This window comes from Agrobacterium sp. MS2 (assembly GCF_003261015.1).
Lineage (GTDB): Bacteria > Pseudomonadota > Alphaproteobacteria > Rhizobiales > Rhizobiaceae > Agrobacterium > Agrobacterium pusense.
On record NZ_QLNF01000056.1, the window covers coordinates 25,380 to 83,050 of the forward strand.

Consider the following 57,671-nt stretch of genomic DNA (forward strand, 5'->3'; position numbering starts at 1 on the left):
ACCGTCGCGCCGATTTTGAAACCAATGCGAAAAACCTTCTCTATGTCGCCCTGACCCGTGCCCGTGACCGGCTGGTGCTGGAATGGCCGGGTTTTCTGAAGGACCGCGAAGAAGACGCGCCCGAGGCTACGAACCTGTTTCATATCCTGTCCGATACTTGCGCGCCGCAGATCGGGGCGGGCAGTCTGCGCATCAATGGCGTGGATTGCCCGGCGCTGATCACGCAACTGCCTGAAGAGGCGGGATTTACCGAATATGCAGGTGGTGCGGCAGCCTCAGCGCTGCGATTCGGTGCCGCTGCGCCGTTGCCCGTGACACCGCTGACGCCCTGGCGGCTGCAGCCCTCGCAAACCCGTAGTGCGGGGGTGCCGCCCGTGTCCCGCCGTATCAACATCGGAGCACCCTGGCCAAAGGCACTGAACGATGCCTGCCGCGGCACAGCACTGCATCTGGCGCTGCGCACATACCTGACCCGGCCCGATCTGGCGCCGGCTTTGGCTCTCGCGACCGGGCTTGACGACGCCACTCTTGCGCTAGTGGCCGAGCGTGCCACGGCGCTGAAAGCCTGGCTTGCCGATCAGGGCTATACGGATCTGCGCGCCGAGATTCCGGTGCTTGGCCACACGCCCGAAGGTGCAGAGATCCCCGGTGCCCTCGACCTTCTTGCCATCGGCCCGGCAGGCGCGATGCTGATCGACCATAAATCCGGCGGTGACGGGTTTGGCCCCTATTGGCCACAGCTTTCTAGCTATGCCGGACTGTTGGCCGGACTATACCCGCAGCATCCGCTGCAGGGCGTGGCGGTGTTCTGGGTCGATCACGGTTGGCTGGAACTGGCAGATGAGGGCGCGTCAGCGGGAGCTTTCGCACAGGCCAGAGTTAACTGATGCCCTGGGGAATACTTGCGCCCGATACCGTGGTTTCGCAACGGCGCCAGCAGAACCTCGGGCTTGCGGCGGCGGTTCGTCATTTCAATGATCGGGCGGTCCCCGGAATCGGCGGCATGTGGTTTCCCATGCCCATCCTTTGGTCGGTTCTGGCGATCTCTATCGCCGAGGAACTTGGTGTGCCGGCACTGCCTGTCGGCAACGCGGTCGAAGCGCGCGTCATGCTTGAAGTCATCGCGGGTCCGCAGGATCGCCGCGTGCGAGGGGCGAGGAAGATGCAGGGCTTGAAGGATAGCAGTTTCCACAATCTCAGGCGTCGCGGAACTTATGTGGTTCAGCCGATCCGCATGGCGATGGTGCAGCCTCTGGTCGCACTCGGGTTCGTGCAGGGCAGCCGCTACGGCGCGTTCCGCATACATAGCGCTGGCAGAGAGCTGTTGGAGCTGAATGCGATGAAAGAACCGCGCCGTTTGCTTGGTGCTTGGGCGCATGGCAGACAGCCACATGGCCTGAAGGAGGCCCTGACAGTGCTTTCCCCAGTTGGGGCTGTCCCGGAAGCGGTGCGTAAACTGATCCTTTCCCGATTGCTCGACGGAAATGATCCCGGCTCGACCCGGCGCCGGGCCCTGGCGCGCCTCGGCACTGGCCCCAGCTCCGCGCATTTGGACCAGGAAACCGCATTGGCGGGGCTGGCGCCGGATCATTGGTCGGATTTGCGCGCAGGAGCGGCTTTTATGGATCTGCGCGATGCTGCGTTGTCGGTGTTGGACCAGTTGGAACAGCACCTGCTGAAGCTTCGCGACGATAATCAGCCTGTGCGCCTGTCAGAAGCGGACGCAGCCGAAGTCGCCACCGAGCCGCTGAAACAATTGCGCGGTCTGGCCTCAGCAAAAGGCGCGCTTGTCGATCAGGGCAATGAGGAGACCAGCCGCAGATTTATCGCGGAAATCCGAAATCTGTCCGATCAGCAGCTGATCCAGAGGCTGGCCGAGCGCGATTCTACCGTAATTTGTCAGTGCGAAGGCCACATTGTTCTCGGGCCGGCTGCGGGCGAGTTGCGGGGCAGCTCGGAGACCCAGGACGAGAATCGGCCCCCTCAGGACGAGGCCTTCGCGACGCAGCTTTTCCGGCTGCACAATCTTCATTGTCTGGTGACGGAGCTGTCCGGAAAGGTGAACCCGGGCAGCCGTGACGCGGGATCGGAGGCCGTCTGATGCAGAACACGACGCTCTACTCCCTCTTCATGCCGCCCGAAGATTGTTATGGCGACTTTGGCCTTATGTGCGGCTTCACCGCGACGCGGCAGGTCCTGGGGCAGATCCGCCGAACATTCACAGGCGAGATGGCGCGTCCGGTGCTGGCCGCCTTCATCCATCCAACCGTGAATGCGATCTCGGACGTTCCGGGACTTGCCTGGATGTGGATGCGCCTCGTGGGACGCGGCTACAACCTTCTCCATGCCAAGGTGGCGCTTCTGGGTTTTCGCAAGCGCGGCGGAGATGGCTATGTCATTCGCCTCGCTGTCAGCACGGGGAACTGGACACAGGATCCGCTTACTCGCAGCATCGACCTGTTCTGGTCGATCGATCTGGACTCTGCTGTGCCTGACGCACAGGACATTGCCGATATCCGCGCTGCGCATGAGATGTTTGGATGGCTGCGCGAGCGGGCAGATTGCGCCCTGATCGAACGCAGTTTTGACGGGCACCGGCCAGACGCCCTGCTGGAGGCCGCGATCACAGCCTTGCCCACGTCATCCGCGCGTCCCCGCTTCATCGACAGCCGCAATCAGGCGCTGTTTCCTCAGGTGGTCGAGCGCCTGGGTACCAAAAAGAAGGCCGACCGTCTCATCCTCGGGTCTGGCTATTTCGAGAGCGACGGCGATGGTGCTGCTGGCCTGCCAGAGCGACTGCGCCGCGCATTGGTGCAGGAGAAATCCCTGACGAAAACAGCGGCTCTCGACCTGTTTCTCAACCCGTCCTCCTGTCAGGGGCTTGCTGCCCGGGCCGGTGCCTTGATTGACGCAGGCTGGAACTTGCGCCCTCCGCGCTCTGTCTTGCATGGAACTGATGGGTGCCTGCATGCAAAATTTGTGGTGCTGGCGTCGGGCGAGACCGAGGCCTCGGGACGGGCTTATCTTGGATCCGGCAATCTGAGCATGAACGGGTTTGAGCGTGCCGCAAGCGCCGGGGGAAACCTTGAGGCAGGTGTGATCGTCGATCTGCCGGGAGGACTGAAATGGCCGCGACGCAGAGACACGCGGAACGGTATCGCCGCTGTTTTGCCGATCCAGTTCACTGATGTGGTGACGCCCGAGGCCCTGCAGCAAGGGGAAGGCTTTGTGCACCCCGATGAGCCAGAAACCCAGCCGCCAGTTGCGTGGCTTATATGGCAAGACGGGGTGCTCTCGGCCCCCGAAGACAAATCGGTGATGGTGATTGGTGTCGATGCGGCTCAGGCCCAGACACCTTGTCCATGGCCTGCACCGGCTCCAGCGATTGTGACACTCGCGGAGGGCGGCTGGCGGCTGCCTGTCATTTCTTCCGAAGCACTTGTTGTCGCTCGCCCCTCCGATATGTCGGTCGAAGATATCCTTGCCAGCCTTGGCTCATTTCCCGAGCCAGGTGATGCTGACAGCGAAGATGAGGGTGAGGAAGGCGAAGAGCCGCTCACCGACGCCTCAGATACCAACGAAGCTCCGCCAGCTGCCTATCCCATTCGCAGGATGATGGAACTTCTGGTGCGTCTTTGTGAGACACAGGCAAGGTTGGACCCGCGGGATTGGCAAAGGTGGTGTCGGGAGTTGCAACAGAACCTTTGCGCTATCGCGTCTCGCGAAAGAACGATGCTCGAGTTCTTCCGGAACGCCAAGGCAAATCCTCTGCCTGCTCTGGCAGATCCGCGTATGCGCCCGGAAGGGGTTTCGCCAGACCTATTGAGAGATGCGCTTTTGGCAGTGTCCGTCGCGTGGGAGCTCAGCGCTTACCCATCGCTCTGGGAACGGGAGGCCGCGTGATGGTGGACTGGAACGAGGTCGCGAGCATTCTGGATCGTATCGCAGGGACGTCTGATGATACCCAGCTAGATCATGGCCAGAAGGCGAGTGTCACAGAACTAGCGTGCCGTATCCGGGCGGGCCAACGCTCGGCCCTGCTGGCTGATGAGGTGGGTATGGGCAAGACCCGCATTGCGGCGGCGCTGATCGCAGCGGTGCGGGAGGCGGGCGGGCGCAGCGCCATTGTTCTGCCCGCGGGCCTTGGGGCACAATGGCAACAGGAACTGAAACGGTTCAACGCCGACGACAAGACATTGCTGCCGCTGCGCAGCTATGATGGTTTCATCTCCGGTTTCTTGCACGATACCGATGCGGAGGGGAGCGCAAGACGGTTACACAGCCATAAGGAGTGGCTTTCGGATCGCCGCAAGCAGCGTGAGTTGCCGGAGAACGGCTGGGCCGCCGAAGAGATCATAATGATCTCTCATTCCTTCGCGAACATGCAGTTTCCCAATCGTGGAGAGGGCCCCGCTGGAGGCTGGCGCCGGGAACTCTTACCCAACGTCGCCCGCCTGATTGACGGCCGACGGCGCAACTTCATGCGCGAAAATTTCCATTCGGGTGAGGTGGGCTATGTATATGCCAGTCGCCGTGCGGCGCGGCACATTGCCCAAACGATTCTGGACCACGAACTGCCGCGCGATGCCATTAACGGCGATCAGAAATGGCTTTCGGCGGACGATTACAAGAACAGGATCCTGCCGCTGATCGGCTATGGCCTAGGTCAGTTTGATCTCATAGTCGTTGACGAAGCCCACAAGGCGCGCGGCGCAGATTCAAGCCTTTCGCGCATTCTCGGCCCGGTAAGCTGGGAAGCGGATGATCCTTTTCGTCTGGGCATGACCGCAACCCCGGTCGAGCTGGACTCCAGCCAGTGGATCGACACGCTGGAGCGGCTCAATGGTCGCGATGACGATCAGGATATTACTGCGCTCGCAGCGCTGACGGAATGGATCACCGGCTATGTGGATGTTGTTCGTCGGATTCAAACCGAAGAACTGGACGAGACGCTGACCGGGGAATTCGAGACCTCCGCCCGGCAGTTCTGCGCAGCATTGCGACCATACGTCCTGCGCCGGGACAAACGCAGTGACCCCGAATTCTGCGTCTTCAAAGACAGTCATGGTGATTATCGTGAGGTCGCCGATATCCCGGTTTCACCGGAGGCAGAGGGTTTTACCCGTGACTGGTTGCGCCGCTTTTGTGCGGCTGAGGCGCTGTCGTTACTCCCTCAGGATGATCCGCGTGTGAAACGGGTCAGGCTCGCCGTTGCCCAGGGGTATGGGTTCGGCTTGGGAGAGGATGAGGAAGACAGCCCTTCTGGCATGACAGATGCAAACCTCGTTGGTCCGGCGGGGTTTTGGACGGAAGCTTTCACCGCTGAGAGCAACGACATCTATAGCCACCCTGCGATCCTGGCGGCTGTGAGACAAATCGAGGCCTATACACGGGCCGGCGAGAAAGTGCTCGTCTTCGGCAGGTTCCTGACGCCGATGAATGTGCTGACCAGACTGCTGGACGCGCGTGAGATGCTGCGTCGTTTGCGAGACGGTCAGCACTGGCCTGCCAGTGGGATCGGGGAAAGCAATATAGCAGCCGTCATTGCGGCGATGAGGGATCCTGATCTTGCGGTGGCGGGTGGGGTCGACGAAATCGATGTGATGTTGAAAACCCGCTATCAGGAGTGGGCGAGCGAGCGCCGGGCTGAACTCGCACGGCTTCATCGGGAGTTGGAAGACCTTGCGCTGGAGGGAGGAACTGCTGCATTTCTGTCAGAGATTCTGCGCCATGAGGACGGCAAACAAGACCTTCAATTCGGGGCTTTGCTCGAGGCACTTGGTGGCAGGCGGGAAGTTGCGGGCGCTTCCTGGACAGGGCAAGAAATGCTCGGGCTGTTCGAAAAACTGCTCCTGGAGCTTGCCGGGGATGATGAAGCAGAGAACAACGATACGCAGAAAGCCCGGCTGGATGCCTGGCTGAACGACTATTCCGGGCGCGAGGGCAACTTCGCCAGGATGATGTCAGGCGCAACCGCACCGCAAACGCGGCGTATGCTGCAATCTGCATTCAACCGGTCGTCCAGTTGGCCGATGGTGCTCCTCGCGCAATCCCGCGTCGGGCGTGAGGGCCTGAATCTGCATGAGGCCTGTCGCACAGTGATTCTACTGCACGCGGAGTGGAATCCCGGCATTGTCGAGCAGCAGATTGGGCGTGTGGATCGCAAGAACAGTATTTGGCTTCGCGAATGGCGGAAATGGAGGGATCATGGTGATGGTCTCCCGCCCCGCATTCGGGTTCACCCTGTTGTCGTCAGTGGCACATACGACGATCACAACTGGCAGGTTCTCAAGGCGCGTTGGCTGGAACTGAGGGCGCAGTTGCATGGCGATGTCCTGCGTCCCGTTCCAGGTCGGTCAGAGGTGATAGATGACAAACGAACCTGCGCTGACCGCGTTCGGCGCGCAGTGCCGGATTTTTCGCCGGGAAAACGTGGCGGTTGATGTTGGTTTCCACGCGGAACTGAGCCGGTGGGGGTGCGGATAAAAACTTGGACTGTTTTAAATACTCAGGCCGAGGCTCTTACGATATTCGACCGGGCTGAGTGATCCCAGTGATATTTTGATGCGCGTTTCATTGTACCATCGGATGTAGGCGTCCACCTCTGCCACGAACTGCTCGATCGTGATGACCTTCCAATCTCGTGGATAGAAGAGCTCGGTTTTCAACCGACCGAAGAACCCTTCGCACGCGGCGTTGTCTTGCGAGCAACCCTTGCGGGACATGGAACGAACCAGTTTTGCTTCGCTGATACGGGTTAACCAACCGGGCCATCGATAGTGGGCTCCGCGATCAGAATGGATGATTGGCCGTTCCTCGCCGTTGGCGACGGTTCCGATGGCTGCATCCAGCATTGTGTTGACGAGACCCGCATCTGGTTGGGTTCCGATGGACCAGCTGATGACCATGCCGTCAAAGCAGTCGATGATGGGCGAAAGGTAAACTTTGCCAGCTGGGATCTGGAACTCAGTAATATCTGTCAGCCACTTCACGTTCGGCGCTTTTGCATGAAAGTCGCGATTGATCAGGTTCTCGGGCGCTGGACTGATCTCTCCCAGATAGGATCCAAACCGCCGTCGACGCGGCTTGGCAACGACCAACTGCTCCTGCTTCATCAATCGCTGGACAACCTTTTCCGAGATTATCACGCTTTGTCTGGCCAGCGACGCCTGCAGACGTCGATAACCTTAGCAACGCCGGTTCGCTTCAAAGATCTCCGCTAGGCTGTGGCGGACGGCGGCATACTTGTCTGCCAGGCACATGCGAGCGCGATGGTAGAAGTAGGAGCTGCGGGCAATTCGAAGCTGGGCAAGCAGCTCTGGCAAGCGATAAACTTCCTTAAGGGCGTCAATCAGCTGGGTCTTCTCCCGATTACTCAGGATCTGCAGATCGACGCCCAGGTCTTTTTTTAGGAGTTCGTTTGCCTTCTTCAGGAGATCATGCTCGAGTTGTAACTGGCGGACATCACGCTGGAGGGCTTCAAGTTGGCGCTCGAGCTCTTCACGTTCAGGCACCTTGGGGTTGGATTTGCGGCGTTTCATGGATGAGGGGGCCTCGTGACCGAGTAGCTGATCTTTCCAGCTGTACAATGTCGGCCTTGAGACGCCCAGTCGGTCAGCCACCTGTTGAGCGCTTTCATATCCATTGCATAATCCGATGACCCCCGCTTGCCGGATCTCATCACAATAGCCACGGCGCCAAGATCGACCAACCATGGATGAACGCGCTTCCGGAAAAGCCTCTCTGACCCATGCGGTTAGAGTTCCGCGACCAGGGTAGCCAAGCGCCCTCATCGTCGAAGAGATGCAACGATCGTGAGTGCGGTAATGCTCAAGAGCAGCCTGCTTTTGGGCCTCGGAAAACTTTGGCGCTCGCGCTACCGGCTGAGTACGCAGGTCGAGATGCTGTACGTACTCACGATACCAGCCCTTCAACGCATTCTTGGTGGGATACCCCAGCTGGCGAATGGTCGCGTTAAGTCGCTTGCCCAGCCGGATATAGAGCTCAACCGCTCGAAGTCTGTCTGCGTAGGAATACATGAACTACCTCCTTGGTGGTCCAAGTTTTCGTCCGCACCCCCTTATCTGCCTAACCGGCTCAGTTCCGCGTGGAAACCAACACTCCAAAAGACAAAAAACTACGTAGTGTCGGGATTTGACTAGTACCTAAAACTAGTCATCAACCGTTGACGATTCTGTCATCAGTCGATGACAACTCCATCGGCCGGAGCGTGTCAAGGAATTTTTGTCAAAAGCAAAGAGCCAAAAGCATATGGCAAGGCGCTCAGAGGCAGTTCACCGCGATAGTTCTTGGGTCCATAGGAGAAGATTAAGGTCCCGTGCCTGGGCTCAGATCTGGTTGGATCTCTTACGGCGACCGCGCTGACTCCATCGGTGCGGTTCCGGGAGACTCGCGTCTCTCGCATTCGGACACGCTAGCGTCGTTGGTGTCCTGGAAGCTCCGCGCAGGAGGAGTGGCTGTTCGCGAACGAACGCGAGTAGACTACCTTCATCGTTTCACGCGCGCCTCGTTAACTTGCCGGTTGTCATCAATCGTTGACAGTCATGACTGGGAAATGTAGCTTGCAGAATCGGGGCAGCCGCCGCCGCATTGGTCGTCGCGTTTGCACAAATTGCCCCTCGGTTTTTCTTGGGGGCGTGTCCTTTCGTGACCCCTAACCTATGATTAAGGCGAGGAGAAACTTATGGCATTCGATGCCGGGAATTTGTTGCTGGTCGATCGCTACTGGCGTGCGGCAAACTATTTATCCGTTGGCCAGATCTATCTGATGGACAATCCATTGCTCCGCGAACCCCTGAAGCCGGAGCACGTCAAACCGCGCCTGCTTGGCCATTGGGGCACGACGCCGGGCCTGAACTTCATCTATGCGCACTTGAACAGGATCATTACCGATCGCGATGCCGATATCCTTTATATCTGCGGACCCGGCCATGGCGGCCCCGGCATGGTCGCCAACACCTGGCTGGAAGGCGTCTATTCAGAGACCTATCCCGAGATCGGCGAGGACGAAGCCGGGATGAAGCGGCTGTTCAAGCAGTTCTCATTTCCGGGCGGCGTCCCCAGCCATGTCGCGCCCGAGACGCCGGGCTCGATCCATGAGGGCGGCGAGCTGGGCTACGCGCTGGTGCACGCTTTCGGCGCCGCCTTCGACAATCCGGGCTTGGTCGTGGCTTGCGTGGTCGGCGACGGCGAGGCGGAGACGGGGCCGCTCGCGGCCGCGTGGCATTCGAACAAGTTCATCAACCCCGCCCGCGACGGCGCGGTTCTGCCGATCCTGCATCTCAACGGCTACAAGATCGCCAACCCCACCGTGCTGGCCCGCCTGTCCGACGAGGAACTGCGGCATCTCTTCGTCGGCTACGGCTACGAGCCGTTCTTCGTCGAGGGCAGCGAGCCGGCCGACATGCACCGGCAGATGGCGGCGACCCTCAACACGGTCTTCGACCGGCTGGCGGCGATCCGCGAGAAGGCCGCGTCGTCCACTGAGCGGCCGCGCTGGCCCATGATCGTGCTCCGGAGCCCGAAGGGCTGGACCGGTCCGAAGGTGGTGGACGGCAAGATGGTCGAGAACCACTGGCGCTCCCACCAGGTGCCGGTCGCGAACTGCCGCGAGGATGACGGCCACCGCGCGATCCTCGAAGAGTGGCTGCGCAGCTACGATCCCGGCGACCTTTTTGATGCCGACGGTGCGCTGAAGCCCGAGCTGAAGGCGCTGGCGCCGACAGGCACGCGCCGCATGGGCGCCAACCCGCACGCCAATGGCGGCCTCCTGCGCAAGGAATTGCACACACCCGATTTCCGCAGCTATGCCGTCGCGGTGGAGCGCCCCGGCGCGACGGAGGCGCAGGCGACGAAGGTTCTCGGCGACTATCTGCGCGACGTGCTGCGGCTGAACGAGGCCGAACGGAATTTCCGCGTGTTCGGGCCTGACGAGACGGCGTCCAACCGCTTGGGTAGCGTGTTCGAGGCGACGGACCGGGTCTGGATGGCGCAAACGCTCGAAAGCGACGATCATCTGTCACCCGACGGGCGGGTGATGGAGGTGCTGTCCGAGCATCTCTGCCAGGGCTGGCTCGAAGGCTATCTGCTCACCGGTCGGCACGGCTTCTTCTCCTGCTACGAAGCCTTCATCCACATCGTCGATTCCATGTTCAACCAGCACGCCAAATGGCTGAAGACCTCGCGGGAGCTGGAATGGCGCAAGCCGATCTCCTCGTTGAATTATTTGCTCACCTCCCATGTCTGGCGGCAGGACCATAACGGCTTTTCCCATCAGGACCCCGGCTTCGTCGACCTCGTCGCCAACAAGAGCGCGGACATCGTGCGCGTCTACCTGCCCCCGGACGCCAACACGCTGCTGTGGGTCGGCGACCACTGCCTGAAGACCTGGGACCGCGTGAACGTCATCGTCGCCGGCAAGCAGCTGGCGCCGCAATGGCTGAGCATGGCGGAGGCCGAGAAGCACTGCGAGGCGGGCCTCGGTATCTGGGACTGGGCCGGCACCGAGGACGGACTGGAGCCGGATATCGTGATGGCCTGCGCCGGCGACGTGCCGACCATGGAGACGCTGGCCGCCGTCGACCTTTTGCGGCAGTCCCTGCCGCATCTGCGCATCCGCGTCGTCAATGTGGTGGACCTGATGGCCCTGCAATCGCCGCAGCATCACCCGCACGGACTGTCGGACGAGGCGTTCGACCGCATCTTCACGCGCGACCGGCCCGTCGTCTTCGCCTATCACGGCTATCCCTACCTCATCCATCGGCTGGTCTACAAACGCGCCAACCATCCGAATTTCCACGTACGCGGCTTCATCGAGGAGGGCACGACGACGACGCCCTTCGACATGGCCGTTCTCAACGAACTGGACCGTTTCCATCTCGCCATCGAGGCCGTCGAGCGCCTGCCGGTCCTGAAGGACAAGGGCGCGGAGATCACCGCGGCACTGCACGAAAAGCTCGTCCTCCACAAGGCCTTTGTCCGCGAGCATGGCGAGGACATGCCCGAGATTCGAGATTGGACGTGGCCTCATCCCTGAATCCCTCAGGACGCCGGGGAATGTTCGGGCAAGTGGACTTCGAAAAACTTGCGGAGCGGTATTCCGCCTGACTTTTCACGCGCCTTTGGCTGCTCTCCCAATCGCCGCCGGGCTTATCCTCGGCCATTCGTGGGATGCTCACAGATCGCTGGAAAGGAATGCCGGATGAAGGGCGATGCAAATCCAGTTGGAGCCGTAATCCCGGCGCCGACCGACTATTCGCAAAATGCTGCTGCGCATGTCGTAGACGTTCTTGCCAGCCATGCCGAGCGCGGTCTGACGAAAGCGGAAGCCGCGCGGCGGCTTGCGGAATATGGCCACAACCGATTGCGGGCAGCCAAGGCGATCCCGGTCTGGCGACGCGTGCTCGCGCAATTTCAGGATCCACTGGTCTATCTGCTGCTCGGAGCGATTATCATAGCGTTGGCGGCCTGGGTCATAGAAGGCCGCCACGGCTGGCCGATCGATGCGGTCGTCATCGCCATGGTGGTTCTGGCCAATGCCATCCTCGGCTTTGTGCAGGAAGCCAAGGCGGCTAATGCCGTCGCCGCGCTGGTACGGATGATAGCCGCGAACACCTCCATTTTGCGCGACGGCGAGCGAATCCGCATTCCCAGCGCGGATCTCGTGCCAGGCGACATCATGCTGCTCGAGGAAGGAGACGCCGTCGGCGCCGATGGTCGGTTAATCAGCGCCGCACGCCTTCGAATTCAGGAAGCCTCGCTTACCGGCGAAAGCGAGGCTGTCCTCAAGGAGGCGGCCATGCTGCGTGAGCCTGCGCCGCTGGCCGAGCGGTTCTGCATGGTGTTCAAAGGCACGGCAGTCGCCCAGGGAACCGCACGCGCCATCGTCACAGCGACGGGGATGCAAACCGAAATCGGCGCGATTGCTCAAATGCTCGACGCCAGTAAGGAAGATATCAGCCCCTTGCAAAAGGAGGTCGCGAGAGTTGGCCGCGCGCTTGGCACTGCGGTGATCGCGATCGCTCTCATTGTCGTTGCGACTGTGCTGCTCGTCTCCGACATCGATGGCCCATCGGACGTCATTTCCGTGCTGCTGATGGGGGTCTCGCTGGCCGTAGCAGCGGTCCCCGAAGGACTTCCCGCCATCCTGTCGCTGGTGCTTGCGCTTGGCGTCCAACGTATGGCGACCCGCAAGGCGGTGGTCAAGGCGCTCTCGTCCGTTGAGACACTCGGTTCGGCTTCGATCATCTGCTCCGACAAAACCGGAACGCTGACGCGGTCGGAGATGACGATCGAGCGCATTATGACAGCATCGGGGGCACCCGTGTCAGCGGTGTGGGCTATGCGCCTTTCGGCGATCTGGAGGTTGACGATGGTAAGGCTCCTAGCGCCGCCATGCGCGCCGAGCAGATCGTCGTCCTGAGCGGTGGCAGCCTGGCAGGCAATGCCGCTCTGAATCAAGGGCAGGCGGGAGTTTGGGAGATCCAGGGCGACCCGACCGAAGCCGCGTTCCTTGTCGCCGAGCGCGACCATGAACACGGCGGCGCGCGCGTCCTGATCGCGAAAGGCGCGCCGGATGTTCTGATGACCCGTTGCACGCATGTGCGGGTCGGCATGGACGTGGTCCCCTTCGACGCCGTGCAGCGTGCGCGCGCCACCGCTGACGTCGACCGGTTGTCCGACGAGGCCCTGCGAACTCTCGCAGTCGCTTATCGTCCGATGGCCGACACCGAAGGCATCGAGCACGGCGAGGGTCTGGAGCATGATCTGATCTTCGTGGGGACCGTCGGGATCATCGATCCGCCCCGGAAGGAGGCGGCGGTCGCCATATCGCAGGCCCGGCGCGCCGGGATCCGCGTCATCATGATCACCGGCGACCATCCCCGCACCGCATCGCGCATAGCCGCGCTGCTGGGAATCGTCGATCATGGCGCGCGGGCACTGACCGGTGCCGAGCTCGACGCCATGGACGAGGCCGCCTTCGCTGCTGCGGTCCGCACGACTTCCGTCTATGCCCGCGTGGCGCCCGTGCACAAGCTGCGTATCGTCGATACCCTTCAGGCCGACGGCAATGTGGTGGCGATGACGGGGGACGGCGTCAACGACGCGCCCGCGCTGAAGGCCGCCGATATCGGCGTCGCCATGGGGATCACCGGAACCGAGGTGACGAAGGAGGCGGCGAGGATGATCCTGGCCGACGACAATTTCGCCACCATCGTCGAGGCTGTGCGTGAAGGGCGCGGGATCTTCGACAATATCCGGAAATTCCTGCGCTACCTGCTATCGTCCAACATCGGAGAGGTGCTGACCTTCTTTCTCGGCGTCGTCGGAGCCGGCGTGATTGGATTGACCGACGTCGGGGGCGGGGGACTAGTGCTGCCTTTGCTGGCGACCCAGATCCTCTGGATCAATCTGATAACCGATTCCGGTCCTGCTCTTGCAATGGGGATCGACCCGCAGGACGATGGTGTCATGGCGCGTCCGCCCCGCAGACCCGACGAGCATGCGATCGATGCCCGGATGTGGCGAAGCGTCGCCGGAACCGGCCTGGTGATGGCGCTGGCGACGCTGCTAACGATCGACTTCTATCTGCCCAGCGGACTGATAGAAGGCTCGCAGAACCTGGAGCGGGCGCGCACAGCGGGGTTCACGGTGCTGGTGTTCGCTCAGTTGTTCAACTGCTTCAACGCCCGATCGGAATTCAAGAGCGCGTTCAGCCATCTGTTCACGAACAAGTGGCTTTGCGCGGCGGTAGCATTCTCTGTTGTCCTTCAGATAGCCGTCGTCAATCTGAGCTTCCTCAACACCGCCTTCGGAACGCTGCCATTGTCGCTGGATCAGTGGCTGTTCTGTGTGGCGATGAGCAGCAGCGTGCTTTGGTTCAGCGAAATCCGCAAGTGGATCAGCCGCCGGTACCATCCGTCTGGCCCGAATGCCGTTACCGCCTAAGGTATGGCTTGTGGTTTCCAGTTTTGCGCGTGATTTGGAACTATCAGGATATCGCACTGAACTTCATGAAGAATTTGCCCTGCGACACTCTCGACAAACAAGTTCATAATGGCATGCCTCCCATCTGTCCCGGCCACGACCAGATCAATGTCGTTCTCATCGACGTATACGGCCAGCTGCCGCGCAGGATCGCCCTCGAACGTGACGATTTGAATGTCACAAACTCCACCTCGTTGGGTAAATTGGTTGGATAGTATTCTGGCCTGCTTGACGGCATCTTTCGAGAACTGCCGGCTGTAGGCTTCCTTGTCGCCAACCCAGTTTTTGAACGGTGGCTCGAACGCATGGAAAACAACGAGGCTTTCGGGTTGAAAGAACCTGACAGCGGTTTCGAGCACACCCGACGCCGCAGGCGACAGGTCGATTGCGGCGACAATTCGCTCGCGTGTGTCGCCTGGCTTCTTTTTCACCACTAGCACAGGCAGTCTGCTCTCCCGTAGAAGTGACGTCGGCGTGCTCCCTAGCAAGGACCGACCGTCGAATTCGTTTCGCGATATACCCGTGACAATCAGATCGGTCTTATCCCATGAAGCTATTTCGTTGATTTCGACAATGGGACGACCTCGTCTGATGACGACCGCACTGTTGAGCCCGTCAATGGCCGAAAGCTCCTCACTCAGGAGGGTAGAGCTGTGCGCAACGGCGCGGGGAAGGGACTGCGTTTCCGGCTGTTCCAGAGGCCCGTCGTCGCTTTCGATGACATGGATCACAGTCAGCCGGCCTGCCACTGACGAGCTAACTGAATGGCGCGGACCAGTGCCCGATCACATCGGGCCGAGAAATCCGTTGCCAACATGATATGCTTCGGATGGCGGTGCTTCATGATCTTCCTCAGCTACAGTCCGCGAACAACTCGCTCTTCACCATCAATCGGCTGCTGTGCAGGAATGGGAGCCTGCCCGCCAGCACGACTGAGCGAAGGTCGGAAAGTCTTGCTCGGCCTGTCCTCGATCGAAACGAAACCCTCCGAGGCGTGCAGCCATTCCTGTATCATCATTTCGACAACGTCGTCGCGTGAGAGGGCAAGGACGTCCGCCACGGCATCGACAGCCTTGGCGAGCTCATGATCGAATGTGACTTCGCCGGTGTTCCAGGCATGAGCGGCGGCAATGAACAAAGCGTCCCGCATTTCCCGCGGCACCACCAGCGCAACCGCCTGGTCCAATCCGATTACCGTTTTTGCAGGGTTCGACAGCTCTACTCCTCCTCGCGACCTAATGCGTCAGCACCTGAGTTAAAACAGCTTTGATGAGCGACGGAGGACCTGCCAAAACCACCCCTGAAAGCTGGTTGGGCGCTTCTTTGAAAACCTTCCGTCTACAGCGTGACCAACGTGCCCTCGCGCCCCTCAAGAATCCCACGCGCATCTTCAAGCCGGCCAATACCAGCAAGTCCGCCCGTGTTTGCAAAGGCGCAGGCCGCCTCCACTTTCGGCCTCATGGATCCGGCAGCGAAAATACCGCTGTCCAATTCGGCGGGCTCTGCTTTCCTGATCGGTCGCGACTCCGCTGTGCCCCAGTTTTGGTAGACCGCATCCACGTCGGTGAGCATCAGGAAAGCGTCAGCACCGAGCGCATTGGCGAGCAACCCCGCCGCTCTATCCTTGTCTATAACTGCCTCAAAGCCATGAAGCATGCCGTTCGCGTCACGCGCCACGGGGATGCCACCGCCGCCGGCGCAGATGACGGTGACGCCTACCTCCACGAGCAGCCGGATCGTCTCGATCTGGGTGATGCGCGCGGGTAGCGGGGAGGGGACGACCCGCCGCCACCGGCCTTGCGCTTCCTCCACCATCGGCCAGCCATGCGCCTCCTTCGCCTTGGCCGCCTCCTGCTGGCTATAGACGGGCCCTATCGGCTTTTCCGGGCGCACCAAGGCTGGGTCGTCCCGGTTCACCTCGATCTGGGTCAGCAGCGTCGCGATCCTCGATCCGGGAGGCATAGCGTTGGTCAACTCCTGTTCGACGAGATAGCCGATCATACCGACGCTTTCCGCGCCGAGAATATCGAGCGGATAGGGATCGACATCTGTGTACGCCGCCGCCTGTAGAGCAAGAAGCCCAACCTGCGGCCCGTTTCCGTGTGCGACGATGATATCGTGATCGCGCGCCAGATCCGCCAGTGCGATCGCCGCCTTGCGCACATTTGCGCGTTGCACGTCGGCCGTCATCGGCTCGCCGCGCCTGAGCAGCGCATTGCCTCCCAGTGCCACCACCACCCTCATGTCAAGACCCCAACGTGGCGACCAGCAGAGCCTTGATCGTGTGCATGCGGTTTTCGGCCTGGTCGAAGACGATGGAGGCTTGCGATTCAAACACCTCGTCCGTCACCTCCATGCTGTCGATGCCGTATTGCCGGAAGATCTTTTCGCCGATCTCGGTCTCGCGATTGTGGAAGGCGGGAAGGCAGTGCATGAATTTTGCATGCGGATTGCCTGTCGCCGCCATGATCTCTGCGGTAACGCGGTAGGGCGTGAGCAGTTCGATGCGCTCTTTCCAGACCGAATCCGGTTCGCCCATGGACACCCAGACATCGGTATAGACGAAATCGCAGCCGTTGACGGCTTCGGCAAGGTCTTCGGTGAGGGTGATCTTGGCGCCGGTCCTGGCTGCGATCTCCCGGCACTGCCGCACCAGATCGTCCTCGGGCCAGCAGGCCTTCGGCGCGCCGAGGCGCACATCCATGCCGATCTGCGCCGCACCCGCCAGCAACGAGTTGCCCATGTTGTTTCCGGCATCACCAAGGAAGGCAAAACTGACCTGCGACAGGTGTTTGCGTGTGTATTCCCGCATGGTCAGGAAATCAGCGAGAATCTGCGTTGGGTGAAACTCGTCGGTCAGTCCGTTATAGACCGGGACGCCGGCATAGGCCGCCAGCGTTTCGGCCTGTTCCTGCCCGAAGCCGCGATACTCGATGCCGTCATACATGCGACCGAGGACCCGTGCAGTGTCCTTCATCGACTCCTTCTTGCCGATCTGAGTGCCGGTCGAGCCGAGATAGGTGACATGGGCGCCCTGGTCATAAGCGGCCACCTCGAAGCCGGTTCGCGTACGCGTCGAATCCTTCTCGAAGATCAGCGCGATGTTCTTGCCTTTGAGGCGCTGCTCTTCGTAGCCGCCATATTTCGCCTGCTTGAGCGAGGCTGACAGCTTGAGCAGGAACCGGATCTCATCGGGCGTGAAGTCGAGCAGTTTCAGGACGCTGCGACCTTTCAGGTTCACGGGCATGACAGACCTCCTTCAAACTGGATCGCGGACGAGCGGGCAAGTCATGCAATGACCGCCGCCACGTCCCCGGCCGAGTTCGGCGCCCGGTACGGTGATCACTTCGACGCCCGCCTTGCGCAGTTGGGTGTTGGTATAGGTGTTGCGGTCGTAGGCGACGACGACGCCGGGTTCGATTGCCACGACGTTGTTGCCGTCATCCCATTGCTCGCGCTCGGCCACATAGGCGTCGCCACCCGTCTCGACCACGCGCAACTGCTTCAGCCCCAGCACCTCGGCGGCGACCTCGACAAGCGGCCGCTCTTCCTTGCGCACGTCGAGCGTGCCTTCGCTCTCGCCCGGGCGGATGGAATAGGGTTCGATCTTGTGCGCCACGTCCGCAAAGAGCGTCACGAGATCGCGGTCGCAGAAGCTGAAGACGGTATCGAGGTGCATGGACGCCCGCTCGATCGGCAGTTTGCAGGCGATCGCTCTGTCCGCCCCGCCTTGCGCGAACAGGGAGCGCGCAAGCTGACCGACCGCCTGCGGTGTGGTGCGCTCGCCCATGCCGACGAGAACGGTTCCCTTGCCGACCGGCATGACGTCGCCGCCCTCCAGCGTGGCGAGGCCATGGTCCTTGTCGGGATCCCCCCACCAGACCGGGAAGCCGGCATCACGGAAATCCGGATGGAAGCGGTAGATGGCAGCGATATTGACGGTTTCGAGCTTGCGCGCGTTCCAGCGCATCGGATTGAGCGTGACGCCACCATAAATCCAGCAGGTCGTGTCGCGCGTGAACAGGTGATTGGGCAGCGGCGGCAGGATGAAGTCTTCCGGACGCAAGGTCTCCGAGAGCAAGCCGCCGCTCTTGATCGGCAACTCCGCCTTGCTCAGGCCGCCAATCAGTATCAGGGAAAGAGCGTCAGCCTCGATCTCCATCATATGCGCCCTCAGATCGTCGGCGAAACCCACGCCTACGGTGTCGTCCGTGACGCGTCGTTCAAGGAGCCATTGGCGCGCCTCTGGGATCTGCAGCGTCTCCGCCAACATCTCCCGAAGGAACACCACTTCGACACCGCGATGACGCATGGCGTCGACGAAGGTCAGGTGCTCAACCCGGGCCTGCTTGACCCAGATGACGTCGTCAAAGAGCAGTTCATGGCAATTGGAAGGGGTCAGGCGAGCCAGTGCTGCGCCAGGCCGGTGGACCAGAACACGTCGAAGCTTTCCGACCTCCGAGTGAACGCCATAGGTGAGGGCCATTGGAAATCTCCTTTATGCAATGACGGTGGCGACGCTGAGGCTCGCCATGATGATGATGGTGAGGATCACCAGCAGGGGCCACATGAAGCGCAACCACCGCTCGTAGGGCACGCGGCCGATGGCGAGCGCTCCCATGACGACCGCGAAGGTCGGGTTGATGAGATTCACCAGGCCGTTGGCGGACTGGTAGGCTGTAACGACGTGATCGCGGCCGACGCCGGCGAAGTTCGCGACCGGCGCCATGATCGGCATAGACAGAACCGCAAGACCCGATGAAGAGGGCACGAAGAATGACATCAGCACCTGAAGCCAGTACATCACGTTGATGAAGGCGACCTTGCCGAGGCCAGCGACGGAGCCTTCGGCCCAGTGCAGGATGGTGTCGGTGATCTTGCCTGCATCCATGATGACAACGATGCCGCGCGCCAGCCCGATGATCAGGGCGACACCGAGAAGGTCGCTAGCACCATTGACGAAGGCATTCGTAAAATTCTTCTCACCCGTTCGGGCTATGAAGCCGACCACAATGGCGGACGCGAGGAACAGGCCACTCATTTCGCCCATCCACCAGCCGCCCTTGAGCACTCCCCACACCATCACGACAAAGGTGAGAGCGAAGAGGGCAAGCACCAGCTTTTGGGTCGTGGTGAACTCGGCTCCATCATGATGCGTGCTGAGGAAATGTCTCTCGTTGTCAGCCTTCATGTCGTAGACCAGCGATCTGGTGGGATCGAGCCGAACCCTTTCCGCATAGCGCATCACATAAGCAACGCAGGCGAGCCAGCTGAGGCCAAGGATGACGATACGCAGCACGAGCCCTTGGGTGAACGGCACGCCGGCAGCATCCGAAGCGATGACAGTGGCGAACGCATTGACAGTCGAGCCGAGAACGCCGACGCCCGCGCCCAGCAGGATGATGGCAACGGCAGTTACTGCGTCATAGCGCGCCGCGATCATGATCGGGATCAGAAGCATATAGAAGGCGAGCGTTTCTTCGGCCATGCCGTAGGTGGTGCCGCCGAAGGCGAACAATGCCATTAGGAATGGGATCATCCATTTCTCACGGCCCTTCAGACCTCTCATGGCCCGCTCGATGCCCGCATTGATCGCGCCGGTGGCGGTCACGACCCCGATGAACCCGCCGATCACCAGGACGAAGAGAGCGACGTCGATGGCGTTTGCCGTGCCGGCCGCGGGATCGTAGAATCCGCGGATCGGCGCCATGAAGACCTCAACGATTCCTTGGGGCGCCGACTCGGTGGCAGAATACGTTCCCGCAACGGGAACCTCTTTGTTCAAGGCAGCGTTCTGGACGCGCGCATACTGACCGGCTGGAATGATCCATGTCAGCGCCGCGACCAGAACGATCAGGCCGAACAGGATGGTGAAGGCTGTCGGAAACCGGAAGCTGCCTTCCTTAGATGCGTCTGCATCAATGCTCATTTACCCCTCCAGGGAAATACCGAAATCTGCAATGAATTTCGCGCGCTCCGCTGCAAGCATCGTCATGCAACGAGAGGCATCATCGCGCTTTGACGGCTGGCGAAGAGACAATTGGCTAATTATTAGGCTGATTGATCACAGGGAGTCAACAACTGATGACCATCAAGATCGATTTGGTGCGATCTTTCCTTTCTGCTGGGACCCCTGGTGCGTTTACTGAAAGCTTTCGCCGGCCAATCCAGTAGAACAGACCCTGCGGGTGTGTTCGGGCACGCCTCGTTTTCTTGAGATATTTCTTAGTCGGTGCGGACTACCGCGCGCCGGTTTCCAGGTGCCGGTAAGCAACGACCTCGGTACCTCAGGCCGCTTACTGGGAAAAACTCGCACCCGGAATTCCCTCCACGACGCATTGCACAGCGCGCAGCTGAAGTTCCGTCAAGTCCGCTCCCACAACCGTCACCGTCCTCTCATTGACATCGACCTGAAGTCGCTCAGGGCCGAAGCCGAGGTCGTTGCGGATGCGCGCCGACGCTGCAACCCTGATGCCTTTATCTCCCCGTGCAATCTGTTCGATTCCGGAAAAGGATGTTGCCTTCAGGAGATCGCGGCGACTGACGATACCCACAACCGCACCATTAGAGATCACGGGAAGCCGTTTGACGTTGAGAGTGAGCATCGCTTGCGCCACCTTGGTCAACGGCGTGCCGGGTTCCACGGTCCTGACCTTCGCTGTCATGACGTCGCCGACGCGCCAGCTGTTGGAATGAATGTAGTTTGCGAGATCCTGCTCATCAGTCATCGGATGGTCCTGCCTGTCGAGCAAGGCCGTTCCGATCTCCCTGCGGGACATCAGATCGCCTTCCGTAATGATCCCGACAAGGTTGCCATCACCATCCGTCACCGGCAGACCGCTGACACCTCGCTCCAGCATCCGGGAAATGGCATGACGCACGTGAGCATCCACACTGATCGTGGCAACATCGCGCGTCATGATGTCAGACGTAATCATACTCACCCCCTTTAGGCCCGGTACCAAGTGCGGTCAGGCCGTCATCACTGCCATGTCAAGAACCATCCTGCCTTCGATACGGCCGGCCTTCAGGTCATCGAATATCCGGTTGATGTCTTCGAGGGGCGCAGCGGTGACATGTGCCTTGACCTTGCCTTCGTCAAAAAAGGCGATGGCCTCGTCGAGATCCCGGCGCGTGCCGACGATTGAGCCACGCACTGTTATCCGCTTCAACACGACGTCGAAGATGGGGGTCGCGAATTCACCGGGGGGCAATCCCACCAAGGCGACCGCACCTTTTCGCCGAACGAGCTGGAGTGCCTGTGAGAACGCTGGCGGCGATACGGCCGTGACGAGCACGCCATGGGCTCCGCCGCCTGTTGTTTGAAGGGCCTCGGCGACCGCGTCGGATGACCGCGCATCAAGAGCCAGGTCGGCGCCGGTTTGCCTGGCCAAAGCGAGCTTTTCAGGCGACACGTCGAGCGCAACGACCTTCAACCCCATGGCTTTCGCATACTGGATCGCAACCTGTCCCAGCCCGCCGATGCCCGAGATCGCCACCCACTGACCGGGGCGCACTTCGGTTTCCTTGAGGCCCTTGTATGTCGTGACCCCGGCGCACAGAATGGGCGCGGCCGCTTTGAAATCAACGTCGTGAGGCAGTCTTGCCGCGAATGCGGCGTTGGCGATCGCGTATTCCGCAAAGCCTCCATCGCAGCTGTAGCCGGTATTGTGCTGGTGCTCGCAAAGCGTCTCCCAACCCGTTTCGCAGTGTTCGCACCGCATGCAGGCGTCGTGGAGCCATGCGATACCGACCGCATCGCCGATTTTAAAGTCTATGACGCCTGGACCAAGGGCCGCAACTGTGCCCGCCACCTCGTGACCGGGAATGAAAGGCGGCGATGGCTTGACCGGCCAGTCGCCCGAGGCAGCATGCAGGTCGGTATGGCAGACACCGCAAGCCATGACCTTGACCAGCAGTTCGCCTAGGATCTGTTGACTCTTAGGATTCCCAATCAGACGGATGTATGATTCAAGACTGTCTTTTGGAGGCAGTCATGGGTGTTGTCGACCGTTTGGTTCTTCGGGATGAGCAGTGGGAGCGGATGTCGCGACACATCATCGGCGATGACCGTACGCGCGGTTCGTCTGGTCGCGACAATCGCATGTTCGTGGAGGCGGTGCTTTGGATCGTGCGGACGGGCTCGCCCTGGCGCGATCTGCCAGACGTGTTCGGCGAGTGGAACAGCGTGTTTCGCCGTTTCAGCCGCTGGAGCCAGAAGGGTGTCTGGTGGCGTCTCTTCGAAGCCATGTCGGATGATACCGATTTCGAATATCTGATCGTCGACAGCACCATCATTCGCGCTCACCAGCACGCCTCCGGTGCAAAAAAGGGGCTGAAGATCAGGCCCTTGGCCGTTCTCGCGGCGGCCTGAGCACCAAAATCCATATGGCGGTGCGTGGCCTTGGATGCCCCGTGCGCTTCGTGCTGACCGCAGGTCAGAAGGGCGATGCACCGCAAGCCGATGCCTTGATCGAAGACCTGCCAGCCGAGGTCGTCATGGGCGATACGGATTACGACAGCGACCGGTTGCGCAAGGCCATCGCCGACAAGGGTGCGCAGGCCGTCATCCCGAACAATCCGTCTCGCGCCCAAAAATATCCGCTCGACAAGCACCTCTATGCTGAACGTCATCTGATCGAGTGCTGCTTCTCAAAGCTCAAACAGTTTCGACGCATCGCCACCCGCTACGAGAAAACCGCCCGAAACTATCGATCGATGATCGCTCTGGCAGCAACAATCATATGGCTCAAATAACTGTCCACACTTCCTAGGCCGGGTACAGGCACCGGAACGCTTTCGATCATCAGCGGCTTTCCGAATTCATGAACAACCGCGGCTTTCATCAGTTCTTTCATCATTTTTCTCCGGTGCCAAACATAAACTGTGCGTCCCGAGAGACTCGGCTCATCGCGGCATGCCCCGTCGCTATCGCAGGAAGCTTCGGAAACGGCGCAGGGCGAAAACAAAAAGAGCCGCCCCGATCGACATCAACGCCAAAACTTGTGGCCAAACGACATCTATACCTGCCCCACGAAACAGCACCGCCTGGGCGAGAATGGTGAAATGGGTGTCAGGCGCGACCAGCATGATATCCTGGATGATTTGCGGCATGCTCTCCCGCGGGGTAACACCGCCAGACAAGATCTGCAATGGAAGCAAGACCAGCATCAATAAAAGACCGAACTGCGGCATAGAGCCGGCGACCGTTGCGAGAAATATCCCCATGCAGGTCGTGGCGAACAGCTGCAGTATTGTTGCGACCAGAAACAGGAGGATGGAGCCCTCGATCGGAATGTTGAGTACACCTTGCACTACGACAATTATCGCAGCGGTAGACGCGATCAGAACAATGAGCGCCATCGACCAGATCTTGCTCAGCATGATTTCGGCTGGCGTGACAGGCATAACCAGCAAGTGTTCGATCGTTCCGTGCTCGCGTTCCCGGATGAGTGCAGCGCCCGTCAAGATGATCGATAACATAGTGATCGAAGAGATCACGTCGTTGATCGCGCCAAACCAGCCTTTGTCGAGCTCCTGATTGAACCGCGAGCGCAATGCGATGTCGACCGGAAGCTCCGCGCTCTGTCGGTAACGATTGAGGTATTCGCTGACTTCGCTGGAGACGATGGACTGGATATAGCCGCCGCCGCTGAAGGCCTGCGACATGCGGGTGGCGTCGACATTGAGTTGAATCGTTGGCACTCGGCCAGCGAGCAGATCGCGCTGGAAATTTGGCGGGATGTCGAGGGCAAAAGTGTCAAGACCCGCATCCATGCGACTGTCCATCTCATACTGCGAAATGACCTTGGGGATAGAGAAATAAGGCGGGTAGAACGCGGTCAGGATACGGGAGGAGACGGGAGACTGGTCTTCGTCCACGATAGCAATGGCTGCCTTGTTGAGCGTCTCAGGCATCGACGTCGAAGCCGTGTAGATCGACAGGGTGAAGGCATAGAGGGTAAGGACGACAAGCATTGGGTCCCGGGCGAGACCGCGCAGCTCCTTGATACCGAGTTGGGCGATGTTGGCCAAGCGCATGGATCACCCTGCCTGTTTCTTGAGAAGCGCCGCGCTGCCGGCGAGAAGAACCGGGACAGCGATCAGGAGCGGGATGAAGGACGCAGCGAGATCGCTGAACTCCAGCGCTTTGGAGAACGTACCGCGCGCGATCGTGACGAAGTAGGTCGCCGGATAGATCTGTCCAATAAATGCGCCGGCCCCCTCCAGCGAGGAGACCGGATCGATCATTCCGGAATACTGGACGGCCGGAATGAGGGTTAGCAGCGCTGTGCCAAAAATTGCCGCGATCTGGCTGTTCATGAAGGTGGAGATCAGCAGTCCGAGCCCGGTTGCAGCCGTGACGTAGAGCAGCGCGGCACCCGTCAGCGTCAGGAAGCTGCCAGTCAGCGGCACCTGGAAGACGAAGATTGCGAATGCCGTCAGCATGAAGAAGTTGAGCATGGCAAGCGCGATGTAAGGGATCTGCTTGCCGAGCAGGAATTCGATCCTCGTCACCGGCGTCACATAGAAATTGATGATGGAGCCGAGCTCCTTCTCGCGCACCACGCTCAGAACCGCGAGCATAGCCGGGATCATCATCAGCAACAGCGGTATGACCGCCGGCACCATCGCCTTGAGGCTCTCGACACTCGGATTGTAGCGGTATCGAAGGGCGATCTGGAAATTGCCGATCGTTGCTGCGTCACCATAGAGTTCACGCGCCTTTTGGGTGAGCCATGTCTGATGCATGCCCTGCACGTAGCCTCGTACGGTCTCGGCTCTCGAAGGCATGGCGCCGTCGATCCAGGCACCAATCTCGACATTGGTGCCACGTGCGACATCGCGCCCGAAGCCTGGAGGGATTTCCAATGCGAGGCTGAGTTCGCCGTTACGCATGCGACGGTCCAGATCGTTGTAATCGACAATCGGCGCCTTTTCCGTGAAATAGCGCGATCCGGCGATCTGAAGCGTGTAATCGCGGCTGATCGTCGTGTCGTCCCGATCGAGCACAGCAAAGGACAGGTTCTCGATATCCATGTTGATGCCGAAACCGATGACGAACATCAAAATGACGCTGCCGAGGATAGCCAGCGTCGCGCGGATCGGATCCCTGCGGAGTTCGAGCGACTCGCGTCGTGTATAGGCCAGCATACGGCGCAGATTGAAACTGGAGCTGGCGGATGAGGCCGGCGGGGGCGCAGCGGCTTCATCCGCCTCTTCACGCTGCGTGAGTGGGGCGGACGCAGGTGAAGCCTGTTCGCCGATGGCCTCCTCCAGATAGGAAATGAAGGCTTCCTCCAGCGTCTTGGCTGAACGTGTCTCGATGATGCCGCGCGGTGTGTCGCTGACGAGCACCTTGCCGGCATGCATGAGCGAGATACGGTCGCAAAGCTCGGCTTCGTTCATGAAATGGGTCGAAACGAAGATGGTCACGCCATCTTTGCGCGACAGGTCGGAGAGGATCTGCCAGAACCCGTCGCGCGCCACCGGATCGACGCCCGAGGTGGGTTCGTCAAGGATCAGAATGTCAGGCGCATGGATCATGGCGACCGCGAGCGACAATCGCTGCCGTATCCCGAGTGGCAGCGCATCCGGCAAGGCATCCATGATTTCGGTAAGATCGAAGCGTTCCGCCATCTCCGCAATGCGCGCTGGAATTTTCTCAGCCGGCAGGTTGAACAGCCTGGCGTGCAAGTCGAGGTTCTGGCGGACCGTAAGCTCGGTGTAGAGCGAGAAGGCCTGGCTCATATAGCCGACCTTGCGCCTGACCTCGATATCCTTCGGATCGACCTCTTGGCCGAACAGCTTCGCCGTTCCCTCTGTTGCCGCCAGCAGGCCGGTCAGCATCTTCATCGTCGTGGTCTTGCCGCAACCATTCGAGCCGAGAAAGCCGAATATCTCTCCGCGCGGGATCTGGAAACTAACGTTATCGACTGCGGTGAAGTCGCCGAACCGCATGGTCAGATGTTCGGCCTCGATAGCGAAGTCCGTCTGGGATTCATCGGATCGTGGCGGTATGACGACCTCGCGATGGCCGCGGCGACGTTCTTCCGGGAGCAGGGCGACGAAGGCTGCGTCGAGGTTCGCGGCTCCGGTGCGCGCGAGCAGTTCATCAGGTGTGCCTGTTGCGAGTATCTTGGCGTCATCCATCGCGACCAGCCAGTCGAAGCGCTGGGCTTCCTCCATATAGGCGGTGGCGACGACCACGCTCATCGACGGGCGGTCGCGGCGGATATCGTCGATCAATTCCCAGAACTGGCGGCGCGACAACGGGTCGACACCGGTGGTCGGCTCGTCGAGGATGAGCAGATCGGGGTCATGGATCAGAGCGCAGCAAAGCCCGACCTTCTGCTTCATGCCGCCGGACAGTTTGCCGGCCGGTCGATCAGGAAAGGGGGCGAGGCCCGTGCGCTTTAGCAAATCGTCGATGCGCATTTCTCGCTCGCGTTTGTCCTGACCGAAAAGGCGCGCAAAAAACTCGATGTTCTCGAACACCGATAACGTCGGGTAGAGATTCTTGCCCAGCCCCTGCGGCATGTAAGCGATCTGCGGGCAGATCCGGTCTCGGTGCTTCTTGTCAGCGATGTCGCCGCCCAGGACTTCGATATGGCCGTCCTGAATCTTATGAGCGCCGGCAACCAGGCTGAGCAGGCTGGATTTTCCCACACCGTCGGGACCGATCAATCCGACCATTATCCCGGCGGGAATATCGAGAGAGATCGCGTCGAGCGCGCGCGTCTTGCCATAGGACAGACTAACATCCGCGATCTTCACAACCGCAGGAGCGGGCTCTCGCGCATTTTGCTCTCCTGGCAACGAACCGCTCATTTCACCAGCGCCTCGTTAAGATGAGCAGGCCATTCGGCATCCTGCGCGATGCGGACATAGGCCATGCCGGGAAGCCCTGTCTTGACGTATTGGATATGCTCGCGGAGCAGTTCAGGCGCGATCTTCGCCCTGATGCGGAACATCAGCTTCTGGCGCTCTTCCTCGGTCTCGACGGTTTTTGGCGTGAACTGCGCGACGTCCGCCACGAAGCTCGCTTTGGCTGGGATGACATATTGGGGCGCGGCATCGAGAACCAGACGCACATCCGATCCTAACGGAATGCGGCCCGCCTGCTCTGTGGGCAGGAAGAAGGTCATATAGACATCGCTCAGATCGACGATGTTGAGGACACGACCTCCAGCCGACAGCACTTCACCCGGCTGGGCTACGCGGTATTGCACGCGTCCTTCGCGGGGTGATCTCAGCGTGCTGTCGTTGATATCAGCAACAATGCTTTCAATAGCAGCCTGGGCGGCCACGACGGACGCCTCGGCATCGACGATCTGGGCCTTGGCGGCGCCGATTGCTGCCTCTGAAGCGGAAAGGGACGCCTTTGAGGCCGCGACGGCGGCGCGGGCTCTCTGTGCGGATGCGCGGTCGTCGTCAAACGTCTGCTGCGATGTCGTGTTGGTGCGGATCAATTGCTCGGTGCGCGCAAGTTTGCGTTCCGCGGCATCCTGTTCGGCTTCCCGCTGGCCGATCACCGCGGCGGCAGCCTCACGTTCCGCTTCACGCTGGGACAGAAGGCTTCGGGCGGTATCGACGCTGATGGCGGCGCGCTGCAGTGACGCTTCGGCCTGCTTTCGCTGCGCTTCAAGCTGTTGCGTATCCATGACGGCGAGGACCTGGCCGGCCGTCACGAACGCGCCTTCATCGACCAGGATCTCCTTGATGCGTCCCGCGGTCTTGGTGGAAATGTCGATTTCGGTCGCTTCGATGCGGCCGTTTCCGCCGGCAATCCCGGCCGGCAGACCGGATGGGTCGTAAATGCGCAATGCGTAATAACCACCGGCAACGACAGCAATGACGACGACGCCAATGATCCAGTTCTTCAGCGATTTCATGAGCGGACTTCCCCTTTCGCGGTTGCATAAGCGAGCTGGGCTTGGACGCGGAAACGATCTGATGTCAGGGTGCAGAGGGTCATTGTCATGGTGAGGAGCCTGCCTTGGTGGCGCAAACCCGCCGTTGGGCGGACGCGAGACGTCACGGCTGCCCAACCGGCTTGCTGATGAAAGTTCGATCTGATGCGGTCACTTGAAAATTCTGGAAATCCGGCAGAAGCGAAGCGTGACCGCCATCCGTCGTCAAAGCAGGTCTTGAACCTGATTTTTCTCGTGTAAGCGAGGCGTATACTTTGGAAAGCCGCCGCGAAAGGCGGTTTTGTTGGAGCGTTCTTCATTGCCCACCTGAGTGTTTGCGTGAAGAACTGCTATTTGCCCCAGTATCATCAGCGCGTGATTTGAAATTCAGAACATATCATCATCTGATGACACACATGTCAATGGTCAAGCCTCCAATACGCCCGCGTGCCGGTGGCCGGCTTCGTATCTAGTCGGGTGACGAACTCCTATGAACCATCTCGCCGCTGCAAACATGATGAAACGAAACGGTTTCATCAGCCGACGAAGGCCGAAATAATCAAGGCATTGACGATATCAATGAAGAAGCCGCACACCAGAGGCACAACGACAAAGGCGCGATGCGATGCGCCATATTGCTGGGTGACCGCTGTCATGTTGGCGATCGCGGTCGCCGTCGACCCGAGAGCTATCCCGCCGAAGCCGGCCGACATCACCACGGCCTCGTAGTCGCGTCCCATAAGACGGAATACGACGACGATCGTGAAGATGATCGCGAGTGCGATTTGAACGGCCAGGGCGCAGGCAACGAATATGAAGACCCCGTCGAGCTGCCAGAGCTGAAGGCCCATCAATGCCATCGTCAGAAAAAGACCGAGCGCAAGGTCTGATATCAGGGCAAGGCCGTCATCCACGCCAGGCCATAGCCTGAGCACCCTGGAACTGACAGCAATCGGCATGAGGTTCCGGATGACGATCCCGGCCATGAGGCAGCTTACGAAGCCTGGAAGATTGAGACCGGTGAGAGCGAGAATGTGACTGATGCCGAGACCGAGAATCAGAGCCAGGTTCAACGCGAGGAGCGCCCAAAGGACACAGAAATAGTCCAGCCTGGATTGCCGACCGTCATTGGAAGCACCGATGTCGAGTTCCGCAGAATGGGTAGGGGCGACGCTATGGCGCTTGATCAGGTAAGCAGCGACTGGGCCGCCGATCATGCAGGCTGCGATCAATCCGATGGTGTTGCCCGCGACACCCAGTTCCATCGCATTCGAGATACCGAGCCGTTCAACGAAAATCGGCGCCCAGGCGAGCGTCGTACCGATCCCACCCGTCAGCGAAATTGATCCCACCATCAGTCCGGCCCTCGCTTCAAGGCCGAAGACCGTGGCCATGCCCACGCCGGTGAGATTTTGAATGAGGATGAAGGCGATTGCGAGCGAGAGCAGAATGGCTAGCGGGCGACCGCCTGCAAGCAATGTCTTGACATCCGCCTTCAATCCGACACCGGCAAAGAATAGCAGTAAAAGGAAGTCACGCATCTGGAGATCGAAAGTGATCCGTCTATCGAACGCCGCATAGAAGAGAGCGACGACGACCGTGCAGAGAAGTCCTCCAACCACGGGTTCCGGAATGGAGTATTTTCGCAGGAGCGGCGTCTTCACGGTGACGATCTTGCCCACCAACAAAAGCGTGATAGCAATGGTGAATGTGTAGAAAGCATCGATTTCCATCTTGACCTGACATTGGACGCGAAGTGATAGACGGCGTTGCGACGCTTGGATCGTTACTGCCGAACAGGATTGCTATGAATCGGATCCCCGCCAAGTAATTCGGCGTGAGTACTCCGAGTTTGCAGGAATGGAACGAACAGACCATTCCAGCGTTAGCCAAAGGGAAGTCATCCGCTGTTGACTAACCACACTTATGCCGATAAACCTTTCAACCGTCAATCTGGAGAGATTATGCCCAACAGACTTATCCGCCCGGTCGTGGAAGACGCAACGCGTGACCGCATCCTCAAGGCCGCGATCCTGCGCTTCTCCTCACATTCCTACGAAGAGACAGGGCTTCGTGACATTGCCTCCGATGTCGGCGTCGACATGGCTTACGTGCATCGATCCTTCGGGTCGAAGGAGAAGCTTTTCCGGGAGGCCGTCAGGGCGATGCTTCGCCCGGAGGTCTGGCTGGTCGGAGAGGCGAGCGAGTTGCATATGACACTGGCAAAGGACGTCCTCGCCGACAAGGGCGCCAACGAGATCCGGCCATTCGACATCCTCGCTCGATCCTTTTCCAGCCCCGAAGCTGCGCGGGTCTTTCGTGAGCTCATCGACGAAGGCTTCGTCAAGCCGTTCGCGTCCAAATGTCAGCTCGTGTCCGAGCCGCGCGCGTCAATGATCGCCGCTCTCCTGGCCGGTGTCAGCATCCTTCGTGACGTTATCGGCACGTCAGCCCTCCAGAAGAGCGGCAAGGATCACGAACTCGCGATCCTGATATCCCAGGTCGTCGAGTTTCTTATGAACGATGACAAGGAATGCCAGACAACAGCAACCCTACCGATCAGTCGGGAGCGACAATGAATGATTTGAGCAGGTTGGACGTTGAGGCAACGCAAATCTCTGACAAAACTTTGGGCACAGAGGTCTATCGCACCATCGATCGGACGCGCGAGGCGCTGAGGGCACGGATGACTGGAGGGTCTCCCTCCCATCGCGGCTTCGCCCGGCACCTATGTGTTCCAGAAGTGAGGGCGCGATGGCGGACAATTTGCTGAGAAACCATACCTTCGCCGATCTCAAGGTCGGCGATACCGCGAGCCTCACCCGTGTTGCTGGGCGTAACGATATCGATCTGCTGACTGCCATGGCTGGCGGGAGTTGGCCGGCTTCTTGCGATGCGGCGCCAGAAGCGACGACGCTCTTCAACGAGATCGTCGCCAACGGCCTCTGGACCGGAGCGCTCGTTTCGCTCGTCCTCGGCACAAGATTCCCGGGGCCCGGGACGATCTATCTCGGGCAGGACTTCCGCTTCGTGAAACCCGTCGCCGCAGGCGACACGATCACGGCAAGCGTGAAGGTGAGGCAGAAGAACACCGAAACGCGCATGGTCGCGCTGGAAACGACTTGCTTCAATCAAAAAGGTGAGCTTGTTTTGACCGGGACGGCGACAGTTCTTGCACCCGAACAATCCATCGAATGGACCGAGGCTGCTTCCATCTCTGGCTCCACGGCCTCGGCATCTGCGAGCCGGTACGAATCCTTCGTCGCGGAAGCGCGCAGCCTGCCCCCGGTGCGGGCCGCTGTCGTTCACCCCTGTTCTGCCGGCGCGATCCTGGCCGCAGTCGAGGTTCGCCAGCAGGGCCTGTTCGAGCCGCTGCTGGTCGGACCGGTCGCGAAGATCCGTGCTGCTGCTGATGCTGCGAAGGTCGATCTTGGTGATATGGCAATCGAAGATGTTGCCCATAGCCACGCGGCGGCCGCACGCGCGGTGGAGCTTGCTGTCGCTGGTGAGGTCGCGGTTCTTGTCAAGGGCAGCCTGCATACCGATGAACTTCTGGGCGCTGTCATCGCGACCGGTTCCGGGTTGAGAACCGAACGGCGCATCAGCCATGTCTTCGCGCTCGATGTCCCGGCTTACGACAAGCCGCTGATCGTTACCGATGCGGCGATCAACATCCAGCCGACGCTCGATCAGAAACGCGATATCTGCCAGAACGCCATCGATCTTCTCCGGGCGCTTGGCGTCGAGGAGCCGCGCGTTGCCGTGCTCGCAGCCGTCGAGACCGTCAATGCGAAGATGCCGTCGACCTTGGATGCCGCGGCGCTGACGGTAATGGCGGCGCGTGGCCAGATCACCGGCGGGCGCGTCGATGGCCCACTTGCATTCGACAATGCGATCAATATCGAGGCGGCGAGGACAAAAGGGATCGTCTCGCCGGTTGCGGGCGAGGCCGATGTTCTGCTCGTGCCGGACCTGGAGGCGGGCAATATGCTTGCCAAGCAACTGATCTATTTCGCGGGGGCGACGGCGGCCGGGATCGTGCTCGGCGCTCGCGTGCCGATCGTGCTGACCAGCCGCTCGGATCCGCTTTCGGCGCGCATCGCCTCGGCAACGCTCGCAAGGCTCCTCGTCGCTCGCAACCAGGCGCCGCAAACCGGAGCAACGCCATGAGCGAGCAACTGCTTGTCACCTTCAACGCCGGCTCGTCCACGGTCAAGATCGGCCTCTTTACCCGTTCCGAAGGTGCGCTCACACGCATCGGCAAGGGTATGATCGACTTTCGCAAGACGCCGTTGCGCTTCGAGCTTTCCGAGGGGCCGGATCGCTTCGACATCGAACTGGAAGCCGAAGCCGCGGAGGAATTGGACGATGTCTTGAGCGAGGCCTTCGGCCGCCTCTCGTGGCATTACGACATGTCCGGCGTCATGGCGATCGGCCACCGTATCGTGCACGGCGGCGATCTGTTCGATGGTGCCGTCCTGATCGATGATCGGCTGATGGCGCAGATGGAGGCGCTCGTACCGCTTGCACCGCTGCATCAGCCCCAGGCGCTGCGCCTCATCCGTGCGATCACGCGCCTCCGACCGGAGCTCAGGCAGACCGCCTCTTTCGACACTGCCTTCCATCGCACCATGTCCGAGGTCGCGCGACGCTTCGCATTGCCAAGGGCGCTCCACGAGGAAGGCATCAAACGTTATGGCTTTCACGGGCTTTCCTATCGATCGATAGCGGGGGAACTGGCCCGCAACTGGCCGGAGCATGCGGCGGGCAAGGTCGTCGTCGCCCATCTGGGGTCCGGTGCCAGCCTCTGCGCCATGTGCAACGGTGCCAGCCGCGACACCAGCATGGGGTTTTCGACGCTCGACGGTGTGCCGATGGCAACACGCTGCGGAGCGCTCGACGCCGGAGTGGTGCTGCATCTGGCAAGATCCGGTCGCGATCTCAGCGACATCGAGGACCTCCTCTATCACCAGTCGGGTCTACTGGGGGTCTCCGGCATCAGTGCTGACAGCCGCGCGCTTCTGGAAAGTGAAGAGCCGGAAGCGAAGGAAGCGATCGAACTGTTCTGCTTCAGTGTCGCAGGTGAAGTCTCGCGACTTGCCTCGACGCTCGGCGGGCTCGACGCGTTGGTGTTCACGGCCGGTATCGGCGAGCACCAGCCGGCGATCAGGGCCGATATCTGCACCCGCCTGATGTGGCTCGGCATCGATCTCGACCCGGCCGCGAACGCTGAGAACCGGACAGTCATCAGCAGCCCGGCAAGCCGCCTCGCCGTGCTCGTGATCCCAACCGACGAGGAACAGGTGATCGCTGCCGAAGCCTCAAGCGTTCTGGGAGGCTGATTAATGACTGCGACTATCGGTCTGTCCGGAATACGTGGCCTTGTGGTCGGCATCGCCAACGAAGCGTCGATTGCTGCCGGCTGCGCGGCCGAGGGCTTTGCATTGGCCATGGATGTGTCCTGCCATTCCTTCATCCGGATGGCGCGGCTCGCAGCTCCCCGGTTCGGTTGTCTACGCCGATAACGGGTTCCACATCACGGCCTGGCCGGATGGGACAATCTGGTGCCCCGAAAATACTGACGCCGCCTTTAGCGGCGGCAGGCCTGAACGCTGTTGTTCCGAAAGGCGCGATGGTTCCACAGCACTAGACATTGTTTGGTTTCAGTAAATGCGTGAATTCAGTCTTCGACTTGTATTTCTTCTCCTGACAAGCCTGCTTTCAGCCTGTGCCGGGCGTCCGGGCCCGGAACTGCTTGCCCAAACGGCTGAAACCGTCCAGGGGGCGAAGCTGACTACCGTCTATGTCGCAACCACGCGAAAGCGCGACGCGGCCGGTGTCTACACGACCGGGCGCAGCCGTGAGGTCAGCTACATCCGCTACAGGATATCTATCCCGCCGGGTCACAAGGCCGGCAATGTCGAGTGGCCGAAATCGAAGCCGAACCCGAAGACGGACTTCGTCACCGTAGACCAGCAGCTCCTCGACGCGGTGACATTCGAGGCCGAAGTCACGCGCAAACGCGATGACAAACCGCCAAGCGTTGGCGTGTTTGTGCATGGCTACAACACCAATTTCACCGAGGCCGTCTATCGCGTCGCACAAATGGCAGCGGATGCCGGCACTGGCGCCGCTCCGATTCTGTTTGCCTGGCCGTCCGAAGGGGCTCTGAGCGGCTACGTCGCGGATAAGGATGCGGTGACGTTTTCGCGCGACCAGTTGGCGGATCTGCTCACCACGCTTGCAGCCAAGCAGACGCAGGGACCGATCACGCTCGTCGGCCACAGCATGGGAGGATGGCTGACGACGGAAGCGGTGCGCCAGCTTCGGCTTACAGGCAAGGATGCGGTCATCCGCCGACTGCAGGTGGTGCTCGCGGCGCCAGACATCGACGTTGACGTGTTTGAAGCGCAATTGGCGGCGATAGGGCCACTCAACCCGCCCATGACCATCCTTGTGTCCAGGGACGACAGGGCACTGCAGGTGTCGGAACTTCTATCTACCGAACGTCAGCGTCTGGGCAGGATCGACGTGACGGATCCTAAAATCGAGGAGGCAACGCGCAAGGCGAATGTACAGGTGATCGATATATCGGACGTCGAGGCCTCCGATAGCTTCAGACACAATCGTTTTGTCGGTCTCGCCGCGCTTTATCCGAAACTCTCGGCTCGCAATGGCGCTGGCGACCCGCAAAACATCAGGCAAGCCGGAGCTTTCGTGTTCAATTCCGCCGGTGCGGTTCTTTCAAGCCCGTTCATACTGGCTGGCAAGATCGTCGGCGGCAACTGACACGCGTGAACACCCGCAGTTCCAGGAGGAAAAACCCATGACGACCATGAACTTCAGAATGCTCGATTCCACCGATCTGCGACTGTTACGGTCGCGATGGCAGTGGCTGTTGGCCGCAGGCATAGCACTTCTCTTGATTGCGTTTGCCGCCCTGTCCAATCTTCTGCTGGCGACAGTCGTTTCGGTGCTTTTTGTGGGCGTTACGATGCTGCTGGCCGGTGCGGCGCATATCGTCTTCGCCGTTCAGATGAAGCGTCGGAGCCATTTGCTCGGGTTGATCGCAATCGGCGCGTTGTATGTGTCGGCGGGCCTTGTCACATTTTGGAATCCGGTATTGGCATCCAGCGTCCTCACGCTGCTCATGGCGCTCAGCCTGCTGGTCGCAGGCATTGTCAGATTTGCCGCAGGTCTGGCGGTCCGACCTGTTTCGGGTTGGAGCTGGCTGGTTGCGGCAGGCGCCACCACCGTGCTCGTTTCAATGGTCATTCTGATCGGCTGGCCCGTCAACAGCCTCTGGATCATCGGCGCCCTGCTGGCGATCGATCTGCTGATCACCGGTTGCGGCCTGAGTGCATTGGCGCTTGCACTGCGGCGACCGCCGACTTCAAGCGAGATCATCGATAAACGACACGGAGCCTGAGGTCGTCATGAAACAAGTAAAGCCGTTCACTGTGGAGGTGCGGAAGAAGCGCCGGGTGCAGAAACCTCAGACGAATTGTGAGTGGCCTGCTCCGAGCACAGTCGCAGAGCCTCAACCGACAAAGGAGATTGAGGCGCCAGAAGGCATCAGGCCCGAGGAGACCTCATCCGGTCACCTGTCGCGATCGCGCAGGGATTGAATGCAGGCTGGAACTGAGCCCAGGGACATATCTCCATCAGTCTTATCATCAACTGTTGACTAATGATAACCGATCGTTAGGTTGGTCAAGCAGGCGGGCACGGGGAGATGGAATGAATACGCCAAAAGATATCGTCGTTTATATCGACACAGCGGAAACTTCTGTCTGTCGGGTCTATATCGATTATGCTGTTTCACTTGCACGTGTATGGGATGCACACGTCGTTGTTGCTTTTGTGCCGGAAGATTTGATCGCAACTCCCTCGCATGGCTTCGCCCGGGGGGCTGCGATCGACAGCATGATAACCGCTTTCGAGAAGCGCCGACACGACGCCGAAGAGCAGCTTCGGAAGATCCTTTCGGAGATTGCCTCCGCCAGCGGTGTAAACTGCGAACTGCGGATATGTTCTCATGAAACGGGCGAAGCGCTCATGTTGCACGCCCGGCATGCCTCTCTGGCCATCGTCGGAACGGGGCGAGATCCGGCTCGTGCGGAGACAGCTCTTACGGTTTCGGAGGATATCATCTTTGCCTCCGGTCGACCCTCGATCCTTTTGCCTGCCACCTGGCCAGGTGACAGCGCCATCCCCGAAACCATCGTGATCGGATGGAATGCCAGCCGGGAAGCGGCCCGCGCCATAGCGGATTCAATGGCATTCCTTACAACTGCTCGCGCCGTTCACGTTGTTGTTGTTCCCGAGCCCAAGGTTGCAAGGCTTCTGGGGGAAGATCCCGGAAGCGATATCGCTCTCCACCTCGCACGCCACGGGATCAGGGTGACGCTTGACCGACTGGAAGGCGACAATGCCGGTGATCTTATTCTATCCCGGGCAGAAGAGCTTGGTGCCGATATGATGGTCATGGGCGCCTACGGGCAGTCCCGGATCACCGAATTCGTTTTCGGTAGCGCAACTCGTACCATTCTGGCCAACCCGACAGTCCCGATCTTTCTCTCGCGATAAAGACTTATCGCTGGGCAGGGCAGGTGGCCCGGGAAGCTACGGAAAAAGTGATGACAACACAGGAGAACAAAGCATGTCCGATCTGATAGTCGTCGGTTTCGATACGGTTGATGAAGCCGACAAGGTGCTTCTCAAACTCGCCGCCCTGAGAAAAGAGTATCTGGTCGATCTGGAGGATGCCGTCGTCGTCGTTCGTGACGGCGAAGGCAAGGTTCATCTCAAGCAGAGCCTTAATCTGACAACCCTTGGGGCGGCGTCAGGCCTGCTGTCGGGCACGTTGTGGGGCGGTCTGGTGGGGCTTTTGTTCCTCAATCCGCTTGCCGGCATCGCCATCGGTGGCCTGACGGGGGCTGGTGTTGGCGCCTTGTCCGGCTCGCTCGCTGACTATGGCATCGACGACACGTTCATCAAATCTCTTGGCGAAACGATCCCGAACAACTCCTCGGCATTGTTCGTGCTTGTCCGAAAGGTGCAGCCGGAAAAGGTGCTGGCGGAGTTCGAGGGGTTGCGCGGTCGTGTACTCAAGACGTCGCTTTCGCCGGAACAGGAAGAGAAATTGCGAGCCGCACTTTCGCAAACGGTTACAGGCTCCTGACGGATATTGAACGGCCCTGTCGTGAACGATCAACCGAGCCCGCGCCGCTCGGTTGATCGCAGGATAAAGGTACCTGCAGCGATACGACCTATAGCGCATATCACAGTTACCCAGATCGCTTTGCAAATTGATCATAATCAATGGCACTGCCGTCGACCTCCATAATCTTATCGGAGGCCGTCAATGTTTCGGGCGAAACCGGGTTGAGTTGAACATAATCGGAGGGGCGTCAGTATTGCAGGTGAGGGTAAAAGGCGGCATCGATCTTCGGTGGGAAGGCAAACCGGCAGAGACGATCGACGAAGAAGTTGCGGTTCGCTCGGCTGCGCTTCTTGGCGATGACTATCCTGACCTGCGCCCCATCTTCGACGTCGCGGAAGGGCAATGCGTGCTAGCGGGGCAGCGGCTTTTTACGGACCGTCGACGCCCCGACCTTAGCTACACTGCCCCCCTTTCCGGAACGGTCCGGGCAATCTCACATGGCCGGCGCAGAAGCCTCGATTCGATCGTCATCGATATTGATGGGGATGATGGCATCCGATTCGACCGGCCCGCGCAGCCGGATCGAGAAGCAATGCAGTCGCTTCTGATGACGAGCGGTTGCTGGCAGTCCTTTCGCACTCGCCCGTTCGGGCGGATCGCCGATCCCGCAAAAATCCCCGACGCGATCTTCCTCACCGCCATGGACACGGCGCCGCTGGCGGGCGATCCGGCGCCGGTCATAAAACGCTTCGAAACATGGTTCCGTTTGGGTGCCGCGGCGCTGTGCCACCTCACCGACGGCCCGGTTTACATCTGTCATGGCAATGATGCGTCGCTACCTGTGGTGGACGGCACCAAATCGGTCGCCTTCTCCGGCAGGCATCCGGCAGGACTTGCAGGAACGCATATCCATCACATTCACCCTGTCGATGCCACCCGGATGGTCTGGCATATCGGCTATTAGGATGTGATCGCGATCGGCTGTCTTCTGGATACGGGCCGGATCTGGACGCAGCGCGTCGTCGCACTGACGGGCCCGGGAACCCGCACGCCGCGTCTGGCTCTTGTGCCTCCAGGAGCCAATCTGCGCGATCTGTTCGAGGGCACGCTCGTGAGCCCCGCAGTCCAGTTGTTGTCAGGCTCCCCACTCTGCGGCATGGTCGAGCACTTCCTGCGGCGCTATGACGTGCAGGCCACTGCCATGCCGCACGGACATCCAGCCCGCCGCTCCTTCGTCGCCCGTTACCTTACCTCATCCGGTGAGCGGTTTCCTGCGCCGCTTATCCCCAACGCCGTCCATGAGCGGGCCGCACCCTGCGGGATCCTGCCTGCGCCGTTTCTGCGCGCTATCAGCACCGGCGATGTGGAAGCGGCCGCGAAACTCGGGGCGCTGGAGATCGTCGAGGAAGACCTCGCCCTGCTCGGCCATGTCGACGGTTCCGGCACGGATTACGGAGCCTTGCTGAGGGCGACGCTCGATGAGCTGGAGAAGGCGATATGACCGCTTTTCTGCAGGATTTGCGCGCCGGGCGCTTCGCACATATCCCATTGGCCAGCGCGGTTATGCCCGCGCTTCTGGGCCTGATTGCGCCGGTTGCGCTCATACTTTCCTTCGCCGGTTCAGCCTTCGCCATACGGCTATTGCTGGCTCTCGTCGTGACGGTCGGCTGGCAGTTTGTTTTCGCCCGCGTGCGAGGCATCGGGATCGGGCTCGACGGCATAATCACCGCCACCCTGATCGCGCTCCTCGTTCCTGTCGACGCGCCGCTTTGGCAACTGGCTCTGGGGATCAGCTTCGGCGTGGTGATCGCCGAACAGGTGTTTGGCGGACGCGGACGCAATTTCGTGCATCCGGCAGTCGCGGCACTGGCTTTCCTGATGTTCTCCTTCACCGATTTCGATTATCGGACTGGTCCCGACATTCCTGTCGCCGCCCTGGCGCCGGCAGCGCTTCTCCTGCTCCTCAGCGGGCAGGCGTCATGGCGTCTGCTGCTTGCCATTGTCGGTGCAATGGTCTTGTCCAGCTGGATGCAGGGTCAGGACGTCGCGTCTCTCCTGCTCTCGGGCGCCATCGGCTGCGCTATCCTTTTCCTGGCGGCAGATCCGGTCTGCTCCGCCGCCACCAATCCCGGCCGCTGGGCACAGGGGATCTTGACCGGCCTGCTCATCGGCCTTTTCTCGCAGGCCGGCTCGGCTTTCGGAGCCGCGATCTTCGCCATCCTGATGAGCAGCATCTTTGCGCCGTTGATCGACTTCCTGGTCGTGACCGTCCATGTGAAACGGAGGGCGAGGCGATATGGCTGATACCCCTCCCGGCAGCCGTCGATCAGGTCTCTGGCGCGGCTTTCTGGACCGGCCGAACACCGATCGCGTCAAGACGATCGGCATGTCGCTGCTGGTGGCCATCGGCTGCGGCGTGACCGTCTCGGTCGCGACTGTCACCCTGCGTCCGATCCAGCAGGCCAATATCGCCGCCCAGCAACAGGGCCGCATGGTCGCAATGCTGGAGAACCTGCCCGGGATCGGCGAGATTTTAAAGGAATCCGGCGCGAGCGGCGTCGAAACACTCGTCATCGACCTCGCCAGCGGAACGGTCGCCGCCGATATCGACCCGGCGAGCTTCGATCAGCGCGCCGCGGCGGCGGATACTGAAAGAAGCACGACCGTACCACGCGCGGACGACCTCGCGGGTCTCGGCCGCCGTGAGAATCACGCGCTCGTCTACCTTCTGCGCCGCGGCGACGATCTGGCGCTCGTCGTGCTTCCGGTTCGCGGCGCGGGATATCAGTCGACCATCCGCGCCTATCTGGCGCTGGAAGCCGATCTCGACACGGTCGCCGCCTTCACTGTCTACGAACAGGGAGAAACGCCGGGCCTCGGCGCTCGTATCGCCGAGGATGGCTGGCAGGCGCAATGGGCGGGCAAGCGCATCTTCGACGATGGCGATTTCGCTATTTCCGTGGTGCGCGGAAATGCCAGCGGCCCCTACGAGGTCGACGGCATCTCCGGGGCCAGCGTCACCGGCTATGCGATCTCCGACATGCTCGAATTCTGGATGAGCGAGCACGGCTTTGGACCTTTCCTCGACAAATTGAAGAAAGGAGAAATCCGGTGACGATCGCCTTCCGCAACCTGACCGACCCTCTCGTCGACAACAACCCTGTCACCGTGCACATTCTCGGCATCTGCTCGGCGCTCGCGGTCACGACATCGATGTCGACCGCTCTCACCATGTCGATCGCCCTGACCGTCGTGCTCGGCCTTTCGGCCGGCATCATCAGCGCGATCCGCCGCCATATCCCGTCCTCCGTCCGCATCATCCTGCAGATCACCATCATCGCCTCCCTGGTCATCGTCGCCGACCAGTTTCTGCAGGCCTTTGCCTATGAGATGAGCCAGCGGCTGACGGTGTTCGTGTCGCTGATCGCGACCAACTGTATCGTGCTCGGCCGCACCGAAGCCTATGCGCTGCACAATCCAGTGTTACCCAGCATGGTGGACGGCGTCGGCAACGGGCTGGGCTACAGCCTCGTCCTGCTGACGGTCGCGGCGATCCGCGAACTGTTCGGCTCGGGCAGCCTGTTCGGCATCGGCGTGCTGCCGCTGGTCGCCGACGGCGGCTGGTATCAGCCGCTGCGCCTGATGCTGCTCGCACCGAGCGCCTTCATCATTCTGGGGCTTCTCGTCTGGGCCGTTCGCAGCCTGCGACCGGCCCAGACGGAAGCGCCCGAGTTCGAGCTGCGCGAGCAGGAAAGGGCGGCGGAGACATGATCGAACTGTTCCAGCGCTCCATTTTCGAAGAGAATCTGGCGCTGTCCTTCTTCCTCGGCATGTGCACCTTCCTCGCCGTCTCCAAGCGCGTGGAAACGGCATTCGGCGTGGGCGTGGCGCTGATCGTGGTGCAGTCGATCAGCGTCCCCTTGAACTATCTGCTGCATGCCCATGTTCTCAGCGCAGGTGCACTCGGCTGGGCCGGCCTGCCGGATGTCGATCTCGGCTTCATGCGGCTCATCACCTTCATCGGCATCGTCGCGGCGATGGTGCAGATCATCGAAATGCTGCTCGATCGCTACGTGCCCGCTCTTTATAGCGCGCTTGGCATCTACCTACCGCTTCTCGCCATCAACTGCGCCATCATCGGCGGCAGCCTGTTCATGGTCGAGCGGCAATATGACCTTGCCGAAAGCACGGTCTACGGCGTCGGCACAGGCATCGGCTGGGCGCTTGCGATCGTCACGCTGGCGGCGGTCCGCGAGCGATTGCGCTACGCCAACGTTCCCGAAGGCTTGCAGGGCCTCGGCATCGCCTTCATCGTCACGGGCCTTCTGTCGATGGCGTTCTCCGCTTTCGTGGGAGTGCGCGTGCTATGACGGAGATCCTGCTCGGCATCGGCTTCATTTCCGTGCTGCTCGTCGTACTTGCAGCTCTTGTCCATACGGTCCGGGACTATCTGCTGCCGTCACGGCCTGTCGCGGTCACCGTCAATGGTAAGCGCGAGATCGCGGCTTTGGCTAACTTCAAACTGCTCGACATCCTTAACGCCAACGGCGTCGCCGTACCCTCGGGTTGCGCGGGCGCCGGAACTTGCGGCTTGTGCCGGGTGAGCGGGGTTTCGGGAACAGGCGACCCGCTGCCGACGGAGCGCGCTCGACTTTCGCCTGCCGACGTTCGGGCGGGAACGCGCCTCGCCTGCCAGATCGTCGTGCGAAACGATGTCGCTGTCACCGTGCCGGACGAGGTCCTCGGCATCACCACGATGCAATGCCGCGTGGCGTCATCGCGCAGCGTCACACCGCTGATCAAGGAAATCGTGCTCGCCCTGCCGGAGGGTGCGCAATTCGACTTTCGCGCGGGCAATTTCGTTCAGGTCACGGCACCTGCCTACCGCCTCGACTTTTCCGACATCGCGCTGGAGCCGCAGCACGCCGCCGAATGGAAGAAGCTCGGCATAGACAAGCTCTCGTCACAGAGCTCCCAGTCGGTCTCTCGCGCCTATTCTGTCGCCAGCCGGCCCCGTGATGCTGGCCTGATCGTTCTCAACATCCGTCTGGCCACGCCGCCGCCTGCCAAACCGCAGGCGTCTCCCGGCATCGTTTCGTCGTGGCTGTTCGGGCTGCGCGAAGGCGACGCCGTCGAAGTTGCCGGTCCTTACGGTCACTTCGGGGCTCAGGACAGCGAGCGCGAAATGGTCTTCATCGGCGGCGGCGTCGGTATGGCCCCCTTACGTGCCATCATAACGGACATGCTTGAACGGCAGGGAAGCCGGCGCAAGATCAGCTTCTGGTATGGCGCGCGCAGCCGGGGTGAACTGTTCTACGCCGAAGAATTCGATGAGCTTGCGCGACGCTACCAGAATTTCCGCTGGGTGCCGGCTCTATCGGAGCCTGCCCGTAACGACGCCTGGGAAGGCGAGACGGGCTTCGTCCACGACGTCGTCTTCAAGGCCTATCTCAAGGATCACTCGGCGCCGGAGGACTGCGAATATTACCTGTGCGGACCGCCACTGATGATCGAAGCCGTCTACGCGATGCTCGATGAATGCGGCGTCGAACGCGAAAGCATCTTCAATGACGATTTCGGGATCTAGGAGCATGAAGACTCGGCGCGACATTTTGCTTGGACTGGGTGGCCTGGCTGGACTGATGTCCATGGCGTCATTCGCGTGGGCCGATGCTGGCGATTTGGTGCGCATCTCCGGTCGCGCCTTCGGCACGAGCTGGCAGGTCACCGTACCCGCTGACGCCGATGCCGGTGGGCTTGGTGCGGACCTGCGAAAAATACTGGCGGGGATCGATCAGTCGATGAGCCCGTTTCGCGCCGATTCTGAGCTTTCTCAATTCAACCATCGCTCGAGCACTGCACCGTTCGCAGTCTCCGTTCCATTTAGAACCGTCGCTGGCAAAGCCCTGGAGATCGCGCGGTTGACCGATGGCGCGTTCGATCCGGGCGTCGGGCCAGATGTCCATCGTTACGGTTTCGGGCCGATCGCATCGGGGCAATCCGGTCCTCATATCGCTTTTGCCCTCGGCGCCGAAGGCCTATCCAAGGCGGAGCCGGAACTGTCGCTCGATCTGTGCGGCATTGCCAAGGGCTACGCCGTGGACCGGCTTGCAGAACACCTGGCTGCGCAGGGCGTGCTTGGTTTCCTGATCGAGGTGGGAGGTGAAGTCTCTGCCCGCGGCCGGAGACCTGACGGCGCTCCCTGGCGCGTGGGCATTGCAGATCCGCTACGCACGGGCATCCATACGGCACTTCCCTTGACAGACATGGCGATGGCCACCTCGGGTGACGCCATCAACGCCTATGAGATTGCCGGCCGCCGCTACAGTCATACGATCGACCCCGCCACCCGCGAGCCGGTTCACAACAGCGTTGCCTCGGTTTCCGTCCTGGCCCCGACGGCGCTGGAGGCCGATGCATTTGCGACAGCGCTTCTGGTGATGGGGTCCGAACGCGGCCTTGCCTTCGCCACCGCCAATCGTCTGCCCGTGCTTTATCTGCTGCGAAACCCGGACGGCCTCGAAGTCAGAGCCAACAGGCTCTTCGTCGATCACGGGAGGGCATGAGACATGCAGACGGTTATCGCCGCCATTCTTCTGACCGGGGTCGCCATGCTGGCGCTGTCCGCCGGCCTTCTTGCCGGCCGCGCGCCACTGAAAGGATCGTGCGGTGGCGCGGCCTGCGGCGGCAAGTGCCAAGCGTGCGAAAGACCCGGAGGAGCGAAACGATGAAGCTCGACACGGTTGCCGATCATATGCGCACCGACCTGATCACGCTGACTCCGGACATGGAAATCGTGCGCGCCGTCTCCGTCCTGATGCAGAACGAAGTGTCGGGCGCATGCGTGATCGACGACGCGGGCGATCTCGTCGGCGTCCTGTCGAAGCGCGATTGCCTGAAGGCCGCGCTCAACGCCTCCTATTACAAACAATGGGGCGGCAGCGTCGCCGACTATATGAGTACCGAGCTCGAAACGCTTGATGCGCGCATCGATATCGTCGAAGCCTGCGAGCGTTTCGTTGCAAGCTCGTTCAGACGGTTCCCCGTTGTTCGCCATGGCCGCCTTGTTGGCCAGATCAGCCGTACCGACGTCCTCAATGCCCTTTCGCGGCAATGGACATGAGCTGACACTCTTCACAAAAAGGAAAGGACAGATCATGACACAACAGCTTTCGAGAAGGCTTTTTCTCGCCGGAACCAGTGCCGCCGCATCCGCTGGCATCGTCGGTGCGGCCAACGCACAGACGCCCGCAGGCGGTGCCGCCAGTGTCTCGGTGCAGGAGGCTCTTAAGCAGCGCCGCTCGACAAAGCGCTTCGGGCGTGCCGACGTTCCCCGCGAAACAGTGCTGGAAGTCTTGTGGGCAGCCAATGGCGTGAACCGCCCGGACGAAGGCAAGACCACAGCACCCGCCTGGCACGGCTCGAAGGACGTCGACATCTATGTCGCCCTCGAGGATGGCGTCAGCCTCTACAATTCTGCTGCCAATACACTCGAAAAAGTGTCCGATGCGGATATCCGCGCCGATGTCAGCCCCACGGCGTTCGTGCGGCGTGCACCGGTCGTGCTGATCTATGTTTCGGACGGCGAGAAGCTGGCGGCCGCCGCCGGCGATATCGCGACGTCCGCGCCAGAAGAACTGGTCATCGCCGCACGCGTCAACTCGGCCATCATGGCGCAGAATGTCTATCTGTTCTGCGCCGCAGAAGGGCTCGGCACGTGCCTTTTGGGTACCGTGGACCGGACAGCCGTCAAAACGGCGTTGAAGTTCCCCGATCATCTTACCGTGACATATATCCAGCCTGTGGGTGAGATCGGCTGATCCGGGAGGTGGTCGCAGACCGGAACGTGAGCTCAGCTGCTCGTTCGGCGCTCGCGCCGGAGGGAATGCTGTGACGGTCGCAATTATCTGGTCGGTAGCTGGCCTGCTGGCTCTCGTCGGCGGAGCCGAAATGCTGGTGCGGGGCGGTTCGACGCTCGCGCGCCAGCTTGGCATTTCACCGCTGGTCATCGCACTTACAGTCGTCGCAATCGGAACGAGCACGCCGGAGCTTGCCGTTGGCATCGATGCCGCCCTGTCAGGAGAGGGAGGATTGGTGGTCGGCAACATCGCCGGCACGAACACCTTCAACCTGCTGTTTATCCTTGGCTTGTGCGCGCTCCTCAGACCCGTGGTCTTGGAGCCCGCCTCGCTCAGGTTTGAGCTTCCTGCAATGGTTGTCGCCGCAGCGGCCTTCTGGGCTTTAGCAGCAGACGGCTCCCTATCGCGGACCGAGGGCATCATGTTTCTGCTTGGCGGGGTCGGCTATCCGATCCTGATCGTCCGGAGTGCGCGCAAGAGAAACTCCCAGGCCGAGAAAGAGTTGCCTGCCCTGCCTCGTAGGGTGCGGGAGGATCCGCACGCAGGATCGATCAGCGCAGTAGCCATGGTTGTCGGGATTGCGATAATCGTTGCAGGCGCCGACTGGCGCGTCTGGGGATCGACCGAACTCGCTCGCCGGCTGCAGGTCTCCGAGGCCCGCATCGGCCTGACCATCGTCGCTATCGGCACGTCGAGCCCCGAGCTCGTGACGACAATCGTCTCGACGATGCGCAACGAACGCGACATCGCCGTCGGTAACCTTCTCGGCAGCGGCTTCTATAACATCGCTGTTATCCTGGGCCTGACCATGTTGGTTCCAGGCAATCCGATGTCGGTGGAGGACAACCTGATCTCCGTCGACATCCCCGTCATGGCGGCGGCCACGCTGCTTTGTGTTCCGGCCTTTCTCAGCGGCAAGAGACTTTCCCGGGCCGAAGGCGCGGGCTTCGTCTGCTGCTACATCGGATATTTCGCTTACCTTATTCTCGCTCGGGGTTGATTTTGATGAGGCTGTATACGAATTTTGAGCGTAATCGACTCGTTTTGAGACGTATTGAATTGACCTTCGAAAACTGCGGACAAGGTAGCAACTACGCGTTGCGCGGGCAGATATTACAGGTCATGCGTCTGCTTCGAAGAGCAAGTTGTGATGTTTGCCCGTCCCCGCAACCATCTTTACTTGCTCGGGGCGCAAGTGAAGATTAGATCCTGCCCCCGCAACCAATTCCTACGCTACAGTATCCAACAACAGCCCAAAATTAGGATCCAGTACGCTAAATAGCTACGATCGCCGGTGCTAAATCCCCGACATAAATACACAATCCAAAACAAGCAGGTGCAAAGCGGGAGTCGATCGGCGTCCGCGTCATGGAACCCAGTCACTCTTCATCGCTCAGTGTCTCTTAGGAGCGAATGAAATTGGGATGACGGAGCGTATCGGCTCATTGGACTCTTCCGAGCGGGACGGCCGGATCTCGTCGAACGATCCGGCCGGTGAAGGGGCAGTAGTAAGCCGTTATGCGACCTGTGCGGCAAGCTTTACGGCGTCCGCGCCGGCCGGGATGCGAAACGGTGAAGAGGCATCGGTTACTGCCTGCCAGACCGCTTTTGCCACGTCGCTCGCAGTGGTGATTTCGGCCGGCTGCGGCGGTGTTGCGGAGAACACCTGTTTCGCCCAGCCGACATAGGCTTCGGGTATGCTGTTCTGCGAGCGGTCGCGGGCGGTCGCGCTAAAGGAGGTTTCCGGCGCTCGACCGGGGACGATCAGCCGAACGCGCACCCCAAACGGCCCCACCTCCAGCGCCATGTTCTCGCTGAATGCTTCCACGGCCGCCTTGCTGGCAGTATAGGCGGACAACATCGGCAACGGCTTGAGCGTCACGGCGGACGACACATTGACGATTACGCCCGTCCCCTGCGCGCGGAAGCCGGGCATTGCTGCTTGCGACATCGCCATGGTGCCGAAGGTATTCAGTTCAAAAAGCTGGCGTGTTGCGTTGATCGAAACGCCTTCCAGCGCTCCCATCAGACCGGCGCCGGCATTGTTGACGAGGGCGTCGATCGGCCCTGCTTCGTCCAGAGCGCGGGTGATGCTGGCAGCGTCGGTCACATCGAGGGCCACGACGCGCAGCCGTTCGGATGCGGGCAACAGATCCCCTCGAGGCGTGCGCATCGTGGCAATGACAGTCCAGTCGCGATCGAGGAAATAGCGGGCAGTCTCAAGCCCGAAGCCGGACGAGCTGCCGGTGATGAGGATGGTGGTCATGTGAAACTCCTGTTTGTAGTGATGGTATAGCGCAGCCGTGGAAGGGCTGAACGCGCGTTACGAGGGAGCCGGAAAAGGCGGACCCGGCGACCTACTTCGTCTCGACGCTGCCTTCCGGCGCAGCATCGGCTGCCAGCGTCGCGATCGTATCGGAAAATGCGAGATCGCCGGGATAGAGCGCGCTGCGGAGGTAGGCGGTTGAAAGCCGCTGGATCGCGTCGACCCGCTGGGGCCGTTCGTCTGTCGTCTCGCGCGCCTCGTAACCGGGGATACCGCCGAGAGCATGCTCGCCGCCAAAGGCCGTAAACAATGCCTTGGGTGAAGGGCTCAAATCGTAGGCATCACGCCACCATTCGGCGCCACGTGTCGAAAGCGTGCCCACATCACGGTCGCCGACGATGATCAGGGTCGGCGCCGTCATGGTCGAGAAATCTGGATACATGAATGGATAGGTACGTGCTGCATATTCGGTCAGGTCATTGCCTCGGCCTGGCGCCGCCAGCAGCACGCCCGCCTTGATGCGATTATCCTTCTTGTTGACGACCGATCCGTCGTCGGGATCGAGGTGGGTGGCGCCAAGCAGGGTACTGGCGGTCTGCCCGCCCCACGAATGGCCGCCAACCGCGATGCGCGAGTGATCGAGCCGCCCGCGGATCATCGGTGCCTCACTCTCGATGTGATCAAGTCCGTCGAGAATGGCTGCAAGGTCTTTCTCGCGGAAGCGCCAGAGTTGCGGGCGGCGAGGGTCGTCCGGTGCAAGACCGAGCATCCGCGAATCCAGGTGTGTTGGCTGGATCACGGCGAAACCATGTGCTGTCCAATAATCGACGAGTGGACCGTAAGCGTGAAATGACTGGCCATTGCCGTGCGAGAAAATGATGACGGGCAGCGCGTCGCCTGCGACGGGGAAGGAAACCCGGACGTGCAGGTCAATGCCTCGTCCCGGCGATGGCAAGGTTATGGGAGCGATGGAAACAATAGCGGGGAAGCCGGCGGTGAGCGCGCGGTTTTCTGGGAGCGAGCTGGACATGGGACTGCGAACCTCCGAACTGGCAAACGGATCATTGATCCGCTATACTACAGATACGGATCAATGATCCGTTTAGCAAGAAGGATACTGGAAAATGTTGCCGACAAAATTCGGGAGTGCAGGCGAGGCCGCGTCACCGGCTCCTGACGATGCCGACGCACCCGTACCGCGAATGCGTGCTGATGCTCGCAGGAACGAGGAAGCAGTTTTGGAAGCCGCCAGGATCGTGTTCGCCCGTTCGGGGGTGGATGCGCCCATCCGGGAGATCGCGACGCAAGCGGGCGTTGGGCTGGGCACGCTCTATCGCCGTTTCCCGACGCGTGCCGACCTGGTGGCCGCGGTGTTCCGCCGGGAGGTTGATGATTGCGCCGATGCGGCAATGCTGCTTGCTGCTGAGCATGGGCCAGTCGATGCGCTGGCAGCCTGGCTGATCCGCTACACGCGCTTCCTCGCCACCAAGCAGGGTTTGGCCGCCGCGCTCCATTCCGGAGATCCTGCATTCGCCACCTTACCGGACTATTTCCGAAGCCGGTTTGAACCCGCCCTGTCGATGCTGCTGAATGCCGCTGCGGATGCGGGCGAAGTCCGTGCCGACGTTGCGCCCTACGATCTGCTGCGCGCGATCGGAAACCTCGCCGTGGCTTCGGGGGAGGATGGGCCGGCGCACACCGAACGAATGCTCATGCTGCTTCTGGATGGACTGCGTTATGGTGCGGCGAAGTCGAAATAGCCACACGCAATTGCCAGTAAGACGCTCGATAGGACCGGCGCGCCCGCTCGCGCAAGCGGTCTTTACGCTCCAGTACTGAGTGATGCCGTCGTCCGGACGCCCAAGCAGGTCGGCATGTTCTTGGCGCTAGTTCTCTTGCACCACGGCGCTCTCGCGATCACAACGGGTATAGAGGCAACTGCCATCCTCCAGTCGGTGCGGAGGCTGCGGCTGTTCGGTGATTGAGGTCGCGGAGTAGCCGCAGCCTCAATCCATTACATAGGGCCAAATGATGCGTCATAGCTGCGCTGGCAGTCCTGGATCAAATCGATGTTCTCGACCGTCCAATCGAACAGGATCGAGAACGGCCCTTGTAGCGATCGGCCGAGCGGCGTCAGCGCATACTCGACGCCGAGCACCCGCCCATCCAGAACCCTGCGCGTCACCATGCCATTGCGCTCCAGTTTGCGTAGCGTCTGGGTCAAAACGCGCTGGGTCACGCCATCGAGGCGGCGCTTGATCGCATTGAAACGACGGGGCTCGCTGAGCACCGCCAGCGCCATCATCGACCATTTGTCGGCGATCTGGTCGAGGATCACGCGGCTCGGGCAGTCGGCACGGTAGACAGGGTCATTTTCACTTGTTGGTTCATCCATCGGTATGCTCCGGCATCCTTGGGATACTTCAGGTGCGTAATTGACGCTAGGTATCCGATGAATACTTTAGGGTCAATGGCGCAAAACACCAGCGCCAGAGTTTCCCGAAGAACAGAGATTTTACATATGACAGACACAGATTTCAGTCGGTTACGGATTTCCCGGGCAGACGGTATTGCGACGATCACCATCGACAATCCTCCGGTCAACGTTCTCGATGTCCCCTTGATGAGCGAGATACGCCGCTTTCTTCTCTCCGTTCGCGATGATCGCGACACCCGTGTGCTGGTTTTCCAAAGCGCCGACCCGGAATTCTTCATTGCCCATGTCGACATGACATTGATCGACGAGCCGCACGCCTTCGACGAGATCGCCCGTGAGGCTCCGGGAGGCCTGAACCCGTTCCAGGCGTTCGGGGAACTTCTGCGAGAACAGCCGCAAGTCACGATCGTCAAGCTGGCCGGCTTGGCGCGTGGTGGCGGCGCGGAATTTGTCGCGGCGGCCGACATGGCGTTTGCCGCCGAAGAGCGGGCGGGACTCGCCCAATGCGAAGCGCTGATGGGCATCACGCCCGGTGGCGGCGCCACGCAATATCTGTCAAGCCGGATGACGCGGGGCAGGGCCCTCGAAGTGATCCTCGGCGCCGATCTCATCGATGCGCCGACGGCGGAACGCTATGGCTGGATCAACCGGGCATTGCCGGCCTCGGAGCTTGATGGCTTCGTCGACCGGTTGGCGCGCAACATCGCCGCTTTACCCGAAGGCGTCATCGCCGCCGCCAAAAAGGCGGTGCCTCCTCAAGATCTGCGGGATGGCTTTAAGCGCGAGCAGGAGGCCTGGGCAGGATTGTTCGAGCGCCCCGCTGCCGAAAAGCTCATCCGGGGCGGATTGAAAGCAGGAGCACAGACTAAGGAGGGTGAGAGAAATCTGGAAAGCTTGCTGCGTGCATTGAAGATGTGAGGCGTGACTGATCAGACTATAGCGAAACCGCTCCAACGAGCTATAGCGAAGCGGTTTCGATCTCTGATGGGCGCGCCTGCGCTTTTGAAAGCGGTGACGCCAAAATCATGACTTCGTTCGCACCGCCGTCTGCCGCGGGAAGAGGATCTCTCCAGATGATGTCTTTACTCCGGTAATGGATATTCGAAAATCATACTGCGCCGGGCAGGGTATTCCGAGCGTCGCGTGCAGCCTGGAAGCTGTTTCAGGTAAGAACGGGAGCAAACATTGAGCAACGATGGCGAGGCCGTAGACCTGTTCTGCCAGAGTAGCCCCAAGGCGATCGGATATCGCTTGTCGTTCCGCACTACCGAGTTCAACGGCTAAAGCCTTGGCATCGGACCAGGGTGCTTTGCGTGTAAACTCCCGGTTCGCGGACCCGAGGTAGGAGAAAATCTCATTTAGGCCGATATGGAGCTCGTATTTGTCAAACGAGTTCAAGATCTTTTCGGGGAGGATGGTTGCCTCGCGGACAAGAGCGCTGTCCGGGACCGAAGGCGTAATTCCGGAAAAGGATGATACCAGCAACGTGAGAACCCGATTGAGGAGATTTCCCAGCTGCCCGCCGAGTTCTCCAGACCATGCGGCCTCAAGCCGTTCTTCAGAGAAATCGCCATCATCAGCGGAACGGATGTGCCGTAGCAGATAATAGCGCAATGCGTCCGGGGTCTTGTAGTCCTGCACGAAGACCTCGGGATCGACGCCGTTGCCGGCCGACTTTCCGATTTTTCGACCGTCCAGGGTCAGATAGCCATGCACGAAGATCGAAGACGGGAGCGGCACACCGGCAGACAGGAGTATTGCCGGCCAGTAAATTGCGTGAAACTTGGAAATTCCCTTGCCGACAAAATGGATGCGTTCGCCTTGTTGCGACCAATATCGCTGGAACAGGCTTTCGTCGGAACCATAGCCGAGGCCTGTGAGATAGTTCGCGAGGGCATCGAACCAAACATAGATGACCTCGTCGCTCGCAGGCACGGGCACGCCCCAGCCGCGCGCGCGGTCAGCACTGCGCGACACGCTGATATCCTCGAGCCCTCGTCGAAGCAGGGCTAGGATTTCGTTACGCCGGTGAACTGGGACGACCTCGATCTCGTTTGTCTCGATCAGACGTTGAAGGCGTTCGCCATATCGAGACATGCGAAAGAACCAGTTTTCCTCTCTCACGATCTCAAGCGGGATACCGTGCTCCGGGCACCTTCCGTCGTCCAGATCCGTGAGTTCGTAAAACTGCTCGCAGCCGACGCAATAAAAGCCCTCATAGCTCTTTCGATAGAGGTCGCCATTCCTGGAGCACGCGTTCCACAGCGAATGAACGCAAGCAATATGTCTCGTATCCGTGGATGTACGAACGAATGCATCGTTCGAAATTTGGAGTTGCCTGCCGAGCTGTTCGAAGCGGTCGGCATTCTCTCCCACGAAGTCGGCCACCGGACGTCCTGCTGCTTCCGCGGCGCGAACGTTTTTCAGACTGTTGTCATCCGTACCGCACTGAAACCTGACGTCTTTGCCCAGAAGTCGAGAATGGCGGGCGTAGGCATCGGCCTGCACAAGTTCGAGCGCAAAACCAACATGTGGCGCGGCATTGACGTATGGAATCGAGGTGGTGATGTAAGTCGTCGTGCTGTTCATCGGGATATCCTTGTTGAGGCTCAATGTCCCTCAAGGCGGATCGACCAATGAAAAACCGCCTCAAGGGCGGTCTGAGGTGCATGACAAGCGCACAAATCCGCCACGCTAAGAGCGCGGCATCATCATCGTGGCGTTGGCGAGGTATGTTCTCATGCTGTCAGTGCTATCATCCGGTCGCGACCGAAACAAGCCCGCATTGAGGGGCGTCTCCAAATCATATCGCTGTTGGTTCGTTCGCAACAGATCACCGTTTCGATCCATCGAAGTAAGCTTTGGATCGTCAGGGAACGAATGCCTGGAGACATTCGGTGACGAAACGGGCTACTTCCTCCGCAAGCTCCATATCTTCCGGAGACCCCGAGAATCCACCATGCGGCATCGCCTCGAACACATGAAGTTCGACCGGGGCTCCCACGCGTCGCAACTTGCGATGGAGCCGCACCGAATTGGAGAGAAACAGGTCACGCGTTCCGCTCTGCAGGAATATCGGCGGAAACTCGGCCGACATCTCTCCGAACAGCGGGGATAAATACGGATGCGCCAAGTCGGCACCGCCCGCATAAAGCAGATTGTTTCGCATAAGGGGATTGGGAAGCACGACATCGATGGTGCGGTTGGTTTGAAAGCTGTCGCCCGATTCCGTCAGATCTAATTCCGGAGACAACAAGACGACGCCTGCCGGAAACCGCAGGCCTTCATCGCGTGCCCGCAGGATGGTGGCGAGGGCAAGATTGCCACCGGCCGAGCGACCGCCAAGTACGACGCGATCGGCCCCATAGTGATCGATCACGTGCCGATACACCGCCAGGCAGTCGTCGAGCGCTGCCGGATAGGGGTGGTCGGGTGGCATCCGGTAGTCGATACCGTAGCAGGTCATCCCGAGCCAGTTTGCCTGTAGCCGTGTGCTCTCACGACAGGCATCGCCACCACCGAATACGAGCGCGCCGCCATGCAGGTCGATGAAAACGCAGCCTTTGAGCCGCGGGCTTTCCGGTAACGCAACATGGACAGTTGCTGTGCCCAGGCGCCGCGTTTCGATCTTAGTGCTTGTTTCATTCGTTGCTGCATTGAGAGCCGCGGCGTAATGGGCCTCGGCTGCGGACTGCAACTGACGCCAAGCTGCCCGATCGTTTGGTGCCGGCATTGGATAAAGCGCATTGAGTGGTGTGCCGTCATATTGTACGGCTGCGCGCAGCATGGCCTGCGCTTCCTGACTGATCGACGTTGGAACAGGAATGATCCGTTCGCCGACGTGTACACCTTCCACGGGGGAGAGATTCTGTTCGTTCTTCAAGCGGGCGCTCCTGTTCACACGTGGTTTGGCGTGCAACTACCCGAACCAACGCAAATGACCCACGCCGACAGACGCAACGGTAGGTTGGCAGAATCGATCGTCCACATCACGTTGAGCTCGATGATGTGGGTTCTGGCTGCTGCCAATGAGGAAATGTCACATAGGCGGTCACGGCGCCCGTCTCATGAGAACGGATGGTCACCTTGTCGCCTTTCTGCATTGCAATGATCTCGCCAGGCCCCGCTGTCTGCGATCCATGCGCGTCTGAGACAGTTATGCTTCCTTCCAGGACAATCATCGTGTCGTGTACGGCCATGGTCTCTTGCAGAACCTGGTTCGGGCCGTAGCGCCCGAACCCGATGGTGACTGGCCCGCCGTGGCGCTGGTCGAGCAGGTTGCCGGTGAATATCTCAGGTTCCTGCCCCGGCGAGCGTTCAAACAACGCGTCGGCAATGGAGAATTTGTAAACGGTCATGGACTGTCTCCTGAAGATTGGAGCCGAGCGAGGGATGGGTCGATAGAGTGACCGCCGCGCAACGGTTGGTGACGCGGCGGCCAGAATTGATGGAGCCTGCTATTTGGCGATGAAAGCCAGGATATCCTCGTTCAGAACATCAGCGTTGACCGTGAGCATTCCATGCGAGTACCCGGGATAGGTCTTCAACCTGCCATTCCTGAGCAGTTTGACCGCCTTTGAAGCTGATGCCGCAATCGGAACGACCTGGTCGTCCTCGCCGTGCATTACCAGTGTCGGAACGGTGATGGCCTTCAGATCTTCCGTCTGGTCAGTTTCCGAAAACGCCTTGATGCCGTCGTAATGTGCCTTGGCACTGCCCATCATACCCTGTCGCCACCAATTCTGAATCACGCCCTCATGGGTTGTCGCACCCTCGCGATTGAACCCGTAGAACGGACCGGCGGGAACGTCACGGAAGAATTGGGCACGGTTGCTGGCCAGTGCCGAACGGAAGCTGTCAAAGACCTCGATCGGTGTACCCTCTGGATTGCTGCCGGTCTTCAGCATCAGCGGCGGAATGGCGGCGACCAGAACGGCCTTGGCAACACGCCCGGCCGGTTCGCCGTGCCGCGCCACATATCGCGCGACTTCGCCGCCGCCAGTGGAATGGCCAACGTGAACTGCGTTCCGCAGGTCCAGGGCCTTGGCTATGGCAAAAGCGTCGGCTGCGTAATGGTCGATGTCATGCCCTTCGGCAACCTGCTCCGAACGACCGTGCCCGCGCCGGTCATGCGCGACTACGCGAAATCCCTTCGACAGGAAGAAAAGCATCTGCGCGTCCCAATCGTCGGACGATAGAGGCCATCCATGGTGAAACACGATTGGCTGGGCATCTTTCGGGCCCCAGTCCTTGTAAAAAATCTGTACGCCGTCGTCTGTGGTCACGAAGCCCATGTTACGCTCTCCTTCTGATGATTTAATTGTGGCAGGTTCGTCGCCTCGCACGTGGCGCGGCCAAAATATTGAACTGGCAGCAACGGCTGCTGCAGAGGTCAGAGCCTCGCGGCGGCTGAGCGGCAGGTCCAGACTAAAATAGCGATGCATCGACTCGTCCCTTGGTCTGATAAAAAACAGGTGGCGTTGCAGAACAGCTTCGTCCTGTGGCCGTTGCGGCGTTGGCAAGAGCACTCGGACCTGCGGCTAGAGAATTGGGAGTTTGGTTCTTTCAAAACTTGCGTTTGCAGGCTTGCTGGAGCACCCGTTCAACCCGCGTTGAGACTTGATGGCATCTCAAGACGTGAACCGATAGGCCGCTTTAATGCAAAGCTGTGTCGCAAAAAGCGGAACACAAACGAGTTTGGCGCTCGCGGGCCTTCTGTTTCGGCTTCGAGCCGCCTGACGGAAGACTGAAGAGGCTGCGTACGAAATTGCCGCTGCTCCAATGACCCCTCGGATAAGGCGGCTACCGGTCGCACCGCTGGAGGAGATGATCGCGGTGTAGAGTGGCGCCTGAAAGCTTAGAAGTGCCATTAGGGCAGGACATGGCGATGGAAGGTGGGAAAAGCCTGCCATCCATCGCGTAGCTCATCAAAAACCTGATAAGAGATACCGAATGCTGTTCACTCCCCTGGATTGTGTGCCGGCCTAAACACATAAATCTCCGATCAATTTCGTTTTCTGTTAGCGGAAACGACTGAGTTCACCGCTCAAGATCAGCCATCGGCGCGTTGCCGAACATGCTCTTGTATTCGCGGCTGAACTGCGACGGGCTTTTGTAACCCACCTCATATGCCACGCGCGATACGCTGGTGCTTCCGCCGGCAAGGAGCTTGCGTGCCTCGAGCAAGCGGATATGACGCTGAAACGCGAGTGGGCTAAATCCCGTAACTTCCTTGAAATGTCTGTGAAAGCTTGTGACGCTCATATGAGATGACGCTGCCAGTTCAGGAATGTTGACAACCTCGCTGTGATTGACGGCGAGCCAATCGGCTGCTGCCTTGAGTTGCTGGAACCGGTCGTTCCGTTTGCCAACCTGTCGGATGGTATCGCCCATCGAGCTTTGGAGAAGGCGATAATAAAGCTCGAACTCGTAGTATGGTGCCAGCGCGCCAATATCCTCTGGCTCGTTCAGCAACCCAACTAGGCGAGTGAATGCATCGCGGACCGACCCGTCGAGATCGCCTGCGGCGACTGCGCACGTCCAGCGATCCTCGCGTTTGGGCATATCGAGCATGACGCGCGTGAGGATGTCGGCATCGAGATGAAGGCTGATGCCGACATAAGGCAGACCGGGTCTGGCCCCGGTCAATTGGTGGCTGTAGGGCAGGCCGAAGGACGAGACTGCACAGGCACCCGCTGTCAGCTCGAACCGATTGGCGCCCATGATCAAGACCTTTGTTCCGCGTAAGACAGCATAGAACATCGGTTCGAACACGGCCGGAGTAGGCGACGTCACCCTTGTACTGGTCCAAAGCGTCAGGCACGGAACTGGCGTCGGAAGGCCGATGGTTCCTCCCTGTTCCGGGATAAACGGAGCGACATCCTTCAGCAGGTGTGTGGTCGGCATCACCAAGTTTAGCATCGTGTCAGTATGTAGTGACTTGGCAGGATCAGGCAAGTATCTGAGAAAATCGGGAATGCTGTCTGCATCGTTGCCGCCTATCTTACGGCTGAACGAAAGCCTGTCGGAGCAACCAGTGGCGAAGAATGGACCTCGAAATCGGCAATATGGCGACAGAGAAAGCAAAGGGTATGATTATGCATGAACTAGCTGGAAAGAATGCGCTCGTGACCGGTGGGTCGCGCGGCATCGGGGAGGCGATTGCAATTGCGTTGTCCGAGAAGGGTGCAAACGTCGCGATAACGTACGAGCGATCCGTAGACAGCGCGGAGCGACTTGTCCGGACTATCGAAGCGAAGGGGGGCAAGGCCGTCGCGCTACAGGCCGACAGCGCGGATCCTTCGGCCATCCAGCGGTCAGTGGACGAAACCGTCCGTGCGCTGGGCGGTCTCGACATTCTCGTCAACAATGCGGCGATCGCGCGATATAACCCGATCGCAGATTTCACAGTCGATGATATCGACGCGCTGCTTGCCGTTAACGTACGCGGACCGGTTCTCGCTGCAAAGGCCGCAATTCCCCATCTCAAGAAAGGTGGGCGCATCATTACCATCGGATCGGCGGGCGCAGATCGCATCGCTGGTGTACCTGGCACGGTCTACTACATGACCAAAGGCGCGCTCCAGGCATTTAACCGCGGTCTCGCGCGCGAACTGGGGGCCCGAGACATAACGGTCAATCTCGTGCAGCCAGGGTCGACAAACACGGAATCGAACCCGGAGACGGGCGAATTTGCAGACTACCAGCGTAGTCTGAGCGCACTCGGTCGCTTTAACCAGCCAGAGGATGTTGCGGCTGCAGTTGTTTTCCTGGCGACACCGGCCGCCCGGCAGATTACCGGTACCATCCTTACGGTGGACGGTGGCGCTCTCGCGTAGTCCTAGGTGACGGCTGTGGTTGCTCGACTGCAAACAGGCAACCTGCGTTCGCCCCTGGCGGACCAGTCGCATAAGTCGCGTTCCCCTTTTCGCGACAGTGTTTTGCCGATGCCGCGACTATTCGTGCCAGCGCCGCAACGATACCAAACTCAATGAGAAGCGGGTCGGCCAAGCAAGGCCTATTG

At 60.3% G+C, this 57,671-nt stretch carries 50 protein-coding genes and 3 pseudogenes; 31 read left to right on the top strand and 22 right to left on the bottom strand.

All coding sequences use genetic code 11. The annotated features are described in order from the left end of the window. The 4 genes and pseudogenes from DOU54_RS28170 to DOU54_RS15510 all read left to right on the top strand — a co-directional run. Positions 1 to 887 (top strand): annotated as a pseudogene (locus DOU54_RS28170) (UvrD-helicase domain-containing protein); the annotation flags it as partial. Beyond that, a complete protein-coding gene (locus tag DOU54_RS15500; RefSeq protein WP_113731565.1) occupies positions 887 to 2,101 on the top strand; it encodes a hypothetical protein in 1,215 nt (404 codons plus the stop codon). The pseudogene DOU54_RS28170 and the gene DOU54_RS15500, both read left to right, overlap by 1 nt. Further along, positions 2,101 to 3,903: a phospholipase D-like domain-containing protein gene (locus tag DOU54_RS15505; protein ID WP_113731566.1), complete on the top strand. Its 1,803-nt coding sequence runs from the start codon at positions 2,101 to 2,103 to the stop codon at positions 3,901 to 3,903. Before DOU54_RS15500 ends, DOU54_RS15505 begins: the two co-directional genes overlap by 1 nt. Further along, the gene (locus DOU54_RS15510) at positions 3,903 to 6,443 is read left to right on the top strand and encodes a DEAD/DEAH box helicase family protein (RefSeq protein WP_113731567.1); all 2,541 of its coding nucleotides are present in this window, start codon (positions 3,903 to 3,905) and stop codon (positions 6,441 to 6,443) included. Before DOU54_RS15505 ends, DOU54_RS15510 begins: the two co-directional genes overlap by 1 nt. A 57-nt stretch (positions 6,444 to 6,500) precedes the next feature. Here DOU54_RS15510 and DOU54_RS15515 read toward each other — a convergent pair. Next, positions 6,501 to 8,039 (bottom strand): annotated as a pseudogene (locus DOU54_RS15515) (IS3 family transposase). Between the two features lie 665 nt (positions 8,040 to 8,704). Here DOU54_RS15515 and DOU54_RS15520 point away from each other — a divergent pair. From DOU54_RS15520 to DOU54_RS28180, 3 genes are all read left to right on the top strand, one after another. Next, positions 8,705 to 11,056 carry a phosphoketolase family protein gene (locus DOU54_RS15520; RefSeq protein ID WP_113731568.1) on the top strand — a complete coding sequence of 784 codons (2,352 nt, stop codon included), beginning with the start codon at positions 8,705 to 8,707 and terminating at the stop codon, positions 11,054 to 11,056. 165 nt (positions 11,057 to 11,221) lie between these two features. Beyond that, a complete protein-coding gene (locus DOU54_RS28175) occupies positions 11,222 to 12,442 on the top strand; it encodes an HAD-IC family P-type ATPase (RefSeq protein ID WP_286079924.1) in 1,221 nt (406 codons plus the stop codon). Beyond that, on the top strand, positions 12,415 to 13,968 hold the full coding sequence (locus DOU54_RS28180; RefSeq protein WP_286079925.1) for a cation-translocating P-type ATPase: 1,554 nt from the start codon (positions 12,415 to 12,417) through the stop codon (positions 13,966 to 13,968). The genes DOU54_RS28175 and DOU54_RS28180 overlap by 28 nt, the downstream gene beginning before the upstream one ends. Here DOU54_RS28180 and DOU54_RS15530 read toward each other — a convergent pair. From DOU54_RS15530 to adhP, 8 genes are all read right to left on the bottom strand, one after another. Beyond that, complete coding sequence (locus tag DOU54_RS15530) at positions 13,965 to 14,738, bottom strand: universal stress protein (RefSeq protein ID WP_193603369.1); 774 nt, start codon at positions 14,736 to 14,738, stop codon at positions 13,965 to 13,967. The genes DOU54_RS28180 and DOU54_RS15530 overlap by 4 nt on opposite strands. 125 nt (positions 14,739 to 14,863) lie before the next feature. Then, on the bottom strand, positions 14,864 to 15,193 hold the full coding sequence (locus tag DOU54_RS15535; protein WP_113731570.1) for a hypothetical protein: 330 nt from the start codon (positions 15,191 to 15,193) through the stop codon (positions 14,864 to 14,866). 152 nt (positions 15,194 to 15,345) lie between these two features. After that, positions 15,346 to 16,251: a carbamate kinase gene (gene arcC / locus DOU54_RS15540; protein ID WP_113731571.1), complete on the bottom strand. Its 906-nt coding sequence runs from the start codon at positions 16,249 to 16,251 to the stop codon at positions 15,346 to 15,348. Between the two features lies 1 nt (position 16,252). Then, entirely contained in the window at positions 16,253 to 17,254 is a 1,002-nt protein-coding gene (gene argF, locus DOU54_RS15545; protein ID WP_113731572.1) for an ornithine carbamoyltransferase, read from the bottom strand. Between the two features lie 12 nt (positions 17,255 to 17,266). Continuing rightward, positions 17,267 to 18,493, bottom strand: coding sequence for an arginine deiminase (gene arcA / locus DOU54_RS15550; RefSeq protein WP_113731573.1), 1,227 nt, complete (start codon positions 18,491 to 18,493; stop codon positions 17,267 to 17,269). Between the two features lie 12 nt (positions 18,494 to 18,505). Beyond that, entirely contained in the window at positions 18,506 to 19,936 is a 1,431-nt protein-coding gene (locus tag DOU54_RS15555) for a YfcC family protein (protein ID WP_113731574.1), read from the bottom strand. A 367-nt stretch (positions 19,937 to 20,303) separates the two neighbouring features. Further along, positions 20,304 to 20,945, bottom strand: coding sequence for a CBS domain-containing protein (locus DOU54_RS15560; RefSeq protein WP_113731575.1), 642 nt, complete (start codon positions 20,943 to 20,945; stop codon positions 20,304 to 20,306). A gap of 33 nt (positions 20,946 to 20,978) precedes the next feature. Then, entirely contained in the window at positions 20,979 to 21,971 is a 993-nt protein-coding gene (adhP, locus tag DOU54_RS15565) for an alcohol dehydrogenase AdhP (protein WP_502695968.1), read from the bottom strand. 80 nt (positions 21,972 to 22,051) lie between these two features. On the opposite strand from adhP, the pseudogene DOU54_RS15570 reads away from it, so the two are divergent. Further along, positions 22,052 to 22,764, top strand: a pseudogene (locus tag DOU54_RS15570) (IS5 family transposase). A gap of 171 nt (positions 22,765 to 22,935) precedes the next feature. Here DOU54_RS15570 and DOU54_RS15575 read toward each other — a convergent pair. From DOU54_RS15575 to gltS, 4 genes are all read right to left on the bottom strand, one after another. Further along, positions 22,936 to 24,048 (bottom strand): ABC transporter permease, encoded by a 1,113-nt coding sequence (locus DOU54_RS15575; protein ID WP_113731577.1) that lies wholly within the window; start codon positions 24,046 to 24,048, stop codon positions 22,936 to 22,938. Positions 24,049 to 24,051: 3 nt separating this feature from the next. After that, positions 24,052 to 26,838: a ribosome-associated ATPase/putative transporter RbbA gene (gene rbbA, locus DOU54_RS15580; RefSeq protein ID WP_113731578.1), complete on the bottom strand. Its 2,787-nt coding sequence runs from the start codon at positions 26,836 to 26,838 to the stop codon at positions 24,052 to 24,054. Then, entirely contained in the window at positions 26,835 to 27,902 is a 1,068-nt protein-coding gene (locus tag DOU54_RS15585; protein ID WP_077548374.1) for an HlyD family secretion protein, read from the bottom strand. Before DOU54_RS15585 ends, rbbA begins: the two co-directional genes overlap by 4 nt. A gap of 554 nt (positions 27,903 to 28,456) precedes the next feature. Beyond that, positions 28,457 to 29,653: a sodium/glutamate symporter gene (gltS, locus tag DOU54_RS15590; protein ID WP_113731579.1), complete on the bottom strand. Its 1,197-nt coding sequence runs from the start codon at positions 29,651 to 29,653 to the stop codon at positions 28,457 to 28,459. 231 nt (positions 29,654 to 29,884) lie between these two features. Between gltS and DOU54_RS15595 the strand changes: the two genes are divergently transcribed. The 20 genes from DOU54_RS15595 (at position 29,885) to DOU54_RS15685 (ending at position 45,945) form a co-directional block, all read left to right on the top strand. Further along, entirely contained in the window at positions 29,885 to 30,499 is a 615-nt protein-coding gene (locus tag DOU54_RS15595; protein WP_113731580.1) for a TetR/AcrR family transcriptional regulator, read from the top strand. A gap of 175 nt (positions 30,500 to 30,674) precedes the next feature. After that, the gene (locus DOU54_RS15600) at positions 30,675 to 32,090 is read left to right on the top strand and encodes a bifunctional enoyl-CoA hydratase/phosphate acetyltransferase (RefSeq protein WP_112585275.1); all 1,416 of its coding nucleotides are present in this window, start codon (positions 30,675 to 30,677) and stop codon (positions 32,088 to 32,090) included. Further along, a complete protein-coding gene (locus DOU54_RS15605) occupies positions 32,087 to 33,262 on the top strand; it encodes an acetate/propionate family kinase (protein WP_077548378.1) in 1,176 nt (391 codons plus the stop codon). The genes DOU54_RS15600 and DOU54_RS15605 overlap by 4 nt, the downstream gene beginning before the upstream one ends. A 3-nt stretch (positions 33,263 to 33,265) precedes the next feature. Continuing rightward, positions 33,266 to 33,445, top strand: a complete 180-nt coding sequence (locus DOU54_RS15610; protein ID WP_077548379.1) for a hypothetical protein — start codon at positions 33,266 to 33,268, stop codon at positions 33,443 to 33,445. A gap of 145 nt (positions 33,446 to 33,590) precedes the next feature. After that, on the top strand, positions 33,591 to 34,709 hold the full coding sequence (locus DOU54_RS15615) for an alpha/beta hydrolase (protein ID WP_113731581.1): 1,119 nt from the start codon (positions 33,591 to 33,593) through the stop codon (positions 34,707 to 34,709). A 37-nt stretch (positions 34,710 to 34,746) separates the two neighbouring features. Then, on the top strand, positions 34,747 to 35,349 hold the full coding sequence (locus DOU54_RS15620; RefSeq protein WP_113731582.1) for an HdeD family acid-resistance protein: 603 nt from the start codon (positions 34,747 to 34,749) through the stop codon (positions 35,347 to 35,349). Positions 35,350 to 35,660: 311 nt separating this feature from the next. Then, on the top strand, positions 35,661 to 36,509 hold the full coding sequence (locus tag DOU54_RS15625) for a universal stress protein (RefSeq protein WP_113731583.1): 849 nt from the start codon (positions 35,661 to 35,663) through the stop codon (positions 36,507 to 36,509). Positions 36,510 to 36,582: 73 nt separating this feature from the next. Then, positions 36,583 to 37,104, top strand: a complete 522-nt coding sequence (locus tag DOU54_RS15630) for a DUF1269 domain-containing protein (protein WP_077548383.1) — start codon at positions 36,583 to 36,585, stop codon at positions 37,102 to 37,104. A gap of 241 nt (positions 37,105 to 37,345) precedes the next feature. After that, positions 37,346 to 38,050 carry a hypothetical protein gene (locus DOU54_RS15635; protein WP_278025891.1) on the top strand — a complete coding sequence of 235 codons (705 nt, stop codon included), beginning with the start codon at positions 37,346 to 37,348 and terminating at the stop codon, positions 38,048 to 38,050. Positions 38,051 to 38,053: 3 nt separating this feature from the next. Next, on the top strand, positions 38,054 to 38,587 hold the full coding sequence (locus DOU54_RS15640; protein WP_112585281.1) for a hypothetical protein: 534 nt from the start codon (positions 38,054 to 38,056) through the stop codon (positions 38,585 to 38,587). Continuing rightward, a complete protein-coding gene (locus DOU54_RS15645) occupies positions 38,584 to 39,390 on the top strand; it encodes an RnfABCDGE type electron transport complex subunit D (RefSeq protein ID WP_112585283.1) in 807 nt (268 codons plus the stop codon). Before DOU54_RS15640 ends, DOU54_RS15645 begins: the two co-directional genes overlap by 4 nt. Further along, positions 39,383 to 40,201 carry an NADH:ubiquinone reductase (Na(+)-transporting) subunit C gene (gene nqrC / locus DOU54_RS15650; RefSeq protein ID WP_112585285.1) on the top strand — a complete coding sequence of 273 codons (819 nt, stop codon included), beginning with the start codon at positions 39,383 to 39,385 and terminating at the stop codon, positions 40,199 to 40,201. The genes DOU54_RS15645 and nqrC overlap by 8 nt, the downstream gene beginning before the upstream one ends. After that, positions 40,198 to 40,857 (top strand): NADH:ubiquinone reductase (Na(+)-transporting) subunit D, encoded by a 660-nt coding sequence (locus DOU54_RS15655; RefSeq protein WP_113731584.1) that lies wholly within the window; start codon positions 40,198 to 40,200, stop codon positions 40,855 to 40,857. The genes nqrC and DOU54_RS15655 overlap by 4 nt, the downstream gene beginning before the upstream one ends. Further along, positions 40,854 to 41,456 carry an NADH:ubiquinone reductase (Na(+)-transporting) subunit E gene (gene nqrE, locus DOU54_RS15660; RefSeq protein ID WP_112585289.1) on the top strand — a complete coding sequence of 201 codons (603 nt, stop codon included), beginning with the start codon at positions 40,854 to 40,856 and terminating at the stop codon, positions 41,454 to 41,456. Before DOU54_RS15655 ends, nqrE begins: the two co-directional genes overlap by 4 nt. After that, positions 41,453 to 42,673, top strand: coding sequence for an NADH:ubiquinone reductase (Na(+)-transporting) subunit F (gene nqrF / locus DOU54_RS15665; RefSeq protein WP_112585291.1), 1,221 nt, complete (start codon positions 41,453 to 41,455; stop codon positions 42,671 to 42,673). The genes nqrE and nqrF overlap by 4 nt, the downstream gene beginning before the upstream one ends. Before the next feature lie 4 nt (positions 42,674 to 42,677). Beyond that, positions 42,678 to 43,652: an FAD:protein FMN transferase gene (locus tag DOU54_RS15670; RefSeq protein ID WP_193603370.1), complete on the top strand. Its 975-nt coding sequence runs from the start codon at positions 42,678 to 42,680 to the stop codon at positions 43,650 to 43,652. A gap of 3 nt (positions 43,653 to 43,655) precedes the next feature. Next, positions 43,656 to 43,817: a hypothetical protein gene (locus tag DOU54_RS27485; RefSeq protein WP_193603371.1), complete on the top strand. Its 162-nt coding sequence runs from the start codon at positions 43,656 to 43,658 to the stop codon at positions 43,815 to 43,817. Next, on the top strand, positions 43,814 to 44,209 hold the full coding sequence (locus tag DOU54_RS15675) for a CBS domain-containing protein (RefSeq protein WP_113731586.1): 396 nt from the start codon (positions 43,814 to 43,816) through the stop codon (positions 44,207 to 44,209). Before DOU54_RS27485 ends, DOU54_RS15675 begins: the two co-directional genes overlap by 4 nt. 34 nt (positions 44,210 to 44,243) lie before the next feature. Then, positions 44,244 to 44,906 (top strand): nitroreductase family protein, encoded by a 663-nt coding sequence (locus tag DOU54_RS15680; RefSeq protein WP_162707404.1) that lies wholly within the window; start codon positions 44,244 to 44,246, stop codon positions 44,904 to 44,906. Between the two features lie 70 nt (positions 44,907 to 44,976). Beyond that, positions 44,977 to 45,945: a calcium/sodium antiporter gene (locus tag DOU54_RS15685; RefSeq protein ID WP_113731587.1), complete on the top strand. Its 969-nt coding sequence runs from the start codon at positions 44,977 to 44,979 to the stop codon at positions 45,943 to 45,945. A gap of 516 nt (positions 45,946 to 46,461) precedes the next feature. Here DOU54_RS15685 and DOU54_RS15690 read toward each other — a convergent pair. Together DOU54_RS15690 and DOU54_RS15695 are read right to left on the bottom strand one after the other, a co-directional pair. After that, positions 46,462 to 47,211, bottom strand: a complete 750-nt coding sequence (locus DOU54_RS15690; protein WP_113731588.1) for an SDR family oxidoreductase — start codon at positions 47,209 to 47,211, stop codon at positions 46,462 to 46,464. Positions 47,212 to 47,302: 91 nt separating this feature from the next. Beyond that, positions 47,303 to 48,241, bottom strand: coding sequence for an alpha/beta hydrolase family protein (locus DOU54_RS15695; protein ID WP_113731589.1), 939 nt, complete (start codon positions 48,239 to 48,241; stop codon positions 47,303 to 47,305). Between the two features lie 172 nt (positions 48,242 to 48,413). On the opposite strand from DOU54_RS15695, the gene DOU54_RS15700 reads away from it, so the two are divergent. Further along, entirely contained in the window at positions 48,414 to 48,971 is a 558-nt protein-coding gene (locus DOU54_RS15700) for a TetR/AcrR family transcriptional regulator (protein WP_279877262.1), read from the top strand. Positions 48,972 to 49,225: 254 nt separating this feature from the next. Here the strand turns inward: DOU54_RS15700 and DOU54_RS15705 are convergent, their stop codons facing one another. Further along, complete coding sequence (locus DOU54_RS15705) at positions 49,226 to 49,606, bottom strand: winged helix-turn-helix transcriptional regulator (RefSeq protein ID WP_113731591.1); 381 nt, start codon at positions 49,604 to 49,606, stop codon at positions 49,226 to 49,228. A gap of 126 nt (positions 49,607 to 49,732) precedes the next feature. Here DOU54_RS15705 and DOU54_RS15710 point away from each other — a divergent pair, with 126 nt between their 5' ends. Then, a complete protein-coding gene (locus DOU54_RS15710) occupies positions 49,733 to 50,566 on the top strand; it encodes an enoyl-CoA hydratase/isomerase family protein (protein ID WP_113731592.1) in 834 nt (277 codons plus the stop codon). A gap of 105 nt (positions 50,567 to 50,671) precedes the next feature. On the opposite strand, the gene DOU54_RS15715 is transcribed toward DOU54_RS15710, so the two are convergent. From DOU54_RS15715 to DOU54_RS15740, 6 genes are all read right to left on the bottom strand, one after another. Continuing rightward, positions 50,672 to 52,237, bottom strand: coding sequence for a methionine--tRNA ligase (locus DOU54_RS15715; protein ID WP_113731686.1), 1,566 nt, complete (start codon positions 52,235 to 52,237; stop codon positions 50,672 to 50,674). A 280-nt stretch (positions 52,238 to 52,517) separates the two neighbouring features. Further along, entirely contained in the window at positions 52,518 to 53,531 is a 1,014-nt protein-coding gene (locus DOU54_RS15720) for an alpha/beta hydrolase (RefSeq protein WP_279877224.1), read from the bottom strand. 106 nt (positions 53,532 to 53,637) lie between these two features. After that, positions 53,638 to 54,006 (bottom strand): ethanolamine utilization protein, encoded by a 369-nt coding sequence (locus DOU54_RS15725; protein ID WP_113731593.1) that lies wholly within the window; start codon positions 54,004 to 54,006, stop codon positions 53,638 to 53,640. Positions 54,007 to 54,105: 99 nt separating this feature from the next. Continuing rightward, a complete protein-coding gene (locus DOU54_RS15730; protein ID WP_113731594.1) occupies positions 54,106 to 54,942 on the bottom strand; it encodes an alpha/beta fold hydrolase in 837 nt (278 codons plus the stop codon). Between the two features lie 336 nt (positions 54,943 to 55,278). Then, positions 55,279 to 55,560: an L-alanine exporter AlaE gene (gene alaE / locus DOU54_RS28475; RefSeq protein ID WP_353505552.1), complete on the bottom strand. Its 282-nt coding sequence runs from the start codon at positions 55,558 to 55,560 to the stop codon at positions 55,279 to 55,281. Between the two features lie 127 nt (positions 55,561 to 55,687). Then, the gene (locus DOU54_RS15740; protein WP_286079926.1) at positions 55,688 to 56,734 is read right to left on the bottom strand and encodes an AraC family transcriptional regulator; all 1,047 of its coding nucleotides are present in this window, start codon (positions 56,732 to 56,734) and stop codon (positions 55,688 to 55,690) included. 11 nt (positions 56,735 to 56,745) lie between these two features. Here DOU54_RS15740 and DOU54_RS15745 point away from each other — a divergent pair, with 11 nt between their 5' ends. After that, the gene (locus DOU54_RS15745) at positions 56,746 to 57,486 is read left to right on the top strand and encodes an SDR family NAD(P)-dependent oxidoreductase (RefSeq protein ID WP_113731688.1); all 741 of its coding nucleotides are present in this window, start codon (positions 56,746 to 56,748) and stop codon (positions 57,484 to 57,486) included. Positions 57,487 to 57,671 lie beyond the last annotated feature (185 nt).

Excerpts from the sequence above, each read along its gene's own strand:
- DOU54_RS15500 (WP_113731565.1), top strand. The coding sequence starts at position 887 with ATGCCCTGGGGAATACTTGCGCCCGATACCGTGGTTTCGCAACGGCGC.
- DOU54_RS15505 (WP_113731566.1), top strand. The coding sequence starts at position 2,101 with ATGCAGAACACGACGCTCTACTCCCTCTTCATGCCGCCCGAAGATTGT.
- DOU54_RS15510 (WP_113731567.1), top strand. The coding sequence starts at position 3,903 with ATGGTGGACTGGAACGAGGTCGCGAGCATTCTGGATCGTATCGCAGGG.
- DOU54_RS15520 (WP_113731568.1), top strand. The coding sequence starts at position 8,705 with ATGGCATTCGATGCCGGGAATTTGTTGCTGGTCGATCGCTACTGGCGT.
- DOU54_RS28175 (WP_286079924.1), top strand. The coding sequence starts at position 11,222 with ATGAAGGGCGATGCAAATCCAGTTGGAGCCGTAATCCCGGCGCCGACC.
- DOU54_RS28180 (WP_286079925.1), top strand. The coding sequence starts at position 12,415 with ATGCGCGCCGAGCAGATCGTCGTCCTGAGCGGTGGCAGCCTGGCAGGC.
- arcC (WP_113731571.1), bottom strand. The coding sequence starts at position 16,251 with ATGAGGGTGGTGGTGGCACTGGGAGGCAATGCGCTGCTCAGGCGCGGC.
- argF (WP_113731572.1), bottom strand. The coding sequence starts at position 17,254 with ATGCCCGTGAACCTGAAAGGTCGCAGCGTCCTGAAACTGCTCGACTTC.
- arcA (WP_113731573.1), bottom strand. The coding sequence starts at position 18,493 with ATGGCCCTCACCTATGGCGTTCACTCGGAGGTCGGAAAGCTTCGACGT.
- DOU54_RS15555 (WP_113731574.1), bottom strand. The coding sequence starts at position 19,936 with ATGAGCATTGATGCAGACGCATCTAAGGAAGGCAGCTTCCGGTTTCCG.
- DOU54_RS15560 (WP_113731575.1), bottom strand. The coding sequence starts at position 20,945 with ATGATTACGTCTGACATCATGACGCGCGATGTTGCCACGATCAGTGTG.
- DOU54_RS15575 (WP_113731577.1), bottom strand. The coding sequence starts at position 24,048 with ATGCGCTTGGCCAACATCGCCCAACTCGGTATCAAGGAGCTGCGCGGT.
- rbbA (WP_113731578.1), bottom strand. The coding sequence starts at position 26,838 with ATGAGCGGTTCGTTGCCAGGAGAGCAAAATGCGCGAGAGCCCGCTCCT.
- DOU54_RS15585 (WP_077548374.1), bottom strand. The coding sequence starts at position 27,902 with ATGAAATCGCTGAAGAACTGGATCATTGGCGTCGTCGTCATTGCTGTC.
- gltS (WP_113731579.1), bottom strand. The coding sequence starts at position 29,653 with ATGGAAATCGATGCTTTCTACACATTCACCATTGCTATCACGCTTTTG.
- DOU54_RS15595 (WP_113731580.1), top strand. The coding sequence starts at position 29,885 with ATGCCCAACAGACTTATCCGCCCGGTCGTGGAAGACGCAACGCGTGAC.
- DOU54_RS15600 (WP_112585275.1), top strand. The coding sequence starts at position 30,675 with ATGGCGGACAATTTGCTGAGAAACCATACCTTCGCCGATCTCAAGGTC.
- DOU54_RS15605 (WP_077548378.1), top strand. The coding sequence starts at position 32,087 with ATGAGCGAGCAACTGCTTGTCACCTTCAACGCCGGCTCGTCCACGGTC.
- DOU54_RS15610 (WP_077548379.1), top strand. The coding sequence starts at position 33,266 with ATGACTGCGACTATCGGTCTGTCCGGAATACGTGGCCTTGTGGTCGGC.
- DOU54_RS15615 (WP_113731581.1), top strand. The coding sequence starts at position 33,591 with ATGCGTGAATTCAGTCTTCGACTTGTATTTCTTCTCCTGACAAGCCTG.
- DOU54_RS15620 (WP_113731582.1), top strand. The coding sequence starts at position 34,747 with ATGACGACCATGAACTTCAGAATGCTCGATTCCACCGATCTGCGACTG.
- DOU54_RS15625 (WP_113731583.1), top strand. The coding sequence starts at position 35,661 with ATGAATACGCCAAAAGATATCGTCGTTTATATCGACACAGCGGAAACT.
- DOU54_RS15630 (WP_077548383.1), top strand. The coding sequence starts at position 36,583 with ATGTCCGATCTGATAGTCGTCGGTTTCGATACGGTTGATGAAGCCGAC.
- DOU54_RS15645 (WP_112585283.1), top strand. The coding sequence starts at position 38,584 with ATGACCGCTTTTCTGCAGGATTTGCGCGCCGGGCGCTTCGCACATATC.
- nqrC (WP_112585285.1), top strand. The coding sequence starts at position 39,383 with ATGGCTGATACCCCTCCCGGCAGCCGTCGATCAGGTCTCTGGCGCGGC.
- nqrE (WP_112585289.1), top strand. The coding sequence starts at position 40,854 with ATGATCGAACTGTTCCAGCGCTCCATTTTCGAAGAGAATCTGGCGCTG.
- nqrF (WP_112585291.1), top strand. The coding sequence starts at position 41,453 with ATGACGGAGATCCTGCTCGGCATCGGCTTCATTTCCGTGCTGCTCGTC.
- DOU54_RS15670 (WP_193603370.1), top strand. The coding sequence starts at position 42,678 with ATGAAGACTCGGCGCGACATTTTGCTTGGACTGGGTGGCCTGGCTGGA.
- DOU54_RS27485 (WP_193603371.1), top strand. The coding sequence starts at position 43,656 with ATGCAGACGGTTATCGCCGCCATTCTTCTGACCGGGGTCGCCATGCTG.
- DOU54_RS15675 (WP_113731586.1), top strand. The coding sequence starts at position 43,814 with ATGAAGCTCGACACGGTTGCCGATCATATGCGCACCGACCTGATCACG.
- DOU54_RS15680 (WP_162707404.1), top strand. The coding sequence starts at position 44,244 with ATGACACAACAGCTTTCGAGAAGGCTTTTTCTCGCCGGAACCAGTGCC.
- DOU54_RS15690 (WP_113731588.1), bottom strand. The coding sequence starts at position 47,211 with ATGACCACCATCCTCATCACCGGCAGCTCGTCCGGCTTCGGGCTTGAG.
- DOU54_RS15695 (WP_113731589.1), bottom strand. The coding sequence starts at position 48,241 with ATGTCCAGCTCGCTCCCAGAAAACCGCGCGCTCACCGCCGGCTTCCCC.
- DOU54_RS15700 (WP_279877262.1), top strand. The coding sequence starts at position 48,414 with ATGCGTGCTGATGCTCGCAGGAACGAGGAAGCAGTTTTGGAAGCCGCC.
- DOU54_RS15705 (WP_113731591.1), bottom strand. The coding sequence starts at position 49,606 with ATGGATGAACCAACAAGTGAAAATGACCCTGTCTACCGTGCCGACTGC.
- DOU54_RS15710 (WP_113731592.1), top strand. The coding sequence starts at position 49,733 with ATGACAGACACAGATTTCAGTCGGTTACGGATTTCCCGGGCAGACGGT.
- DOU54_RS15715 (WP_113731686.1), bottom strand. The coding sequence starts at position 52,237 with ATGAACAGCACGACGACTTACATCACCACCTCGATTCCATACGTCAAT.
- DOU54_RS15725 (WP_113731593.1), bottom strand. The coding sequence starts at position 54,006 with ATGACCGTTTACAAATTCTCCATTGCCGACGCGTTGTTTGAACGCTCG.
- DOU54_RS15730 (WP_113731594.1), bottom strand. The coding sequence starts at position 54,942 with ATGGGCTTCGTGACCACAGACGACGGCGTACAGATTTTTTACAAGGAC.
- alaE (WP_353505552.1), bottom strand. The coding sequence starts at position 55,560 with ATGGCAGGCTTTTCCCACCTTCCATCGCCATGTCCTGCCCTAATGGCA.
- DOU54_RS15745 (WP_113731688.1), top strand. The coding sequence starts at position 56,746 with ATGCATGAACTAGCTGGAAAGAATGCGCTCGTGACCGGTGGGTCGCGC.